Raw genomic sequence first — 56,271 nt, 5'->3', positions numbered from 1 at the left:
TGCGGGTATCGCATCCCGTCTGATCGTCGATTGCAGCCATGCGAACAGCGGCAAGGACCCGCTACGTCAACCGCAGGTCGCTGATCAGGTGATCGCCCAGCGCCGTGTTGATACGAGCACGATCGCCGGCGTAATGCTCGAAAGCCATCTGGAGACCGGCAAGCAGTCGCTCGGACCGAACATGCGCTACGGCGTTTCGGTGACCGACGCCTGTCTGGGTTGGGCGCCGACCGAGCAGTTGTTGCGTCAGCTGGCAGCCGGCTGACGAAAGCGTATCGACTGCCGAATCCATCGTATTACAGCGGCTGGCGCAGCGGTTTTCGCTGCGCTGCCGTGGCATACGCGATCAGGAATAATCGAGATCGAGCAATCGCACAGACCAGTTGCGCGGCTTCGTTTCGCCTGCCACAGAGCGCTCTGAAGACGGCGTGCGGCTCTTTAGCGGGGCGTGAGCAGCGGGCGAGGGGGCGGGTTTTTTGCGTGTAGGCATGATGGTATTCCTGCCTCTATCGAGGCGTGCAAATACAGCACCGCGTCATGCGGGCCTTGCCGAAATTAACGGCCGCTCCGACACGTAGCTTGAGCCGTTCTCATCTCGATGATGCGTGGGATCTATACTGTGGCCCTGCACGAAAGGCTTTGATGCTATGGATTTCGGCCCGTATCGATTTTCGCCGCCGTGGTGGGGCGTGCTGCTGTTTTGCCTTGGCGCGGTCATATTCTCTGCCTTGGGCGCCTGGCAGATCGAACGGGCGCATTACAAGCAACGCCTGGTGACGGCCCAGCAGTCAGCGCGTGCGGCCGCGCCCGCCGCGATTGAAACCCGCGATGATGACGACGCGCTGGTTTACGGCCAAAAATATTACGCAAGCGGGCGTTTTGACCCCGATCAGCAGATTCTGCTGGCCGATCAGACCTATGCGTCACAGGTGGGTTATCGCGTGTGGACTGCGCTGCGTCTCGATGACGGCACACGCGTCATGGTGGATCGAGGTTGGATCGAGCGGTCGAACGCACACACAGACGTACCCGATCCGCCGGTGCCCGGCGGGCACGTCACGGTGCAGGGCACTTGGCATCGCCTGCCTTCGCCGGCGCTCAACTGGGGCGCCGCCTCGGCTTGTGGCAAAACAGGCTGGCCGCGTGTGCTGAGTTATCCCGAAATCGATGATGTGCGTTGTCAGTATGACGGGCCGGTACTCAATGGCCTGCTCCTGCTCGACCCTGAGGCGCCCGATGGCTTCGTACGCGACTGGGCCGACGAAAAGGACACGGTCGGTCTGCGCCCGTTCGGACACTATGCCTATGCGTCGCAGTGGTTTCTGATGGCCGTAGTCGCGGGAATCATTTTCGTGGTCGTGAATCTGCGCCGGCGCTGATAGGCTCACCGGCTGCTTTTATTCCTTTCGAGCGTCTTGTATGTCCTTGAGCTGTGAACAACGGCAAACGCTGCGCGATCTCGCCAGCGAGACCGACGGTATTGATCGTCCGGTGTATGCACGTTTCGACAAGGACCCACTGGAACCGATCATCGGCCTTGGCGATACCAACACTCGTATCGGCTTTTTCGGCCGCGACCCGGGCACCGACGAAGTCAAATACGGCGAGCCGTTCATCGGTGCTGGCGGCCAGCTTGTGCGCAAGACGATCTATCGCCATTTGCACGGCGACGACCTGCCGGATTTCGAAACGTCGCGGGCACTCGGGCAGGATTTTTTCTGGATTAACACCGTGCCTTACAAACCCATCGGCAATAAGGCGTGGTCGATGAAGACCAAACGGCGTTTTCAACCGACCATGATTTCGCTGCTCGTCGAGCAGTGGCAGGGGCGTTCGTTGATCACGCTCGGGCGCGAAGCGTTTCTATGGTTCGGTATCGGTCAGTCGAAAGACGAACGTGCGCGCATCGAGTCGTTCTGGAAGCGCGATGACCGTTTCGAGTCCGCGATCGAGATCGAGCTGAGTGCGCCGAACGGTCAGACGGCCACGTTTGATATCCGGCCATTGCCGCATCCGTCGCCGCTGAATGCGACCTGGTACAAGCGTTTTCCCGATTTACTTCGCCAGCGGCTCGAGCAACTCGATGTCCGCATCGACACTTTGCGGTTTTAGACCCTAGCGCCGCCATGGCACCGGGCCGGGGTCAATAGCCCGGTGGTCGCCGGCCCAGACTGCGTTGCCAGGCCCGACTGGCCACGCCGCGACCGACCACCCGTGCGAAAGCGACGCAAAAACCGCTGACCGCAGCCCAGGCAAGAATTCGCGGCCAGCCCGGGTCCTGATCCTCGATATTGATCGGCGGTTCTTCGGCAAGGGTATATCGCCAAGCCGACGCCGCGCTGCGACGGGCCAGAATGCCGGCGCCAATCGCCGTGCCGGCGCCCAGGGCCAGCCAGAGAGTGCGTTCTCGATTCATGATAGTTGGTGTCGGCGCTGGGGCCGAACGTTCAAAGCCATGCCCGATCGTATCGCAGATGCCGAATTGATGAGCGACCGATATGCCGCAGTCACTTCAAGGTGGCGATCAGGCGGCCGATATTAAGGCTGTAATTCGAATTTCCGATCGGCAACGATATGACTGAAACACAGTGGGCGCGTATAGCGAGCGATCTTGAATACGTACAAGCATTGCTCTATGGGGCGTGTGCTTCCCCGTTCGTCTGGCTGCCGTTGGCGATCTGTGTCGTCGCTGCGGCGGTTTTCGCTTGCCGAGGATTTAACGAGCGGCACAGCTACACTCGGGTGGGGCGCAATGCGTCGTTGGGTTGTCTGGCCCTCGCCAGCGCGATTCTGGTTCTGGGCACCTGGTCCTATTCAAACGATCAATCGACTGCCGAACTGCCGAGCACGACTGTCACCGCAGCGGACAGCGCTGTGACGGAGCGCGGATAGCTGTTTGCCGGTTATTCGACTAGCGGTTGCGAGGGTATTGCCTTCCAGTCTGTCGGCGAAGTGGCCTGGCGATAGTGTGGTCGGAGGATAGATTGTTCTAGTAAACAATTGTGCGCTTTTGTTCTAGGGGCGTATATTATTGGGGTGCTTTTATTTCGTTACGCTGTCTGGCGTGCCGCCGAGGAGCCATACGCGATAGCGAATCTGTCATTTGGGCTGCATATAGCACGGCATGCTACAGTATCGGACTGAAGGGTGCCTCAAGTCATGCAGGTTCGTAATTTAGCCGAGTGTTGTCCCACAGCGACGCTTGACCCGCTCGGGTTCGTACGTCGGAGTACACAGCGTTTGCACGCGGCGATCGAGCGCGATACGCCATTGGCGCGACTGGCCGATCGAGATTGTACAGTCGAGGACTATCGGGCAGCGCTCGGCCCGCTGATGCGTATCTATGGAACGCTAGACCGCCAACTCGTCGGCGCTGAACACTGGCGACAGTGGGATGTCGGCCCGTATCGTCAGCGCTCACCGTTTTTAATCGAGGAGTTGTACCGTTGGGGGCAGGGGTGTGGTTCTAATGCCGGCGATGGTCCAAGGCTCGATAGTGCGGCCGCCTATCTCGGTGTACGGTACGTTGTCGACGGCGCCCAGTTTGGCCATCGTGTGATTGCGGCCTCGCTTGCGCGCTCACCCGCCGCGACAGTTGTGGCACACCGGCCGAGTTTCTGGTGGACCGCGTTTGTATCGACCGCCGAATGGCGATGTCTGTGCAAAGCGTTGGCAGGCCTCGATACGCGTATCGAAACGGCTCAGGCTGCACGCGCGGCGCGCTCTACATTCGAATTGTTCTCGCGCGAGCTGCATATGCCTGCGGAGAGGGCGGTATGAACCCAGCGGTCGTTGCCGATTGCAAGCAGGGTGCACTGCATTTGATTGGCGCGCTCCAACCGCTCGGGGCGCTTGTCGGCGTGTGTATCGATTCGGGGCGGGTTGAGTATTGTTCGGCCAATATTGCCGAGTGGCTCGGCCATACCCCGGACGCGGTTCTGGGGCGTGCCGCGGTCGATGTGTTCGGCCACTCCTGGGCTGCGCTCGAACGCTTGGCTCAAAGCTCGGCTGGAAATCGTATCGGTCAGGTCGAACTGGCTGCGCCGGTGACCGCCGTAGCGCACCAGCGGGGCCGGCATTACGTGCTCGAGTTCGAACCAGCTGCATGCGCGGCGCCGACATGGTGGGATGAGGCCGCACGTATCGATTTCATTGCGAAGTTGTCGCGCGCGCATACGCCGAAGGACGTGGCCGGCGTACTGACATCGACGATCGCTGAGTGCACTGGCTATGACCGGGTGATGGTCTATCGTTTTCTCGAGGATTGGGACGGCGAGGTCATTGACCAGTGCTGCAAACCCGGTATCGAGGGTTTTCTTGGCCTGCGTTTTCCCGCACACGATATTCCCGAGAATGCGCGCCGGCTTTATACGCTCAACTGGCAACGCATCATTGCGGATACCGAAAGCGAAAACGTCGAACTCTATGCGACGCCAGACGTTCACGAGCCATTGGACCTGACTTTCTCCATGCTGCGCGCCGTGCATCCGGTGCATATCCAGTATTTGCGCAACATGGGAATCCGCGGTTCGTTCAGCGTGTCGCTACTCGTCGACGGTGTGCTCTGGGGGCTCGTGACTTGCCATGACTACGCGGGTAAGGCATTGAACTCGATAGAGCGACTGGCGTTCGAGGAAATGGCGCGGGTCGCCTGTTTGCATCTCACCAACATATGTCGACTCGAGTTGGAATCGTTACGTTCGATACTGCGCGAACGACTCGCTGTCATGAGCCGCGCCCTCGACCCCGCGGCCGAACAACCCAAGCAGCTTCTCGTAGGTCAGCTTGCGGCATTACAAGACTTACTGGAAGCGGACGGAATACGTTTACGGTGGGGCAACGAAGAACATTGCCAGGGTGATCTGCCGAACCCGGCGGGGCTCGCCGTATTGGACGCCTGGCTGATCGAGAACGATCGTCCGCATTTCGATGTACTGCCGATAGAGCTACGGCAAAACGACAGTGTTTGCCGCTACGCGGCCGGCGTTTTGAACATGTATATCAGTCCGAATTGCGAACTGCTGGCAGTGCGCAAGGAGGAGATACAAAAGATTACCTGGGCAGGGAAGCAGGCCGACCCCGATGCCGCGCCGTCGCCGGCACTCACGCCACGCAGTTCCTTTGCTGCCTGGTCACAGAACGTGCGATACCGCGCCAAGCGTTGGGCTGATGCAACCCTGGAAATTGCCGAGGAATTACGTGCGGCGCTTGCCGAATATCGCCAGGCCGCGCGCCATAAGGAATTGGCCTATCTGGATCCGCTGACCGGACTGGCCAACCGCTACGCGTTCGAACAGGGCATGGCTGATCGTATGAGTCATTGCCAGCGCACTGGCGAGCGCTTCGCGTTGCATATGCTCGATCTTGACCGCTTCAAACCGATTAACGATACCTATGGTCATGTGGCCGGCGATGAATTGCTGAAAAGCATTGCAGAACGAATGAAAGCGTTGGCACGGCGCGAGGATCTGGTCGCCCGGCTTGGGGGCGACGAGTTCGCGATCATCGAATGGCATGTCGCAGACGATGGAGACGCCTCGGCGCAGGCGGCGCGTATGGTCGAAGCGATCGGCGAGCCGGTCATGTTTGGTGAGCATGGACTCCAGGTTTCGGCAAGTATGGGTACCGCCATTTTTCCGACTGACGCACAGCATGCGACCGCGCTCAGCGAATATGCCGACCGGGCACTGTATCTGGCCAAGGCCGGCCAGCGTCGACGCGCATAGAGCGAGGTTTGTAGTTTGGTTGCTTTCGCACCGGCCCAATCGTGTGCCGTTTTGCTTTTGAGTGACTGATTAGCAGCGCGGTATGAAATGCCGCCCGAGGACGGCATTGATCGCTTGTACCTTGCTTTGCATGCCGGTTCAGTAGCGATAGCCGTTGAAGCGACCGTATTCGTGGGCGCGCCGTCGATAATCGCGATCGTGGTAACGGTAGTCGTCATCGCGATTATTGCGGTTGGTGATCATCGTACCGCCGGCAGCGCCTAAGGCGCCGCCAACAAGGGCGCCCGTATTGCCGCCGATCTCGTTGCCGATAGCGGCACCCAGTGCGCCGCCGACACCACCGCCAAGCGCGGCGGATAGCGTGTTGTTGTCCCAGGCCATAGCCGGTGCGCTCGACAGGGCCACCAGCATCGTGGCCGCGATCAGGGATTTGTGTAGCGACATGTTCATAATGATCTCCAGCTTTGTTCTAATCATTCAGTACGTATTTAACGATTGGTTGCTGAACTGCTTCTGAACTGTTTGCGTGCGAGTGCAAACCAAGGCGTTCGAGCTTGTAGATGCCCTTGTTGGGTGGGCGGTTTCTTACGGCGGCCAGGCTCTCGGTCGTGTGCGAATGGCCGATATAGTCAGTGATCACGAATATGGCAGTCGCCGCAGAGCATGCCGGGTCGGCTCGTCTCAATTCTCATCGCGAGCGGATGTTCTGCGAGCGTCCGAACCCTTCGTCAGGCAACGCAGTATCTGCTGCACACGCAAGTCGGGCTGCGCGGCAATCGGTAAAACGGCGCGTGTGTTTACACCGTCACAGTTATACAAAGGATGGGCTTGTATAGGGCGCGCCCATTGGGTGCATACGGTTCGCGGCAGGTCATCGCATGAAAGCTAAGAAGACAAAAAGCCGACCGGGTTACTGGCTACAAGACCGGCCTGTATCGAAGCTCTCTGTGTATGATGAATCGATGCCGGAAGCGCCGTATCGCCGGCCGATTATGCAATTTCTGCTGACTTTTACGGCTGTTTTCGGCGTGCTGTTCGCCGTGTTGAACTATCGCCAAGCCGACTATGGACTAATGGCGATCGAGATCGTCATGTCGGTATTCGCCCTGGGGCTTCTGCCGATCGTGTCACGTACCCAACGACTGCAGCTTTGGATCGTCGTCTTTTTGTTGGCGTTCTTCGCGGTGATGATGTATGCGTTGACTACGGCCAAGGTCGTGCCGACCGTGTTCGCTTGGGTGTTATTGATCCCGATTCTGTCGTACCTGCTGTTGGGGCGGTGGCTGGGGGCGTGGTTCGCTGGCGTCTTTCTGAGCGCCTCGGGGGTGATCTTTTTTTCTCAGTACGGGTTCGAACAGGGCTATACGGAGCTTCGGTCGGTGGCCAATGTGGTGCTGGTCTCGATCTGTATCTTCGGCTTTTCGCATGTGTATGAAGCCAGCCGCGAACACGCCGAATCCCGTCTGCGGATGATGGCGTTGACCGATCCGTTGACCGGTTTGCCGAATCGCGCGCGTTTGCGGGAAGTGTTCGAAGCCGGCTTGTCGCGCTACGAACGCCACAGCACGCCGATGGCGCTCCTGATGTTGGACCTGGATCACTTCAAGGATGTCAATGATCGCTACGGCCATGACGCGGGCGATGCGGTACTACGGTTCGTGGCGCAGGTCATGCGTGCGCGATTGCGCCCGAGCGATATGGCTTGCCGTATCGGGGGCGAAGAATTCTGTGTCGTTCTGGTCGATACCGACCGCGCTCAGGCGATCAAGGCGGCAGAGGATCTGTGTCGCCAGGTGCGCATGCAGCGATGCGTGCACAGAGGACATGAGATCAGTTTGAGCACGAGTATTGGTATTGCCGAGATCGGCGTCGACGGCATCGACCTGGATCGACTGTTGCGCGTAGCGGATACGCGCTTATACGAGGCCAAAACACGCGGGCGCGATTGCGTGGTTGCCTGATCGAGGCGGATGGAAGGCTATGAACAGCAGTTTGCCGGGTCTGAGCTGGCACGTCGTTGCGCCTCGAGCAAGCTCGGTTGTCGTGGTCAAATCATTCACGAGTCTTTGCGGGCGGAATCGTCGGCAAGCAGGCCGCGAGCGCTGTCATAGGACAACCCACTGATACCTGAGCGCTTCATTGATCGGGAAAGAGAGTAGGCCAGTGCGAATGCCGACGCGCGGCGATAGAAATCGAAACCCCGCTCGTAGACAGGCAGAAGATCGTCGATCTGCTCTGCCGACTGCAATCGATGATCGAAAGCGCGTTTTTTCTGATCGAGTTCGTCGAGAAAATCGGCGTCGTTCGCAGCGCTCTCGCTGAGGTTCAGTGTCCAGGTCATGTCGCTACGTAGCACACAGATACCGATGAACTGTCCGGCGACGCTTTCGCCCATCATGCGCGGCGGCGTTAAAGCCAGCCAGTAGCCCGACGCCGGGCGCCGGTAGAGAAAATAGGACTGGCCGGGCACCGGCTTGAACCGGAACTTGCTCTCCAGCACGAATAACGACGTGAACAGCTCTGCACTGATCTGGTCGATCTGTTTCGGCGGCAGTGTCACGGGCAGGGCGCGATGGGCATCGAGGGTATTCAACACCAGCGAGCCACCCTTGCCCTGCGGGTTGGGATTCTTAGCCATGATTCGAACCGGTAAAAAAACGATCGGCATCCATTTTAGGTATATCGACCCACGGTGTTAGCCGGCTTAGGGCAAAATTTGCAATAGGTCTGTGCCGACCGCACATCGGCTATACGATATGTCGAAACCGCTATGCAGTGAGGATTTTCTTATGACGGCACCCAGTGCGGGTTTGCACCATATAACTGCAATCTGTGGCGATCCGGCCGAAAATCGACGCTTTTTCGTGGATGTACTGGGTTTGCGCCTGGTCAAGAAGACCGTCAATTTCGACGATCCGGGAACCTATCATCTGTACTACGGCGATGAGGTCGGCACGCCCGGGAGCGCGCTGACGTTCTTCGCGTTCTCGGGGGCGCCCCGTGGTCAGCATGGCTTGGGTGCAGCAACCGAAATCGCGTTTGCGGTGCCAACCGATACGCTCGATTTCTGGCAAGCGCATCTCGCTACCCACGGGGTCGATACGCAACGCATCACTCGCTTCAACGAAGAGGCGCTTTGTTTCACCGGTCCTCACGGCAATTCGCTGGCGCTTGTCGCGAGCGATTGGGCGGCCGCCATTCCCGGCCGGCGGGGTGCATCGGTGGATAGCGCGTACGCGATTCGCGGGTTTCACGGCGTGACCCTCTGGATCGCGGAGCTGGCGCCGAGTGCAGCCGTTCTTGAGCAGGTGCTGGGTTTTCAGCAGGGCGGTCACGATAGTGATCGAGTACGCTTCATCGCGGACGTCGGCAACACGCTCGGTTCGATCGTCGACCTGCGCGTCGATCCGGATCTGGCTTCGGCGCGCCAGGGTGTGGGCAGCGTTCATCATGTCGCATTTCGGGCCAATGACGATGCGCATGAAAACGCGTTGCGTGAACGTCTTATGGAGCACGGACTGCAAGTCACACCAACCATCGATCGACAATATTTCCGGTCGGTCTATTTTCGCGAGCCGGCTGGCGTGTTATTCGAAATCGCAACCGATGGGCCCGGTTTCACTATCGATGAGCCGGTTGAGGCGCTGGGTACGTCGCTCAAGTTGCCGCCGAAGTACGAAAAGCGACGCGCATTGATCGAACAAGCGCTGTTCGAACTCTAGCTCGGCCGGTCAAGAATGTTCCGCTGAACCTGTACCGCAACGGTTCAGGCGCGCGTAAGTGCCGGCCGGTCAATCTGAGGTCATCAGGGCAGACGCAGTGCAGCATATGCACGGGTAGTCTTGCCGGCTGACCTTATCTAGAGTGGCCGGTGTTTGTTCGATTTCTCACATGGATAGCCGCATGAACGATGTCACGCTCGAAGACGACGCCACGCTGGCCGACCTGCTTCTGGCGCCGCCCTATTTTGATGCGCTGGTTACGGACTGCGATGCGCTGGTGGAATCCGAAGTCCACCGCAAGGGCATGACCGTTCGTACCGCGGTGAGTATGGTAAAAAAGATCAAGCCGTCGATCGTCGACCGCACCGTACGTGAACTCATGCCCGATTTCCTGGCCGAACTCGAGCCCTGCCACGCCGAATTCAAGGCGACCGAAGGCGCCAGCTTTGCCGACTATCTGGCAGCCCGCGACGAGCGCGTGGCCGAGGCGGTGCTGCAGGTGGCCGACCGGCGTGCCGAGAGTATCGGTAGCCGGCCGATACGGTCGGCTTATGCACGGGTTCGCGGTCGAGCGCTTACCGAAATCCGGGCGGTGGTGCCCCAATTGGCACGTATCATCGACCGTCACCGTAGTCGTGCCATCGCGGGTTAAGGACCTGACCGCGTGCAACTCCGGCGTCGGCGTTTAGACGTCGGGTCGATCGGCGACGTGTCGTGCCAGAGCTTGCGAGGCGCCGCCGTTTTTGATCCAGGTCGTCAAATGTTCCGGCGTAAGCGGCCGGCTGAATAGGTAGCCTTGTGCCTGTTCGCAGCCCCAATTCGACATCAGTGCCAGCGTATTTTCGTTTTCGATGCCTTCAGCGACGAGTTCGTAGCCCAGATCGTGGGCGAGATTCACGATAGCGCGTGTAAGTGTTTGACTCCGCGGATCGCGTTCCAGATTCTGAACAAAGCGGCGATCGATCTTGATCTTGCTGGCGCTGAGTTTTTGTAAATAGGAGAGGTTGCAGTAGCCGGTACCGAAATCGTCGATCGCGGTGGATACGCCGAGCATATGCAGTTGACGCAGTTTGGGCAGCGTCGCGTCTAGATCGCGGATCAGCGTGCTTTCGGTGAACTCGAGCTCAAGATTTTCGCCCGGCAGGTCGTGGGTACGCAGCCGCTGTGATACGCGCCCCACAATATTGTCATCGGCCAGATCGTAAGCGGACAGGTTGACGGCTACGCGCAGATTCAGGCCGGCTTTGCGCCAGGTCGCACACTGCGCAATCGCCGCATCCAGCACCCAGTTGGTCAACGGCTGTATGAGCGCAGTCCTCTCTGCTGCGTCGATCAGTTCGATAGGCGATACGAAACCGAGCGTCGGATGCTGCCAGCGAAGCAGTGCTTCGACACTGCCACAGGTGTGCGTCGCCAGATCGACCTGTGGCTGAAAAAGAAGATAGAGCTGGTCGTTCGAGGTCAGTGCCGCCGGCAGCTCGGTCAGCAGCTGCAGTTTGCGCTGGCGCGAGGCATCGCTTTGCTGTTTGTAGAACGTCCAGCGACGGCTATGTTCCCAGGCATCGTCGGCGGCCACGGAGGCTTGGCGCAGAATCTCTTCTGCACTGTCGTTGTCGTGTTCGCGCAGGATGGTTACGCCCAGTTTGGCGCTAGGCTGGAGCAGCAGGCCGACACGGGAATCGAATGGCTCGTGCAATGAGTGCACCAGGGCATCCAGTTTGCGTTGTATGCCAATGCCGACCTGTTCGGTCATGAAAAAACCGAAGCGATACAGGCCGAGGCGATACAGCTCGCGTCCGGCGCCGATCTTGTCCGATAGGCGGTCGATGCATTCGACGATAAACCGTTCTGTCTGATCGTGGCCCATCACCTGGGTCAGTTCGTGCATCTGTTTGGGCACGGTGATATCAACAATGCCGATCAACCGAACCTGCATGGTGTTGGGTGCTGGCGGCTGGGTCAGTTCGTGCTTGAGCACCGTGAGCATGCGCTGGCGCGTGCAAATGCCCGTGCTCGGATCGCGATAGGCGGGGTTGTTTAATGCTTCCAGCCAGTTTCCAAGGAAATCGGCCAGTTCCTTGAGTACCGCCTTTTCCGTCTCGCCGAAATCCGATCGCGGTTTCGTATCCAGCACGCATAGGGAACCGAGATTTTTGCCATCGAAAACAAGCGGGGCGCCCGCATAGAAGCGTACGAATGGTTCGCCCGTAACGAACGGATTGTCAGTAAAGCGCGCATCACAATGCATGTCGGGAACGACCAATACATCGTCAGACGCGATGGTATGCGTACAGAAGGACTGCTCGCGTTCGATACGAAAACCGCTACCGCGAGTGGATGCTTTGAACCACTGATACTGCGCGTCGACTACCGTTACACAGCCGATGGGCGAATCCAGAAGCCGCGTCGCCAGTTCGCTTACCTGGTCGAAAATCGGATCATCGGCTTCGTGGAGCAATGTCGAGCGGCGTAGTGCCGCGAGGCGTTCGGTTTCGTGGTCGATTTGATGGCGCGGATTCGTCATGTGATCTTCACGTTTGCGGGACGTGGGCATTCCCGCGGGTAAAGCAGCAGCGCAATACCGCTTTGAAATGGCGTTTTATACGCAGCTCTAATGGGTAGTGATCGGCTTATGCGCTGGCGACTTAAGGACGCTGACGCATATTGGGCAAGATTCCTGTGTGGCAGCGTCGACGAATAGCAGCGCAAGAATCTGCAGGCGCGCTCGCGCTTGCTTGTTTACGCTATTCGACAGCGTGTTGAGCGACTTCCATTCAAGCCAGGAGCGCGCGATGGAGCATGACCACTGTGGTGTAGGCGAAGACCGTCGTTGGCAAGCGGTCGTAACGAACGATGTGTCAGCAGATGGCGACTTTTTCTATGGCGTGCGTACAACCGGTATCTATTGCCGGCCGAGCTGTCGCTCACGTACGCCGCGCCAGAAGAATGTGGTCTTCTTCACCGAACGCGCTGCGGCCGAAGCGGCCGGGTTTCGTGCGTGCAAGCGTTGTCGTCCCGACCGACCGCTCGATATGCGACGCACGGATGCGCGTGTCGTACGTGCCTGTCGATGGATCGCAGCCCGCCAAGAGATGCCGCAGCTGCGTGAAATCGCGGCCGAAGTCGGTTTGAATTCGTTCTATTTTCAACGGCTGTTCAAGCGCGAAACCGGCCTGACGCCTATGCAGTACGCGAACGTGCAGCGTCAGGCGCGTTTGCGTGTCCACCTGTCGGCCGGCGAAGGGGTGACCGAGTCGGCGCTCGCCGCCGGCTACGGTTCAGGCGAACACCTGCATGCGCAGGCCGATGCGGCGCTGGGCATGACGCCGTCAGCCTATCGCGACGGGGCGCCGGGCTCGGTCATACGCTTCGCGCTTGGCGAGTGTACGCTCGGTTGTGTGCTGGTCGCCGGTAGTGAGCGCGGCATTTGTGCAATCAGCCTCGGCGATACGCCGGAAGAGCTACTGGCAGAACTCGAGCGGCGCTTCGATCGGGCGCAGCTCGTCGGCGACGATACGCAGTTTGCAGCGCATGTCGCTCGCGTGGTGGGTTTCGTGACCGACCCGCGGCAGGGACTCGGTGATTTGCCGCTGGATATTCGCGGCACTGTTTTCCAGCAGCGGGTCTGGCAGGCGTTGCGCCGGATTCCGGTGGGCACCACGGCAAGCTACGCACAAATCGCAGCAGACATCGGTTTGCCGCGCGCTGTGCGGGCGGTGGCCGGTGCCTGCGCGGCCAATAAGCTGGCACTCGCGATTCCCTGTCACCGGGTGGTGCGCAGCGATGCCAGCCTATCGGGTTATCGCTGGGGGATTGAGCGCAAACGCGTACTGATCGATGCCGAGTCCGCTGTAACCCCCGATATCGATTAACGCACGCCCGCAAGGCATCACCGATGTCGTCAAGTATTCATCGCATGAATGACGAGTATTGAGCGTATTTACTGTTCGGATTCGGCGATCGACCTTAGAATGCGCCACGTCAGCGGTTGATCGCTTCGATCTTTGGGTCGTGAGGGTCGGCTGCGTTCGTGTCTACTTGCTAATAGTTTGAGGAATGAACATGTCACAGTATTCGAAGGACGTTGAGGCAATCGCCGCGCTGCGCGACGCCCAGGGCAGTGCCTGGTCGGCTATCAACCCCGAGCACGCCGCGCGCATGCGCGCCCAGAACCGTTTCCACACGGGTTTGGACATCGCCAAGTACACCGCCAAGATCATGCGTGAAGACATGGCGGCCTACGACAAGGACAGCTCCAAGTACACCCAGTCGCTGGGTTGCTGGCACGGCTTCATCGGGCAGCAGAAAGCGATCTCGATCAAGAAGCATTTCGGTAGCCTCAAGCGTAACTATCTGTACCTGTCGGGCTGGATGGTCGCGGCTCTGCGTAGCGAATTCGGCCCGCTGCCGGATCAGTCCATGCACGAAAAAACCACCGTGCCGATGCTGATCGAAGAGCTCTACACCTTCCTCAAGCAGGCGGACGCCTGGGAGCTCAACCATTACTTCCGTGAGATGGAAGAAGCCAAACAGGCGGGTGACGACGCCGCGGTGAAGAAGGCGCAGGAAAAGATCGACAACTTCGAAACCCACGTCATTCCGATCATCGCCGATATCGATGCCGGTTTCGGTAACGAAGAAGCCACCTATCTACTGGCCAAGAAGATGATCGAGGCCGGCGCCTGCGCCATCCAGATCGAAAACCAGGTCTCCGATGTCAAGCAGTGTGGTCATCAGGACGGCAAGGTCACCGTGCCGCATTCGCAGTTCCTGGCCAAGATTAACGCCGTGCGCTATGCGTTCCTGGAAATGGGTGTGGAAGACGGCATCATCGTCGCCCGTACCGATAGCCTGGGCGCGGGCCTGACCCAGCAGATCGCCGTCTCCAACGAGCCGGGTGATCTGGGTGACCAGTACAACAGCTATATCGATGGCGAAGAGATCAAGGATCCGTCCGAGATCAACGCCTCCGATGTCGTGATCAAGCAAGACGGCAAGCTCGTGCGCCTGAAGCGCCTGGCCTCGGGCCTGTTCGAGTTCAAGAAGGGCACCGGCGAAGACCGTGTGGTGCTGGATTGCATCACCAGCCTGAAGAACGGTGCCGACCTGCTGTGGATCGAGACCGAGAAGCCGCACGTCAAGCAGATCGGCGGCATGGTCGATCGCATCCGCAAGGAAGTGCCGGACGCCAAGCTGGTCTACAACAACAGCCCGTCGTTCAACTGGACGCTGAACTTCCGTCAGCAGGTGTACGACGCCTGGGCCGAGGAAGGCAAGGACCTGTCGGCTTACGACCGCGACAACCTCATGGACGTCCAGTACGACGACACCGAGCTGGGCAAGGTTGCCGACGAGTGGACGCGCGATTTCCAGAAAGAAGGCTCGGCCAAGGCTGGCATCTTCCATCACCTGATCACGCTGCCGACCTACCACACGGCCGCACTGTCGACCGATCAGCTCGCCAAGGGCTACTTCGGCGATCTGGGCATGCTGGCCTACGTGGAAGGCGTGCAGCGCAAGGAAATCCGCGAAGGTATCGCCACCGTGAAGCATCAGGACATGGCCGGTTCCAACATCGGCGATGACCACAAGGAATTCTTCTCGCGTGAAAGCGCGCTGAAGGCCGGTGGCAAGGACAACACGATGAACCAGTTCGGCTAAATCGCCGACTCCATCGTGGCGTTGCGGGTTCGCCCGCGACTGTCCAAATAAAAAGCGGGGCCTCGGCCCCGCTTTTTTGTGCGCGTTGACTATTGCGTTCGCGACTATAAGCGAACGGCAATTCAGTATCAGTCGCTCGCGGTCGTCGTGAGTCCGTTCTGCTTGAGCCGCTGGCGCATGAGCGCACGAAAGAACACCGCCCCGAGTACGATGCCCAGCAACCCGCCGATGGCATGTGCGGCTACGAGTGCGATCAGGCACACAAGCATTACGATTGCTGCCGCGCCCAGAATCAGGCCGCGGTTGTTCGCATCCGGGCGCAGATAGAAATGGCGGAAAACGGCCCCGCTTACGCCTGCCAGAAAGGCCAGGCCGAACACCCCGGGCGCGCCCAGGGGTTCCGCGGCCGACCAGCGCATCATCACCAGGACCGCGAAGGCGACGAGTCCGAAACCCAGGCAGACAACGAAGAAATCGAGCTCGCGACGGAAATGGCTGGCACTTGCCTGCTCACCATAATCCCGACGTGTCTGCGAGGCATGAATGGCCTCGCGCATGAGCCGGCGTTCGCTATCGTCGAAGCGCGCGCGCGTGCTGTCATCGTTTTCGAGATCGACTTTTTCGATCAGCGCCTGTAGGTCGTCGTCTAACCGCATTGGTTCCTCCGGTTCAATGAGTGGTCGTCGTTAATATCTACTGTACTTTCGCATGCTTGCCGCGGTGGCGCTGTGAACGCGCGATTTCGCGCATCGGTTTTTTGTTGCTTCGCTGCGGTGTGGGAAGTCGGTGCGCTCGGCGCGAATGCAGCTGCAACTGGGTAGTGTAAATGCGTACAGTTAAGCGATCGTACTGACTGCTCAAAGGAAATGCACATGAGCGACTCGAACAAGACCGCAACCGAGCAAGAACAGCCCCAGCACAGCAATATCGACAAGGATCCCGAGAACTGGACCACTGGCGACGAAGCGATGACTGGCGCACAGAAATCCTACCTGCAGACCCTGTGCGAAGAGGCGAATGAAACCTTCGACCCGAATCTGAGCAAGGCACAGGCCTCCCAGCGTATCGACGAGCTACAGTCGATCGCGAATCGCGGCGCTTAGCCTCGCGCGGCGTTTTATCGATCGATCAGCGCTGGCCCTGGAGCCAGCGCTTGATCACGCCCACCACATAGGCCTGCTGTGTCGCATCCAGCGCGACCTGTTGCGGGATGCGGTGCCATTTTTCGAGGCAGCTGCGACAACAGGTCGCGGTTGCGTGCTGAGCGATGAAGACTGGGTGATTGCGCATGGGCGTCTGGCGCCCGTCGTTTTTCGGTTGCGCCGGCGCCAGCCGATCGGCTACGAACGCATCGGCATGTTCGAGTACGGTATCGAGCCCGCGTTTTTGCAGGTAGTCCGCCTCGCGCGCGCCGAGCCTGAAACGGCTGCGAAAGCGCGAACGGGCCAGGTGGGCGAATAAGTCGTCGGTATCTCGCATGTGTCTAGGCTAAAACCGAATGCACCGGAAACGCGATACCTCATTCGCTGTGGGTCTCGCCGTCAGCGTGATTCGAGCGGTGACTTCATACCGATAGCGCCGGGCGCGGTCGCCACGAAGCTGAACTTGCGATGCAGATAGTGTGAACCGCCATCGGTAATGAGGTTGATAGACGCGTTATCCGGCGCATGGGTACGTAGATAGGTGGTGATCCGGGTCATGATCGCTCGGCCGACGCCGCGTTGGCTATGTGCCGGTACCTCGACGATATCGCTGACTTGGAAAAACACCCGCTCCCCGTCACGGATAACCCGACCCATACCTATGGGGTGGTCATCGCTCGGAACTTCGACCGCAAACAGGCTCGCCGTCAGCCCGGCCGCCGCCGTGCCGGCACGGCGTTGCGTCATTCCCACGGCTTCGCTCGGGTAACGGTAGGTGGCCACCGACGGAACCCGCTCGTGGCCGGTGTAGTAGCAGAGGTCCATCGCGTTCGAGGTTGCGCTAGGATGGATGGGTCGGCGCGGGCTCGGGCGAGCTCCTGGACAGGGATTGAATCCGAAGCATGTATATGCCCTTTGGGAGAACACACTTTATGCATGCCGCTTCCTCCTCTGCGGATGAGCGCGGCGACCGTATTGGTCGGGCAGTGGAGATGCAGCCTTCAGCTGCTCGCCGTGGAACGCTCATCCCGCGTTGTAGCTGGGCGCGTCATACTGGTCGGCGCGGCCGACGGTCCCAGCCACGCCCACTCATGGCGAATACCCGACAGGAAATGAGGCTTCGGTTTCGGTCGACCGGGAAAAAAGAAGTTCGCACGAGCGGGTGTCGGGTTGTCGGGGGTCGCCATGCGTGAGCCGGGCGATCTATCCGGCGGCATTACGCGCGATGTGCTCGAGCGCGACGGCATACGCGATGCTTTCGCGCATCGCCATCCAAACGTCGCGCTCAACTCGGATGCCGATATGCGTCGATCGATAACCGACACGCTGGCCCAGCGTGCCGCCGCCGGCGACGACCGCATATGGCTGTTCGGCTACGGCTCGCTGCTATGGAATCCCTGTGTAGCGCTGGCCGAAACGCGCAGCGCGCTACTTTACGGCTTTCATCGCGATTTTCGACTCAAACTCGATTACGGTCGCGGCTCGCCCGATGCACCCGGGTTGATGCTTGGCCTGGTGCCCGGTGGGTGCTGTCGCGGTATGGCACTGCAGGTGACCGCGCACGATCTCGAGCACGAGCTGCTGATGGTCTGGCGCCGCGAGATGCTCACCGGTGTTTATCGTCCGCGTTGGGTCGATGTGCATACCGCGGCGGGACCGGTCGCCGCCATTACGTTCGTCGTCAATTCCAGCCACCGTTGTCATTGTCGGCTCGAGGATGGCGAAGTCGTACGGCTGCTGGCTACGGGCCGCGGCCTGTTAGGTACGAGTGCGGCTTATCTCGAGAGCACGGTCGACCGCCTGGATGCCGAAGGAATAGACGACAAGCGCCTGCGCGCGCTGCACGATCGCGTCGTTGCGTATAAAAGATAACAGTACTCGATGTTCAAGTTTCGCCGGCAGGGGCCGATACCGTTTCGACAATAAGATCGGACGCTAGCGTCCGAGGCGCGCAGTAGCGATTGGTAGCCCGCTGCGGCGGTGGAAAGAGGCAGCGATGAGGGTCAAAGATAGCCAGCAGCCGGCTGATCTCGGAAGCCTTATGGCGCTTGTCTCGGATTTTTACTGGCGCTGCGATCAATCCGGTCGTTTTGTACATGTGGAAGGTGGCGCCGTCGAGCGCGGCGATATCGACACCCGTAAGTGGCTTGGTCGCGTGCCGGCTGAAGTTGGTTTAGGCGCCATTGAGCGCGCCGGTTGGCCGCTTCCCGAACAGTCGGTTTCCGACTATGTGGTGCGTTGGGTTCGGGACGATGGTTCGATTCGCTACCTCAGTGTCGCGGCGGAGTCGATCCGCGACGCAAACGGCGAACCCGATGGTTGGCGCGGGCTGGCGCGTGACGTGACCCGCCATCGTATGCGTTATCGCGAACTCAAGCAGTTGCGAACCGCGATCGATGCCTCCCACGACATGATCTTTGTCGTCGATCGCGAATCCATGCGTTTTCTTTACGTAAACGACATCGCCTGCGAGCTGACCGGAAACCCTCGCGAAGCCTTTATGTCTTCCACCCCCGATCAGGTGCTGGGTATCGACCGCGGCGTGCTGGAGGCACAGTACGACCGCGTCATTGCAGTCGGGCGGTTGACGGTCGAGGATCGCAGCCGGCTCGGCCGCGGTGGTTCCATGATGGTGGAACGACGCCGCTGCGCGTTGTTTGTGGAAGGGCGGTGGGTGATCGTCAGCATCGTGCACGATATTACCGATCGTAAACTCGCTGAGCAGTCGCGCGATCGATTAAGCCGCATGTATGCAACGCTGAGCGCCACCAACGAGGCGCTGCTGCGCGCTAGCACGCCGGAAGCGCTGTATCAGCAGCTTTGTGAAGCGGCGGTCGCCAACGACGATGTGCTCGTGGCCGCCACGCTGCGACTCGACGAACAATGCGAAACGTTGCATGTCGTGGGTGTCGCCGGGCCGATCGCGGCCGATGTGGGTGAACTGGTCGTGCCGTTGAACAAGCCCAGTCCGTTGAGCGACGGACTTGTTGGCCGCTGCTTTCGGCAGGGCCGTACCCAGGTTGCCGACGATTATCTCAGCGATCCCCGACTTATGCCCTGGCGGCGTATCGGCAAACGGATCGGGCTGAAATCCGCGGCTGCGGTCCCGATCATCAAGGACGGTACGACGATCGGTGTCATGCTGCTGATTGCAGATCAGACGAACGCGTTCGGCCGTGACGGTGTACGCCTGATCGAGCGCATGGTCGCGAACGTGGTTTTTGCGCTGGAGAATCTCGAGCGCGAAGCCTGGCGGCGCGAGAGCGAAAAACATATCGAGTTTCTGGCCACACACGATGCCCTGACCGGGCTGCCCAACCGCACGCTGTTCAATCAATCGCTAACGATGGCAATCGAGGCCGGTCATCCGTTCGCGGTCATGTTCATTGATCTCGACCGTTTCAAGTTCATCAACGATTCGCTGGGCCACGAGGCGGGCGATCAATTGCTGAAAACGATAGCTAAACGCCTGCGCGCCTGCGTATCGAAAAGCAATACGGTCGCTCGCCTGGGCGGCGACGAATTCGTTGTGCTTATCAAACAGGGTGAAGACCCGGGCGATATCGAGGCGGTCGCCGGTACGATTCTGGATACGGTCCTGCAAGCGGTATCGCTGAACGGACAAGAATATCGGGTGACTGCGAGTATAGGTATTGCGGTTTATCCGGAGGATGCGCGCGACGCTTCGAGCCTTCTCAAACAGGCCGATATGGCCATGTATTGCGCCAAGGACGAGGGCAAGAACAACTTCCAGTTCTATGCCACCGAACTCGAGGATCGTTCGCTGGTGCGCATGCGTCTGGAACACAATCTGCGTTGCGCGCTTGAAAAACAACAATTCGAACTTGCTTACCAGGCCAAGATCAGTCTGGCCGAAGGTCAGATCGTCGGGGTCGAAGCACTGCTGCGCTGGCACTGCGAAGAACTGGGCACCGTGTTGCCCGGTCAGTTTCTGCCGCTGGCCGAGGAGCTTGGTTTGATCGTGCCGATCGGCCGCTGGGTGCTCGAAACCGCCTGCGAACAGAATATGGCATGGCAGCGTGCCGGCCTGCCCGCGGTTCGAATTGCGGTTAATATCTCGGCCGTACAGTTAAGCGATCATACGCTGGTGTCGCACGTACGCTCGGTGCTCGAACGCACGGGCATGCCGCCGCATCTGCTTGAACTCGAGATCACCGAAACGGCGGTAATGCAAAACATTGCCAACGCGGTTGCTCAGCTGGCCGAGATCAAGAAGCTCGGCGTCATGATCGCCATCGACGATTTCGGCACAGGTTATTCGTCCCTGACCCAGCTGCGCGATCTCCCGGTCGATACCCTCAAGATCGATCGTTCCTTTGTGAACGAGTTGGCCACGAACACGACCGATCAGTCGATCGCCCGAGCGATCATTACCATGGGCAAGAACCTGTGTCTGAACGTAATCGCCGAAGGCGTGGAGACGCCGGAGCAAGAAGCATTTTTGCGTGCCGAGGCGTGTGATGCTATGCAGGGTTTCTATTTCAGTCGGCCCGGCGCAGCAGAGGTCTTTGCTGAGCTGCTCGAGGGGCATGCACAGCGCTACGTTGGCTAATTCAAGGCCGGCGGGCCGATGGGTCGCTTCGTAAAGGCGATCTGAACCGTTGTATTGAGTTACCAAACAGCTCAGATCGAAGCGCTTGGCGTATCGGCGGATAACGTAGGAGGCGAAACCTGGTTTCTTCCGCCGCGCTTGGCTTGGTAGAGCGCAGCATCGGCCCGTGCGATGAGTTCATTCATCGGGTTTTCGGCAATAGTCCCGGCGGCCGCGCCAATGCTGATGGTTACATGGCCGTGCGCTGCAACATGCGGGATATGAAAGGCGTTGACCCTATGGCGTAGCCGTTCGGCGATGCCGGTCGTATCAGCCAGCGTGGCATTAAAAAGCAGAATCAGAAATTCTTCACCGCCGTAACGTATCGCCAGATCTTCGTCGTTGCGCAGTTGTGATGCGATTGCGTCGGCAATCCGCTTGAGGCAGGCATCGCCGGCGATATGGCCGTAGTGGTCGTTATAGGCTTTGAAATCATCGACGTCCAGCATGAGAATGCCAAGGCTCGTTCGCGCCAGGCGTCGATCGGCATAAAGTTGAGCGCTGCGTTTTTCGAACTCGTAACGGTTGGCTAAACCGGTCAACGCGTCATGCGTGGCTGCATGCTCGGAGACTTCGTATTCGAACCGGTCATGTGTACGCCGCAAGAACGCGTAGCGCGCGTCGCGTTCCATCCGATAGTTGGCGACCAGGGTTACATAACCCACGCCGGTAATCAGAGACATGCCGATAAGAAACGGGGGAAAGGCGGTCTGCGCGGCCAGAAGTACGGCGCAGTAGCTCGCTATCAGGATCAGCGTGCTGATCAGCGCAAACCGAAAAGGGGGGCGCTGGTTGACGTTGGCATAGGCCAATATGCCCGAAATGGCGTACTGATAGTGGTCGGCTGTAGCCAGATCTCTGTTTATATAAAAGATGAACAACAACTGGGCGGCCATGGCCAGCGGTAAGCTCGCGGAAAGGCATTCGCGCAGCCACAGGCGCGGACGCTGTCGGACAATCAGGCCCGCGATGAGTAGCAGCGGCGTTACCACGATCAAATGGCAAAAAAGCGCGATGCCAAACGTGGCTGGAAGCAGTAGGTAGTCGACAATCAGGTAGAGGTTGTAGATGAGAAGCGACGGTACGATCGTGCTGCTCATCACACGCGCGCGGTATTCGCGCCGGTATGCCTCGTAGGCTTGTTCTACCTCGGGCGGAAAGCGTAAACGGCGCGCGCCGTCGTTCATGCAGCGCTCGATCGTCCGGCGATCGAGCGTGGCTCCCGAATTTATCGCAGCAGATTCGGCCAAGGCAGATGCTGTTCGTTCACGTCATCCTGCCTTATACCATGTCAGCACGCGATGATCAGTTGGGCCTTAGCCTTAGCCGTCGACGATGCCCTGAGCGCGTGCCATGGCATAAGCAGCCTTTGGCCCGGTCCAAAGCGAGGGCAGCAGCACAAGCGATACCGGAATGGCCGTAATCACGATCAACTGCTGCAAAGCACCGATCTGGCCGCTGCCCATGGTCAACAGCACGCCGGCCATGACGGCCATGATGATCCCGCATAGGGCTCGCATGAGTGGCGCGGGCTCGTCGTGCCCGGCGGCGACCACGGCAATCGCATAGCTCATGGAGTCGCCCGTGGTGGCGACGAAGATCGATGTCAGCACCATGATGGCGAGCGCCATGGCTGCACCGCCTGGCAGCGCCTGCGCCACCGTCAGGGTGGCGACGTCGAACTTGAAGTTTGCCAATGCATCGGTGAGATCGAAGACTCCGGCCATCTGGTAGTAGATGCCCGACCCGCCGAGCAAGGTAAACCAGAGCGTGGTGGCGATCGGTGCCAGTACGGCGACCGATACGACCATCTGGCGGATCGTGCGTCCGCGCGAGATACGGGCGACGAAGATCGCCATTAACGGTCCGTAGCCGATGAACCAGGCAAAGAAGAACACGGTCCACCATTTCATCCACCAGGCCGGCGCGGTCTGGGCGGTCATCGTGGCCATGGTGAAAAACGAACTGATGTAATCCCCGAAAGCCTGGCTATAGGAATTGACCAGGAATAACGTGGGCCCGAAAACGAAGATGACGGCCGCGATGCCCAGTGCAAGAAACACGTTGAAACGGCTCATCAGCTGAATGCCGCGATTGATGCCGGTCACGGCCGATGTAACGTAGACAATGCCGAGCACGACGAGAATGGCCAACTGGGTGGTAAGTCCTTCCGCCACGCCGAAAATCTCGTGCAGCCCGTAGCTGACCTGGGTGGCCAGAAAGCCGATCGGGCCGACCGTGCCGGCCACCACCGCGATAATGCAGACGGCATCGATCACGCTGCCGATGGGACCATGAATCATGCGCCGGCCCAGTATCGGCAGCAGCAGGCTGCGCGGGCGTAGCGGCTCGCCGTTGTCGTAATGGGCATGGGCGAGAACGATCGCGGTCAGCGAACCCAGAATGGCCCAGGCGAGAAAGCCCCAGTGCATGAACGACTGTGCGAGCGCGTCGGAAACGGCGGCGGCACTGCCTGCCTCGCTATCAAAAGCCGGCGGCGTGGTCAGAAAATGATAGACCGGCTCGCCTGCGGCAAAGAACACGCCGCCACCGGCCAGCAACGTACACATGATGATGGACAGCCACTTGAAAGTGCTCAGTTCGGGCGTATCAAGACCGCCGATACGCGCCCGTGCGGCGGGCGTGCAAGCCACGCCGATGCCGATAAAAAACGTCGCCAGAAGTAACCATTCGAAATAAGGGCCTAGCGTTGTCGCGGTCCAGGCGAATCCGGTTGCGATCGCGCTTGCGACACCGTCGAGGTCGTAAAACGACAGGCCAAGGAACAGAGCAACGAACCCCACGCTTAAAACGAGGGTGATGGGATCGCCCCAGCGCGATACGGATACGTTGGCAGGGGCAGTGGAAGATTGGTTCATGGGCAGATCGTTTCGTCTGCAACGAAGACGTCAAAAGCGCGCAGCACATCCGCCCGGAGCCAGGCAGAGAATGGCGTTTCGTGGTGTCGGTCCCCGTCGCCGCATTGTTGCGGTGCAAAATAAAGCGCACCATCGTACAGCAGCGATGCAAGTGCGTCTGGGAGCGCTGCGCTCAGTCGTGGCGTGACGGGCTGGTGCGTAGGGTCTTGGTGCGTCCCCGCCGTGTCTTCGCATCCAGGCGTTTACGCTTGGCGCGTTGCGACGGTTTGGTGGGCTTACGTCGACGTGCAACGGCGGTCGCGTTGCGTACGATGGCTTCGAGCCGGGTAAGCGCGTCCTCGCGATTCTTGTCCTGACTACGAAACCGTTGCGCCTTGATCACGATAACGCCGTCGCGTGTGATACGGCGATCGCGCCGTTCGAGCAGCCGTTCCTTGTATTGATCGGGCAACGATGACGCTCGAATATCGAAGCGCAGATGCACGGCGGTGGCCACCTTGTTGACGTTCTGGCCGCCGGCGCCAGACGAACGTATCGCATGCCACTCGATTTCCCAGTCTTCGATACTTACACGATTGGAGATTGGTAGCGCCATGTCGTGAGGTTAGTCGATTTCCTGGCGAACCTGACCGTAGGCCAGTAGCGAAAACAAGACCGTGCCGCCCAGTACGTTGCCGATGAACGCCGGCAAAAGGCAGCCCCAGAGCGCATCGATAATCGCCACTTCGCCGGCCAGTACGAGCAGAAACGCTTCCATGGAGCCCACCACAACATGGGCAAAACCGCCAAGTGCGATCATGTAGGTCGCAATCACGATCACCCAGATTTCCGAGCCGCGGGCATTGGGCAGCATCCAGACCATGGCCGCCACGAAGAACCCGGCTGGAATACCGTGCAGGAGCGTCTCAAGCCAGCCTTTTTCCATTAACGGCCGTGACACCTCATGGAAAGCGGCCAATTGTTCGGGCGTGGCAAAGCCGATTACGTCGGTGAACGTTGCAGCGACCAGCGTGCCGAGCATGTTGGCCGCAAAGACCACGCTCCAAAGGCGGGCGATACATATCAGCGAACCGCGAGTGGTGCGTGCCATGAGCGGTAGTACGGCGGTGATCGTGTTTTCGGTGAACAGCTGCATGCGGCCGAGCACTACCAACACGAAACCCACGCAATAGCCGAACGCCTCCAGTGGCACGCGCCAAGGGCTGTCGGGCAGACTGCTATGCAGTAGTCCTTCGGCGATAACCGACGTCGAAATTGCGATGCCGGCGGCGACGCCGGACCACCAGAGCGAACCCAATGGGCGCGACATTTCCTCTTCACCGTCGCGGCGAATCGTCTGATAGATCGCGCGGGCGGACACGCGTGTATTGGGAACCGGACGGGATTGAGTTTCGGGCATGAATTGTGCGCGATTTAACCAGTGCAGCGCGCAAGCCTAAACCGAATCACACAATTGCGCGATGCGGCGTGACCCGCTATGGCATAGCAAACTCAATGCACGGCTTGTCTTGGACCCGCATCGACCCATGTTCTGGGTTAAGCATTCAATAAGGTGAAAGCGCTATGGCATTTATTGAAGTCGACCGCGAAAATGACGCGCCGGTAGAGCTGTATTACGAGGACGTCGGCAGCGGCAAACCGGTCGTGCTCATTCACGGCTGGCCCCTGTCCGGACGTTCCTGGGAAAACCAGGTGCCAGCGCTCGTCGACGCCGGCTATCGTGTGATCACCTACGACCGGCGCGGTTTCGGCAAGTCCTCGCAGCCGTTCACAGGCTACGACTACGACACGCTCGCCCGCGATCTGAACACCCTGGTCGAACATCTGGATTTGTCCGACATGACGCTGGTCGGCTTCTCCATGGGCGGCGGCGAAGTCGCACGCTATATCGGCACCTACGGTACCCAGCGCGTGGCCAAGGCCGTACTCGCAGCCGCCGTGCCGCCGTATCTCTACAAGGCGGACGACAATCCCGACGGCGGTCTGGATGACGCAACGATCGCCGAGTTTGAAAACGGTGTGAAAAGCGATCGCCCGGCCTTCTTCGAAGATTTCTCGGGCAACTTCTTTTCCACCGAACAGGGTGGGCTGCTCGTCAGCGACGCCAACCGCCAGTATCACCGCGATATCGCCTGGTTCGCCTCGCCCAAGGGCACGTTGGATTGCATCGCGGCCTTCGGGCGCACCGACTTCCGCGACGATCTGGCGAAGTTCGATGTCCCGACGCTGGTCATTCACGGCGATTCCGATGGCATCGTTCCGTTCGAAGTCAGCGGTAAGCGTTCGGTGGATGCCATCAGCGACAGTTCGTTGACGCTTATCGAAGGCGGGCCGCATGGCATCAATGCCACGCACGCCGACGAGTTCAACAAGGCATTGCTCGATTTCCTAGGGTAGACAGCGAACGCGACGAACGGGGCCGTGAACGGCCCCGTTGTTGCATGTCATGGCCCCACGTATGGCTGACCCGGGTTCAACGCTGACCGCGCTGATCGAGCGGCGCCACAGCGTACGTGAATATAGCGACGCGGCGATCGACCGCGTCGCGCTCGAGCGTATCGTTCACTGCGCCCAGGGCGGATCCGCGCTCGGCAAACGCAACGCGCCATCGGCGCATGCGCTATATCCGCTACGGCTGTTCGCTGTCATTCAGCGACTGAACGAGCCGGAATACGCGCCTGGATTGTATGCGCTCGATACACCCGAAGGCCGGCTCGGTGAATGGGTGAAAACGGTTCCACCCGAAGCGTTGCGGGCAACTGCGCTAGCCGATGATGTCTGGCTGGAGCTGGCGGCCGTCGTGCTGGTTGTGGCGGCCGATTATGCGGCGGCCCGCGCGCATTTCGCCGATCACCAGCCCGATGGCCGGCGCGGCGAGCGCTATGTCCATATCGAGACGGGTGCGGTCTTGCAGAACATGCACCTGGCCACGTTGGCGCAAGACCTGGGTGGTGTGATCGTCGCCGGTTTCGACGATGCACGTCTTTCCAGCCTTCTGAATCTGCATGCTCCGCTGCAACCTGTGGCGCTTTTCTGTATCGGGGCGCCGGCCGAGCCTTCAGCCGGGCTTTGAAGACTCGTTTTCGACTGGTATCGGCGCTCTGAAGTGTAGCGTCCGGTACGGGTAGGGGATTTCTATGCCCGCCGCGTCCAGCGCGGCCTTGATGGCGACGACAATCTCGTTACGCGATTTGCGTGTGCCCAGCGGCGTCGAATCGCACCACCAGCTCACGTCGATATCCATGCTGCTGCTGCCAAAGCCGGTGGCGAAAACCTGCACCGGATAGTCTTTCACGCGGCTTTCGCAGGCGCGTACCGTGGTTTCGATCACCTCCAATGCTTCGGCGAGATTTTCGTCGTAGGCTACGCCTGTTACGACATGAATTCGCCGGACCGGCTGATTAGTGAGTACGAGCACCGGGTTCTTGAACAGGCTGGCATTGGGCACGACAAGCAGCTCGCCGGTGACCTGACGGATATTGGTCACGCGAATATTGATCTGTTCGACGCGCCCCATGATGTCGCCGCTCTCGATGAAATCCCCGTTCTCGAACGGGTATTTCCACAGCATGAGCATGCCGGCAAAGAAATTCTCGAACGTGTCCTTGAACGCAAAGCCGACTGCGACCGATAACAGGCCCAGCCCACCCAGTGCTTTCGCAGGCGAAAGGCCGGGAAAGACCACGACAGCCGCCAGAGTGAGGCCCAGCGCCCATATGGCCAACGAGAGCAGCCGATCGATCAGACGGCGCAGTGATGGACGCGCTTTTTTGCTGACCACGCGCGCGGCGAGCACCGTACTCATCCAGGCCATGACCCAGGTGAGCGCCACAATGGTCAGGCCGATACCAATAAAAGGCATGTGATCCACGAACGCCGCCCAGGTCACGAGTACCGTGTCGTGAACCGAGCCCATCACCTCGTCGACCGAGTCGGGCGCTGCCGCTGCTTCTGCACTGGATGCCATGGACAAATATTACCTCTTGTGTGCTACCGGCTTGGCCCGCGGGGTTTAGGGGCCTTCGCGCGTAACCGCGAGTGCCGCTGTTGTTTGTCCTGTGATCTGACTCATTGTTTTAACAGCGCTTTCGCCGTTCCCCTCAAAACGCGCTTACACCGGCTCGCCGATAAAGTTTTATAGCGACAAGCCGATGAGTAAACGAGCGGTCTTGCTGCTCATATGAGCTACGTTTGCTTCGGGTCTGCGTTGCAAGACCTGTTTGTTTTCCCCCAATTCGTGCAGGCGATCGTCCATGACCGATTCTTCTACTGTAGCCCACGCAGAGTTTGAGGCGCTTCGTAGCGCAATCGATCGCGCGCACGCGGTGATCGAGTTCGACGCGCAAGGCCTGATACTGGGCGCCAACGCCAACTTCTGCCGAACGCTGGGCTACGGGCTCGACGAAATCGTCGGCCAGCACCATCGGATGTTCTGCAGCCAAGAAGACGTCGAACACCCGGAGTATGCCGAATCCTGGGACAAGCTCGGTAGCGGGCATTTCGATAGCGGGGAATATCGACGTATCGCCAAGGGCGGCAGCGAGGTCTGGCTGAACGCAACCTACAATCCGATCCGGGACGAGGCGGGCAACATCGTCAAGATCATCAAGCTGGCCACGGACATCACGAGCGAAAAGCGTATCAGCGCTGAACACGCCAGCAAGCTCAGCGCGCTGGATCGCTCCCAGGCCGTGGTCGAGTTCGATCTGAGCGGTACGATTCTCAACGCGAATCGAAATTTCCTCTCACTTACCGGCTATACCCTCGAAGAAATTCGGGGTCGTCATCACCGGCTGTTCTGCGAAACGGCGCACGTCGAAAGCGAGGCCTATCAAGAATTCTGGCGCGCGCTGGCGCGCGGCGAATTCAAAAGCGGCGAGTATTGTCGAATCGACAAGAGCGGGCGCGAAATATGGCTGCAGGCCAGCTACAACCCGGTGCTGGACGCCTACGGTAAACCGTACAAGGTGGTGAAGTTTGCCGCCGACGTCACAGCTCACAAGACACAGGAAGCAGAGTCGGAAAGCCAGCTTCGCGCGATCGATCGTTCGCGTGCGGTCGTCGAGTTCGATCTTGACGGCCATGTGCTCAAGGCAAACAAGAATTTTCTTAGCCTGATGGGGTACAGCGAAGCGGAATTGATTGGCGAGCATCACCGTCGTCTGTGCGATCTGGCGTACGCCCAAAGCGAGGACTATCGCAGCTTCTGGGCACGTCTGGCCCGCGGCGAATTCGTGGCCGGCGAGTTTCAGCGTCAAACCCGGGATGGCCGCGAGGTCTGGTTGCAGGCGATCTACAACCCGATTCTCGACGCACGCGGACGCCCCACCAAGGTCGTCAAGTTTGCCAGCGATATGACCGAGGCGCGTCAGCGTCAGGCCGAGGCAGACGGTAAATTCGACGCGATCGATCGAGCCCAGAGCGTGATCGAATTCAATCTCGACGGCACGATCATCACGGCCAACAAGAATTTCCGAGAAACCGTGGGGTACCGGCTCGACGAACTTGTCGGCAAGCATCACAGCATGTTCTGCGAAGCGGACTACGCGGCCAGCGAAGACTACAAACTTCTGTGGAAGAAACTCGCGGCCGGCGAGTACGTTGCAGACCAGTTCAGACGGGTGGCGCGTAACGGGCGCGAAATCTGGCTACAGGCGAGCTACAACCCGATCTTCGATCTGCATGGGCGTCCCTGCAAAGTGGTGAAGTTCGCCACGGATATCACCGCGGACAAGCACCGCAACACCGAATTCGAGGGCAAGGTCAACGCAATTGCTCGTTCGCAGGCGGTGATCGAGTTCGATCTCAAGGGCTATATCCTGACCGTCAATGACAACTTCCTGAACACGCTGGGCTACCAGCGCGACGAGCTCATCGGCCAGCATCATCGTTTGCTGTGCGATCCGTCCTATGTCGCCAGCGGCCCGTATCGCGACTTCTGGCAAGCGCTGGGGCGCGGCGAATATGTCAGCGACCGGTTCATGCGGATCGGGCGGTTCGGGCAGCGCATCTGGATCCAGGCGACCTATAACCCGATCTTCGACGCCGACGGTGAACCGTACAAGGTCGTGAAATTTGCGACCGACATCACCGAACAGGTCGAGCGCGAAGAACATATCCAGCAACAGTCCGACGCCATGCGCGAGGCTGTACAGGAATTGCACGCGTCGATCGCCTCGATCGTCGAGAACACGCGGCTCACGCGGGAAATGGCGCGTACGACACAGCGCGAAGCAGCGCAAGGCGTCAAAGCGCTGGAAAACTCGACCGAAGCGATGGCAGCGATCCACAAGTCGTCCGAAGATATCGAAGAGATCGTGAAAGTGATCGGCGAAATCGCCTCGCAAACCAATCTGCTGGCGTTCAACGCCGCGATTGAAGCCGCGCGTGCCGGTGAGCATGGGCTCGGGTTCTCGGTCGTTGCCGATGAGGTGCGAAAGCTGGCCGAGAAATCGGCCGATGCCACGCGTCAGATCAATCGCCTCATCAGTCAATCGCTCAAACGTATCGACAGTGGCAACGATGTCATCCGCGTGGCGCACGACGCGTTCGGGCGCATTGCCGAAGGGGTTGAACAGACCACGGCGTCGGTGGAGGAGATTACCACCACCACGGAAGATCAGCTTGGCACCGCCGACCGTGTAGATAGTCTGATCCGTGAGCTCACCGATTCGACCCGTGAAGCCGATCGTCACGATCTGAATGCCCGGCGTAAAGCGCCGGCACGACTGAAAGCGGCCAACGAAGGCTGATGAGCCAGCACACTCTAGGCATTCTGGGTCTGGCGCAAGGCGAAGTTGCTTTCGACGTGGCGTCGTTGCGCGAGGTCGTTTCACTGGAACAGCCACCGGCGCCCATGCCGAGAGCGCCAAGTTGGCTGATCGGCAGCTTTAGTCTGCGCGGGGTGCAGATACCTACCGTGGATCTGGCGGCGTTGCTCAACCTGCCGTGCGGGCCGCGTCCGGATGGCGCCATGCTCACCGTGGCCGTGCTCGCCAATCGCGGCTGCCGGTTCGCTGTGCTCGTGGACCGAGTGGGCGATGTCATAAGCGTCGATGCACAGGCTCTGAATGCGCTTGACGGCACGGATAGCGATGCCCGGTTGTTCGCGGCCCATGTTTTTTGCAGACCGGGCGCCGACAAACCGGTCTATGTACTCGATATCGAAGCGCTGCTCGATCTCGACGACATGGTATATGTCAGCGATGAAGCAGGACGCGATGCGCGCGCGGCGCGTACCGGGAACTATGCCCGTGCTGCCACACGTCGGCGTGCCGTGATTGCGAGTTCGGGCAGCCTGACGTTAGCGGTCGATGCCGATGTGGTGCGCGAGATCGCGGATTGTCACACGTTGGACGAGCCTGCGGTGGCGATTGCAGGTTATCTCGGCAACCACCGCCTGCGCGGCGATACGGTGCCGGTATTCGATGCGCATGTACTCATGGGGCAATCGCCGGCAACGAGCGCGGCGTCGCAAATGGTGGTGCTGGATACCGGGCAGGGGAATATTGCCTTGGCCGTGGAGCATATCCTGAGCATGGTCGACTATCAGCCACAGGACTGCCTGCCGCTGGCCGGCCCCTCCGGCCACTCGAGCGACCAAGTGCTCGCTGGTCTGTTATCGCGGCCGGACATGCCGGACGCGCTGATGCTTTCCCACGCCGCGCTCTTCGCGCGCGAGGAACTCGCCAACATCGCACGTGTGCATGCTGAACTGAACCATGCAGTACACGAACGCAAGCGCAACGGCGTTGCCTGGCGTCGTTTTGCCTTCCTGCATTTCGAGGCGGCGGGTGAGTTCGTGGTGCTGCTGGACCAGCTCGAAGCCGTGCTGAGCATGCCCGCGCAGTACTCGCCGTTAGGCCATGCCGGCGTGTTCGAGGGTGTCTTTCGCCATCTGGACCAGCTTGTCACGCTTGTCGACCTGCGCCGCCTGCTCGGGCGGCCGACTTCGGAGCGCGCCGATTGCCAGGTGCTCGTGGTCGCTGTGCCGGCCGGTCGTATCGGCTTCATGGTGGATTCAGCGCACGATATCGAATATATCGAAGCCCCCAGCGACAGCCTGCACGTACATCGCCGCGGCAGCGACGATGCGAATCCGACATTGGCACAGCGCCATCATTGCCTGACGTCGGTCGGCGAGGGATCACGCAAGCAATATCTGGCACTGCTATGCCTGCAGGCGCTAGCCGCGCAGTTGCTGGGCGATCAGCACGCGCCGCAAGACAGTGTTTGTACGCCGGCCCGATTCGACGAAAAAATCGCTGCCGTCTAGATACGCGGCTGTAAGCACGGTAGTCCATGCGTTGCGTTTGGCGCCACCGGAACGGGAATATTCTTACGGGTGAATCCAAATCGAGTGTAGCTGTATATAGTTACACTTATGGAGCTGCTCAAGAAACTCGAAATCCTGGCGGACGCCGCGAAATACGATGCCTCCTGTGCCTCAAGTGGTACGCGGTCGCGCAATTCGCTCGGCGGCAAAGGCATCGGCTCGAGCGAAGGGTCGGGCATCTGTCATGCGTATGCGCCGGATGGGCGGTGCATCTCGCTGCTCAAGATTCTGCTCACCAATTTCTGTGTTTACGAATGCAGCTACTGCATCAATCGCAATTCGTCGAACGTCGCACGAGCGCGCTTCACGGTCGATGAAGTCGTACGGCTGACGCTGGATTTCTACAAACGCAATTATATCGAAGGCCTCTTCCTAAGCTCCGGCGTGATTCAGAGCCCTGACTACACAATGGGCCAGCTGGTAGAGGTCGCGCGGCGTCTGCGGCTCGACCACGATTTTCGTGGCTATATCCATCTCAAAACGATTCCGGACGCCGACGGCCAGTTGCTCGCCGATGCCGGCACCTACGCCGATCGGTTGTCGATCAACGTCGAGTTGCCCACCCGTATCGCGCTTGCCGATCTCGCGCCGGAAAAGGATCACCGAACCATCAAGCTATCGATGGCGCGTATCCGTGCGCGCCAGGATGAATACGCCGACGACCGCCGTGCTGCCCGGCGTGTGACCAACCAGTCGCCGCGCCGTATCACGCCGCAACGGTTCGCGCCGGCCGGTCAGTCCACCCAGATGATCGTGGGTGCGGAACCCTCGACCGATGCACAGATCCTGTCGACCACCGCCAATCTGTATTCGGCCTACAAGCTCAAGCGTGTGTATTTTTCGGCGTTCTCGCCCATCGCCGATGCATCGGCAAAGTTGCCCGCACGCCGTACGCCGCTCATGCGCGAGCATCGGTTGTATCAATCGGACTGGCTGATTCGCTTCTACGGCTATGGTCACGACGAAATCACCGCCGGCGCAGACGATAGCGCGGCCGCGGGTATGCTCGATCTCGATGTGGACCCCAAGCTCGCCTGGGCGCTACGCAACCGTGGTTATTTCCCGGTCGATCTCAATCGCGACGGGCGCGAGCGACTGTTACGCGTGCCGGGTCTGGGCGTGAAGTCGGTCCAGAAGCTGCTCAAGATCCGACGCTGGCAAAAGATCCGTCTCGAAGATCTGGTTGCGTTGAAGGCCGGGGTGAAGAAAGCCATGCCGTTTATCATATGCGCCAATCATGCGCCCGCACTGGCCGAAGTGCCGAGTGCCACCTTGCGCACGCGCTTTGCCCCGGCGCGCGCTGCTCAGCAGGCGTTCGATTTCTAGGTTTGCCTCGATGAGTTTCCAATCCTCGCTATTCGACGCCGAGACGACAGCCGGCGATCAGGCTGTGGCGCGCTTTGCGCCGGATTTCGCAAGTTGGCAAGTCGAGGCACGCCGGTTGCTGGCCGAGGATATCGCACCGGCTCGTGTCTGGTGGCAACCCGAGCCGGCGCGTGAACACAAAACGGTATCGCAGCCGTCAGCGAAGCCTGCCCAGCGCCCCGTCGCCCGTGTGCCCAAGGCGTTCGTCGACCAGGCGCGGGCTGTCAGCTGTCATTGCAACGAGGATCGCTGGGCGCTGCTCTACCGAGTGCTTTGGCGCCTCGCTCGCGGCGAGCGCCACTTGCTGCAGCTTGGTGGCGATCCGGACGTCGTGACTTTCACACGCTATGCCAAGGCGGTGCGCCGCGACATGCACAAGATGAAAGCGTTCGTGCGTTTTCGCGAAGTGGCAGAATCGGGCGCCGCCGATCACGAACCGCGTTATGTGGCGTGGTTCGAGCCCGAGCATTTCATCGTCGAATACGTCAGCGGCTTCTTCAAGCGGCGTTTCGCCAACATGCGCTGGTCGATTCTCACGCCGGTTGGCTGTGCCCATTGGGAAGGCCAGGGCGAAGTCTGGTTTTCGCCGGCGACCGACAAGTCCGCCGCGCCCGAAGGCGATAGGCTCGAAGCTGCCTGGCAGACTTATTACCGCAGCATCTTCAATCCCGCGCGTGTAAAGATTCGGGCGATGCAGTCCGAAATGCCCCAGAAGTACTGGAAGAACATGCCCGAGGCGCATCTCATTCCTTTGATGCTGCGCGATGCCGACCGCCGCGTTCAGGCCATGGAGGCCAACCGCAAGGACAACGACCTACTACGCTGCGGGCCGCGACCGGCAAGCCCGGACGACGACAATGCCGCCGCGGTCGAAGCCAGTGCGCCGGCGTCGCTCGAGCGCCTGGCCTTGCAGGCGACAACCTGCCGTAACTGTCCGCTCTGGCAACCGGCTACGCAAACCGTATTCGGTGAAGGCCCAGCGAATGCGCGGGTTATGATCGTGGGCGAACAACCGGGCGATCGCGAGGACCTGGCCGGTCGTCCGTTCGTCGGACCGGCAGGGCAATTGCTCGATCGCGCACTGGCCGCAGCCGGCCTGGTGCGTGAGCGGTTATATCTGACCAACACGGTCAAGCATTTCAAGTTCAGCCCCCGTGGCAAGACACGTTTGCACGCGACCCCGAGTGAAACCGAGGTGATGGCTTGTCGGCCGTGGCTGGATGCCGAGATCGGACTCGTCGCCCCCGAACTGGTGATTTGCCTCGGTGCGACCGCGGGTCGTGCGCTATTGGGTGCTGATGTACGCGTGACCCGCGATCGCGGGCGTTTGATCGATCACAACGACCGGCGTTATCTGCTCACAGCGCATCCGGCGTATCTGCTGCGGCGCGGGTCGGCGGCCGCCAATGCGGGCGAATATGAGCGGTTCGTGGAGGATCTGGCTCGGGCGGCGGATTGGGTTTGAGTGTGGCGTCGGTGTGAATACTCGTCGTTGCTAGGTCGCGCTGCAGTGCGAAGCAAAAGGAACGACAAACTCGTGAGTGCAGAATGCCTCGTACGCTGAGGCGCCGCTTTCAGCCGCGTATCCACAAAATACCGATGACTCGCTAACAACACGCCACCCGTGCATGATCAGCCCTGAAGTTCAGCCTCAGACGGGCGAATCAAATGGCAGCAAAAGGCGATGGCGTACGCAGCAATCTGTTGGGTCAGTTCACGAGTCTGAGCGGCAGCCTGTCGAAAAAGGCGCTGGGTGTGCTTACCCGCCGGGTCGGCGGGCTGACGCTGGATATCGGACGTACGATCATTCTCGATCGCGCCCAGCGTCGTCTGCTGTCCGACGAGCAACGCGCCTGGATGAAGCGTGCCGGTGAGGCCATCCAGGATGCCCGCCAGACCGCGGGCCTGTCGCTGGACGAACTCGCCAATACCCTCGATCTCGAGGACAAGACGGTGCTCCAGGCAATCGAACAGGGCTCGGCAACGGTGTCGTTCGATCTGATTCTGCGCCTGACCTCACTGCTCGCGCGCAATGATCCGATCCCGTTTCTGATCAAGCTCGTGCGCGGTTTTAATCCACGGCTGTGGGCATTGGCCGAAGACTGGGGTATCGGCCGCTTGCCGGGTATGGTCGAGCGTGACAGACAGTGGATGAACATCTATCGCGGCAACGAAGCCGCCCGCCAGCTGCCGCAGGCGGATTTCGAGCGGGTGATGGCGTTTTGTGAAAATGCGCTCACCATGGCCGTTCAGTTTCAGCAAAGTGCGGCATCGACAGATAAGGCCGATACCGACGATAAGCAAACCGACGAGCGCGCGCGATAAGAAAGACTGCCCGAGCAGGTGCCATTTGGCGTGTGGCCTTGAAAGCCCGGCTGCAAACGGCACTATCGGGTCATCAATTACACGAGCTGCGATATGCAAACGCTCAAGATCGATCTGGTTTCCGACGTGGTCTGCCCATGGTGCGCAATCGGTGATGCGCGTCTACAACAGGCGATCGCGCTCGTGGGCGGCGAGCTCGATGTCGAAGTCGAATGGCATCCGTTTCTGCTCAACCCGGATGTGCCCAAGGAAGGTCGCGATATTCTCGAGCATCTGAGCGCGAAATACGGCCGCAGCGAAGACGAGATGAAAGCGTCGCAGCACGAGATCACGGCCGCGGCGAACGGACTCGGGCTGAATTTCGAAAAGGCACTGGAACGACGTTCCTGGAATACGTTCGATACGCATCGCGTACTCGCTTATGCCAAAGAGCAGGGATGCGATGGCGCATTCAACCGCGCCTTGTTCGACGCGTATTTCGGCCGTGCCGAAAGTCCGACGGATGCCGAGTTGCTGGTCACGATCGGTGAGTCGCTGGGTCTCGATGGCCCACGTATACGCGAGATTCTGGCCAGCGATGCCTATACCGAACACGTCGAACGCGAAATCGCGCACTGGCAATCCCTGGGCGTGTCGTCGGTGCCCTCGTTCATCGTCGACAATAAATATCTTCTGGCCGGTGCACAGCCGCCGCAGACACTGGCCGATGCGCTGCGCCAGATTGCCGCGGAGCACAGCGAACGCGCCTGACTATGGGTCTCCCGGCGCGGCGGGCGGTCGGGACGGCTCGGGTACCTCGTTTTCGTTGATGCGCGCGCGCACGTTCGGCAGGTAGTCCGGGTATTCGCGTTGGACGAAATCCAGCAACGCTTCGCGCATGCGACAGCGCAGGTGCCAGAGCGCGATCGAGTCGGTCGAACTCATCAGGAAACGAATCTGCATGGCGTGTTCGCCGGATTCCACGACCTGGGTTGTACCAATGAGTTCGTCCCAGGCGCCGTCGGCCTTGAGCAGGCGTTCGAATTCGGCGCGCAGCGGCGGTAGCGGCATCCGATAATCCAGCCACATGAAAACGGCGCCCATGAGGCTGGTGGGCCGGCGGGTCCAGTTCTCGAACGGGTTTTCGATGAACCACTGCAGCGGCACGACCAGGCGGCGCAGATCCCAGGTGCGCAGCACGACATAGGTGGTGGTGACCTCCTCGACCCAGCACCACTCGTCCTTGAACTTGAGCACATCCTCGATACGAAACGGTTGCGATAGCGCGATCTGCAAACCCGCGAGCAGGTTAGACAGCACCGGGCGCGCGGCAAAGCCGATGATCAAGCCACCGATACCGGCCGAGGCCAGCAGGCTGGTGCCGAGCTGCCGTATCGACGGAAAAGTCATCAGCGCGGTGGAAATACCGATGATCGCCACCAGTACCGTCAACCCGCGGGTAAGAAAACGTGCCTGGGTTTCGACCTTGCGCGCCGCGTGATGGCGGCCTTCAATCGCCGGGTTGAGGCTGACGATCACATCGCCGATGGCGGTAATGGCTTTGAGCGCGGCCCAGGTCAGGGCCAGGATCAGACACAGGCTGTTGATATGCCGGATCGCGTCGATCCACGGCACGTCGTTATCGCTGGCGGTCCAGACCACCTGCAGCGTGAGCAAGAACACCACCACGCCGCCCGAAGCGTCGCATTGCTGCAAAAACTCGCGGGCGATTGCGCGCCGCTGGATCAGCCGATAACCGAGCTTGATCAGCAGGACATAGGCCAGGGTGACCGCAGTCGCGGTGATCGCGCCAGTCACCAGCGTCAGTGCCCAGCGGCCGACCGGGGTATCGAGACTTTCAAGCATCAGCTATTCATTCCAGGCTGCAATCGATCGTGATGAAAAGGCTCGCCACGGGCCGGCATGCAGTTTTCCTGCCATAGCGGTCGCTGGCTGCACCGGCCGGCTGCCAAAGCGCCTGTTCAAGTCGAGACATTGCCGAGTAATTTCGGTTATTTTTGCGCCCAAAGATAGATGTAGGGTCGCTTCGGCCGTGCCACGCCGCGTGGTGCATCGCCCCGCGCGCGTAGGAATAAAAAGGAGTGAAGCTTGGCGAACAAGGGTTTGGGGGCGCGGCGTATCGGCGCGTTGGTATTGGGCCTGTGCATGCCGTTCGTGCTGGGCGGCTGTGTTTGGCAGGCGGCACAGTTCTGGGTGGCCGGCGAACAGGTGGAATTGCGCGAAACCGATACGGACGAGCGCCCGGCCGCCCGCGATGCGCCGCAGCTGCTCGTGGTGGCGATCGACGGTATTGACCGCCATCTCCTCTACGACATGCTGCGTGCCGGCGAGCTGCCGGAAATGGCGCGACTGCTCGCGGACGATGGCAGCAATCGCTTTGCCAACGCCTGGTTCGAGGACTCGATCGTCAGCGTGCTGCCGTCATCCACGGCGGTCTCGTGGGCGACTACTGTAACCGGCACCAACCCGGCCGAACACGGTGTGGCGGGCAACGAATATTTCATTCGGCGCACCGGTGAATATGCCGCACCGGTACCGGTGACGATTGCCGACGCCACGCAGGTATTCAATATCTATACCGAAGGCTATGCCAACGATCTGCTGGAAGCGCCGACGATCTACGAACAGCTGCGCGAAACCGATCCCGGCGTGCGTATCTGGGTGGGTATGCACCAGTTCTATAGCGGGGCCGACCGTCTCATCCTCACCGACCGCACGGCGATGCTGGATGCCTTCCAGAGCCTGTTTGCCGAACACGTGGCCAGTCAGCTGACCGGGCAACAGTCGTTGTCGCTATTCGAGGAGCTCGATGCAGAAGTCATCGAAAACATGGATGACCTGATCGAGGATGAACCCGCAGCCGATGTGATCACGATCTACCTGCCGGGTCTGGATCACTATGCGCATATCAACGACGCTGGCCCGGATGTTTCTCGCCGCGACTATCTCAAGAAAGGCCTCGAGCCGATGATGGCCGATCTACGCGAGGCGCTCGAGGATGCCGGTGAACTCGACGATCGTTATATCGTGATCACCTCCGATCACGGCCATACCGGCGTGTTGCACGACGACAAGCATTCCCTGTCGACCGACGGCGCGGGCGAGCCGCCCAACGTGCTCGAGGCTGCCGGCTTCACGCTGCGGCCGTACGCGCTCGAAGTCGACGACGACGTCTTCTTCGATGCCGTGATCGCCTATCAGGGCGCGCTGGCTTACGTGTATGTGGCCGATCGTACGACCTGTGCAACGCGCACGACCCCCTGCGACTGGACGCAACCTGCGCGCGCCGAGGATATCGAGACCGCCGCCGAGGCCTTCTTTCAAAACAACGAAGACGGCCTGCTCGTGCCCGAAATGCGGGATACGCTCGACATGATCCTGGTGCGTACCGCGGCCTCTGACGGTGATGCGGACCAGGTATTCGAAGTCTATACCGGTCACGGGCAGACACAGCCGATCGAGGATTACCTCGCCGCGCACCCGCATCCGAGCTATGTCGATATGCCGCAACGCCTACGGCATCTTACGATCGGACCCCACGGCGATCGTGCCGGTGACCTGATACTGGTGGCACATAATGGCGACCGAGATGATCCGGCGCAGCGTTACTATTTCGCACCGCTCTATCATTCCTGGCACGGCAGCCCGTCGGCGCGCGATTCGGATCTGCCATTGATCGTTGCCCGGCGCGGCCACGCCCGCGACAAAACTCAGGGTATCGTGAGCGCAACGCTTCAGGGGCGTAATGACCAGCGCCTGATTGCCGACGTATTGCTGCGTTTGCGTCGGGGAACGCCTTCGAGCGCAAACGCCGCAACGAGCCAGTGACCATGACCGACGACCGTTCTGACACGATCGAAACGGCAATACTCGAGCGCGTGCACGCACGTGAGCCCGGTGCCACGATCTGCCCGTCCGAGGTGGCGCGTGGGCTGTGGGCCGCGAACGAGTGGCGCAGCCGTATGGACGATGTGCGGGCGGCCGCCGCGCGTCTGGCCGAGGCCGGCGACGTTGTAGCGACGCAGCACGGCGCCACCGTCGATATCCGCACCGCCCGCGGGCCGATCCGGATAGGACGTCCGGCAGACAACGCGTCATAAGATTGGAGCGAGGGCGCGTGTTCAGTCGTTGCGCCTGCTATTCGGGTTATCGTCGTCGTCCGGGGTGCGTGGGTGCGACGGCGGCGGCACGCTGCGATGCCAGACGTCCAGCTGTGGAAAGGCGATGGTGACATCGTGATCGCGAAAGGCCTCGTCGATCGCGAAATTCAGATCCGAAACAACGAAGAAGCGGCGGGTTACGTCGCGGATGAAGCAGCGCAGCTCGAAGTCGAGTGTGGAATCGCCGAAGCCACGAAACAGCGCTACCGGCTTGGGCACGCCCACGCGACCGTCACTGATGACATCGGTGTTGTCGCTGGCGACTTGCAGCAACAGTTTTTCCACCAGCCGTACGTCGCTGCCATACGCCACGCCCACCGGGCAGCCGATGCGCCCATAACGATCGCGCAGATTCCAGTTCTTGAGATGCAGGGTAAGCAGCTCGGAGTTGGGTACCACCACGGTCGTGCGCTGAAGCGTTTCGATCTCGGTAGCCCGAATACGGATACGGCGCACGAAGCCTTCGGTTTCGCCCACCGTGATGTAGTTGCCGCGGCGTACCGGCTGTTCGAACAACAGAATCAGGCCCGATACGAAATTGTTCACGATCGTTTGCAGACCGAAACCGATGCCCACCGACAACGCGCCGGCGATGAATGCGAGCTTGGTGAGATCCAGACCCACATAACTGAGCACGACGAGCGTGGCAATCACGAACAGCACATAGCCGGTGATCGTGGCCACGGCCTCACGCGTATGGGTTTCCATGGGTGTGCGGGCAAGCCACTGGTTTTCCATGCGCCCGGTCAGCCAACGAATGATCGTGGCCAGGAGCACCAGCAACAGCGCGCCCATGATCAGCTGTGCCGGTACGATCTGGACCTGGCCGAGGTTGAACCCGGTCCAGGCCAGATGACGGAGCATGTCGAAACTTGTCCGCGACAACCCCCAGATACGCAGCAGCAGTAGCGGTACGGCCAGCCAGATCGCCAGATGCAGCAAGGCGGCTAACAGATCTGCTTCGCGAAAGCGCTCGCTGTCTTCGACATTGAGCCAGCGTCGCAGACGTCGTTGCCAGACGCGATGACCTTCGTTGAGCCCGGTGGCCAGACAGTCCGTCCAGCGGCTGGCCAGCCAGGCCAGTAGCACCGTGGCCAGGGTCAGCGCGATTTCCGGGACGGGCAGCCCGTTCCAGTGATCGGCGCGCCACCAGCCGTAAAGCGCGGCCACGGCTGCCACACTGGTCGTAATACACAGCAGGGCCGTGATGCCCGTGCCCAGATGTTTATACATGCACGTACGGTTATTGCGAAAACAAGACGATAAGGCCGCTGATCATTTGGGCCGTCGGGAATGGATCACGACGCGTCGCAGCCGGCTCGGATGTCTTCGCAGTTTACGTCAGCCCCGGCGCGGGTCGGAAAGGAACGCGCCGAGTGATAGCGAAAGCTCATTTTTACACGCCCGTGCGGGCCGTCATCGTCGAGTAGTCGCGTATCGGCCGTGGCATAGCCGGGTTCGCCCGGCTGTTTGAGCCAGCGGTCAAACCAAGCCAGCGTGTAGTGCTGCGCCATGATATTGCCCCAGCCGTTGGTATCGTCGCAGGCGCCGTCCTTGATGGCGGGGCACCACGACGTGGCCGGGAAGGCCGGCAACAGTGACCACTCATAGTGGCTGCTGCCGCCGATGGTGATTGTATACACCGGCAGGTCGGCGGCGCGCCAGGCGTCGTAGGCAATCTTGTGTGCTTCGGCATCGGGCGGTTCGGTAAACGGCGTAGGCGTGAGCCCGTATTCGCTGACCATATCCAGTGCCGGTACCCGAGCGCCAAAATCAGGCACGTTGGCATCCGGATTGGTGCCGCCGTTGGTGTTTTCGGTTTCGCCGCCGGGCTGGGTCAGATCGTCCCAGGCGACGACAACGTCCACCGGGTTCGAAGCGTCGAGCTGGCCCGGCCACGGCCCGCTGGCTGGCGTGTCGTAGCCTTGCACGACCGATACGCCCGCCGCACCGGCCGAATGCCCGGCGATGCCCAGCCGATTGGCGTCAATGCTGGCGAAAAAGGGGTTCGAATCGGCCACATGGGTGGGGTAACTGCCCGCACAGCTTTGATTATGCGGGTAGGGCGTTGTCGGTGTGGAACGGAAAAAATCGATGGCATCGACCAGGCCGGTCCAGAACACCGAGATATTGGCATTGCTGCCTTGCTCGCCGCCCGGCGTCTGCATGTCGGAACGCCCCTGACCACGCGGGTCGAATGTCATGACGACATAGCCGTTGCGTACCAGCAACTGGGCCGCCCACCAGTAAAGGGTTTCCGAGGCCTGTAGCGAACCGTTGTCAATCACGATACCCGGCAGTCTGGCGTTGTCGCCGGCGCCGGCCGGGCGCCATACCCGCCCGGAAAGCCGGGCACAGCCCCGATCGTAGAACACCACGGGCTCGACTTGCGCTTGCTGGGTATAAAACGCGTCGCCATCGGCACCGGCCACGTCCGGATAGCGAAAAGGGTCGCCGACGCAGGGCAGTGCCCAGGCCGCGCACAACGGCGTAAGCGGGCTGTTGGCCGATACCGAGAGTACTTGCGACGGGTCGTCTTGTGCCGCGGCGAACAAGTCGTCGAGGGCATTTGCGTCGAGGTCCTGTACCTCGAGGGTATCCAGAAGATTGACGAGTGCCGGACTGGCGGCCAGAAGCCAGCTCGGATCGGCCGTGCCGCGGGCGACATAGTCGAGAAAATTCGCCTGGCTCTGTGTGGTCAGCCGCGCGAGAAACGCCGGGCTGGCCAGTTCTTCGGCGGGCGCTTCGAGAACGCGCGCGTAGTTTTCGGCCTCGCAGGCCGTCCATTCTGCCGACGGATAGACCGCCTCGTCGCAGCGCGTGTCCAGTTCCGACGTATCGACGGTATCGCCGCCGCTGCTACTGCCGTTTTCGCCGCTGGCGCCAGTGCTGTTCGACCCGGCGCGCGTATCGAGTTCGACATTGTCGTTATCTGAGCAGCCTGCGCTCAGACACGTGGCGATCAGCAATGCGCCGATCAACCGTAGTGATCGGTAGCTGGAACCGGTTTGCATAGCCATCTCCCTCGCACGCTCGTTTTTCGAGTCGTCGTTGTGCTCCGGCGCAAGTGAAGTGCGCAGGAAATTTATATTTTTACATTTAGCACGACGCTGGAATAAACACCATCTCTATCGATCATGGGGTGGTTTGCCTGCGGTTAGCGGGAGCCGTCGAGTGCACTGCTGGCAAGCATCTTGCAGCGTTGGCTGCCAATGTCGCGCCATTGTGCTTTACGTGCAAAGGGTCGGCGGCCGGGCGGCCTGGCCCGTCATCAATACGCAAAACCGGGTCGTTACCTCAAATATTTTATAATCAACGCCTTAAGGGGAAAGTTTTGGAAAAGAAAGACATGACTCGCGCAATTCTGGATGCGAAAAAAGCCAAGGGGCTGCGTTGGGATCAAATTGCCGGCGAAATCGGTATGGCACCGGTTTGGACCGCGACGGCCTGTTTGGGCGAAGCCTCGGCGACTGAAGAAATCGCCCAGAAAATCACCGCCGTGCTCGATCTGGGCGACGATGTTGCCGACGCCCTGCAGGAATGCCCGTTAAAGGGGCAGTGGATGGACAAGACCATCCCGAGCGATCCGTTGTTGTATCGCTTTTACGAGATTCTGTCGGTATTCGGGCCCGGCGTGAAACAGTGCATTCACGAAGAATTCGGCGACGGCATCATGTCCGCCATCGACTTCACGATCGACGTCGAACGCGAGCAACATCCCAAGGGTGATCGCGTGAAGATCGTCATGAACGGCAAGTTTCTGCCTTATGTGCGCTGGTAACACCGCGACCGCGCGGTCAGGGCCAGTTCGTTCACCACATTTCAGGGATAACTCATGTCGTATCTAGAACCGGCGGAATTTGTCAAGAAGATGGTCGATTCCGGCGAATCCAAAATCTATATGGGCCGGCGCGACACCATCGTGCGGGCTTATATGGCCGGCGCGATTCTGGCGCTGGCGGTGGTGTTTGCCGTAACCATCACCGTGAATACGGGCAACGCGCTGCTGGGGGCGGTGCTGTTCCCGGTCGGCTTCTGCATGCTCTATCTCATGAAGTTCGACCTGCTCACCGGTGTATTCATGCTCACGCCGCTGGCCTGGCTGGACAAGCGCCCGGGCGTGACCATTCCGCGCGTGCTCGAAAACTGGGGGCTGGTGTTCATCGGCAACCTCGCCGGCGCGCTCACCGTGGCCGTGATCATGTCGATCAACTTCACCTATGGCTTTTCGGTGCCGGTCAATGAAGTGGGGCAAACCATCGCCCATGTCGGCGAAGGCCGAACGCTGGGCTACAAGGAACATGGGTTCGGTGGGTGGATGACACTTTTCATCCGCGGCTGTCTGTGCAACTGGATGGTGTCGATGGGCGTGGTCGGCGCGATGGTCTCGACCTCGGCGACCGGCAAGATCGCGGCCATGTGGATGCCGATCATGGTGTTCTTCTATCTCGGCTTCGAGCACTCCGTAGTCAACATGTTCCTGTTCCCGCTGGGCCTGATTCTGGGCGGCGGTTTCACCCTCGGCGACTACATCTTCTGGAACGAAATTCCGACCGTACTCGGCAATATTGTCGGCGGTATATCGCTGACCGGTCTGACCCTGTACTCAACGCACGTGCGCACCCAGGCGCGGCGCGAGATCGTTTGATCACCACGTCTCGTTGGCAGCGAAGCACGGGGCGGACCAGCGGTTCGTCCCGTGACATCCGGATGACGGCGCGCCGTCCGTGCGGTACGCGTCCATGAGTACGTCGCTCGCCGTCACCGTGGGCCAGGCCAGCAGTGCCGGTCGTAAACCGCGCAACCAGGATTTTCATGGCCTGCGGCGGGCGCAGGGCACAGCGCTGCAATCCAAGGGCATCGCGCTCGCGATTGCCGATGGCATCAGCAGCAGCGATGTCAGTCATATCGCCAGCGAAACGGCAGTATCGGGTTTTCTGGAGGATTACTACTGCACCTCGGATGCCTGGTCGGTTTGCAATGCCGCCCAGCGCGTGATTGCGGCCATCAATTCCTGGCTGTATGCCCAGACCCGACAGAGCCAGTACCGAGAGGATGCCGATCGCGGCTATGTCTGCACCTTTAGCGCGATCGTATTCAAGGCAGCGAGCGCCTATCTGTTTCATGTGGGCGATGCGCGTATCTACCGGCTCCGCGATCAGGCGCTTGAGCGACTGACCGAAGATCATCGTGTTCAGATGTCGCGCTACGAAAGCTATCTCGCGCGCGCTCTCGGTATCAATAATCAGGTCGAGATCGACTACCAGCGCTTGGCGCTCGATGTCGGTGATGTGTTCATCCTGGCGACAGACGGCGTCTATGAGTACATGGACGATGCGACGTTGATCGACACCATCGCGGTGCATGAACACGATCTCGATACGGCCGCGGCGCGCATTGTCGACATGGCCTATGAGCACGGCAGCCACGATAATCTCACCGTACAGATCGTGCGTGTCGACAGCCTTGACGCGCAGGATCCGGACGATATCGCCGGGCGGCTCACCGAACTGGCGTTCCCGCCCGCGCTGGAAGCCCGCATGACCTTCGAGGGCTACGACATCGTGCGTGCGCTCAATATCAGCGGGCGCAGCCATGTGTTTCTTGCCCGCGACGGCGACAGCGGCGAGCCTGTGGCGCTCAAGATACCGGCCAGCGATCTCAAGGCCGATCCGGTACTGCTCGAACGTTTTCTACTCGAGGAATGGATCGCCCGTCGTATCGATAGCCCCTATGTACTCAAGGCATCGCCGCCGCGGCGCAAGCCGGCGCACGTCTATGTCGCGATGGAGTATGTCGAGGGCCAGACGCTTACCCAGTGGATGGTCGACCATCCCAAGCCGGATATGGCCAGCGTGCGCCCGATCGTGGAACAGATCGGCAAGGGCGTACTCGCCTTTCATCGTCAGGAGATGATTCATCAGGACCTTAGGCCCGACAATATCCTTATCGACACGCTCGGCACCGTGAAGATCATTGATTTCGGCGCGGTCGAGGTGGCCGGCATCCGTGAGAGCGCCGGCCGCCACGGCAGCGACGATGTGCTCGGCACCAGCCAGTACGCCGCCCCCGAATATTTCATCGGCGGCCAGGGCACGACACGTTCCGATGTCTATTCGCTGGGCGTGATCACCTATCAGATGCTCACCGGTCAGCTGCCGTACGGCCCGAACGTATCGCGTGCGCGCAGCAGTGCCGATCTCAACCGGCTGAGTTACCCGAGTGCGATCACCTGCAACGCCGACGTGCCCGCCTGGGTCGACGGTGCCCTGCGCAAGGCGCTGCACCCGAACCCGATCCAGCGGTATGCCGAAGTGGCTGAATTCGTCTACGACCTGCGCCATCCCCGTGGCGAGCTCGTGGCCGATCATCGACTGCCGTTGATCGACCGCGACCCGAACCGCTTCTGGAAAGGCCTGTCGGCGCTGCTCGGGTTGGCGGTGGCAGGCCTGCTGGTCTATATCGCCAATATCTAGGCTGTATTTCTGCCGACCTGGTAGTCCACGAACGGCTCGCCGTAACCGCCGGCGGCCATGGCTGGCAGATGCTTGATCGCATCGTGGATGATCTCCAGATGGCGATGGCAGTCCTCGCGGCTGGCTGTGCCGCCCAGGCAAATACGCACCGCCTCCGGCGCCGGCGCACGCATTGCGAAGGCATCGGAAACGACCGCCGCGATGCCATGCTGCTGCAACCGTGTGGCCAGTTCGATGCGATTCCAGGGCGCCGGTACCGGCAGCCACAGATGAAACGCTTCGGGCTGGCTGCGATAGTCGATGCCGGCCAGCACGCGCGCGGCCAACTGCTGACGCGCCATCGATTCCTCGCGAATGGCAAGCGTCGCCGCGCGTACCGTGCCGTCCTCGATCCAGCGTGTCGCCAACTGGATCATGGCCGGGTTGGCCATGACCGAGAGGGTGGCCATCGTCGATGAAACCCGGGCGGTATAGCGCACGTTCGGTGTGACCAGATAACCGATCCGTAATCCGGCGCCCAGCACCTTGGACAGGCCCGCGACATGGAACGTGAGTTCGGGCGCATAGGTAGCGATCGGTGCCAACCGTTGCTTCGGCAGGCAACCGTAAGGGTCGTCTTCGATGATGGGCACGCCGTAACGCAGGGCGATTTCGGCGATGGCAGCGCGGCGTTCGGCCGGCAGTGTGGCGGTCGTCGGATTGTTGAGGGTGGGATTGATATACAACGCCTTGGGCGGGTCGGCCGCGCACAACGCTGCAAACGCGTCCGGGTCGAGTCCGTCGCGATCAGCCGGCAGGCCCACCGGGCGGATCCCGAGATGGGCGGCGATGCCCTTCATACCCGGATAGCTGATTGCTTCACAGGCGAGCGTGTCGCCGGCGCGCAGCAGGGACGCGCTCAGACCCAGCAGGGCGCTATGCGCGCCGGGGCAGACAAGAATATTGGCCGGGTCGGCGTTCGGCAGCCGGCGTGCCATCCAGGCCGCGCCGGCTTCGCGGTCGCGTCGTGCACCGCCGAATTCCTGATAGCGCAACAGATCGTAGATATCGTAGCCGGCGCCCAGGCTTGCGAAACCCTCGCGCAGCCGGGCGCGCAGTGCGGCCGAGCCGGGCTCTGGCGGCATGTTCATGCTCATGTCGATAGGCCCGACCGTACTGGCACGGCGCACCGGATCGCTCTTGATCTCGCCGCGCACATAACTGCCGCTGCCGGTGCGACCGTCGATCAGGCCGCGCTGGGCCGCTTCGGCATAGCCGCGCGCCGCCGTGCTGAAATTCACCCCGAGGCTACGGGCGAGCGCACGCAACGGCGGCAACTTTTGCTGGGCGCGCAAACGACCGGCCTGGATATCGTCAGCGATTGCATCGGCGATCGCATGATAAGTCGGTCGATCGCTTGCAGCGATCGTGGCGCACCAGCGGCTCAGGTCATTACTCATTGTTGCCCTTGAATCGTGCGTAGATCTCTATTTTTCCCCGTTTTAGTGCGGGGTTTTCATTCGCCTTTCGAGCGCACGTCGTTGTCAATTGAAAATAATGCCAGCGTGGAAGGCAGACGCTACCACACTTTCGAGCGAATGATTGCTAAATGATCGCTTTTAATACCCGATCATTTGGCATGCGCGTTGCAACCGTTGTCCCTGACCGGCGCCGGTGCGTCGGTGTCCGACACGCATACCCACGATTGGAGACAACGCGATGCCAGAAGTCACGACAGCCAAGGTTCAGAAGGGCGACTATTTCGTCGACTACGAGGACAAGGTCTTCGAGGACGTTCAGGCCGAAGCCGGTGAAAAAGCCTTGGTGACCTTCCATACGGTTGCCTTCGAGGGGTCTATCGGTCTGGTCAATATGCTTCAGGCCAAGCGTCTGCTGCGCAAGGGTTTCGAAACGACCATCCTGCTCTATGGACCGGGCGTGACGCTGGGCGTGCAACGCGGTTTTCCGACCATTGGCGATGAAGCCTTTCCCGGCCATCAGAACTACGAAAATCAGCTCAAGGCGTTCATGGACGAAGGCGGCAAGGTGTATGCCTGTCGTTTTGCCCTGCAGGCGCTCTACGGGCACGGCGAACCGGCACTGGTGGAAGGCATTCAGCCGATCAGTCCGCTGGATGTGCTCGATATCCAGTTGATCGCGCGCCGCGACAACGCTTATGTCGTGTCCACCTGGACGATGTAGCCGGAACGTCACGATGACTCAGTCACAGATAGTGAAGGTCGCAGCCGTTCAATTGCAGCCGGTGCTCGACAGCGCCGACGGCACCGTCGAGCGCGTGCTCGACGAAATTGCAGCGGCCGCGGCCGACGGGGCACAGCTGGTGGTCTTTCCCGAGACGGCGGTGCCTTACTACCCGTACTGGTCGTTCGTGATGGCGCCGATGGACATGGGCGCGCGTCATAGAGCGCTCTATGACCATTCGCCGACTGTGCCCGGCCCGGTCACCGACGCGGTGGCCGCGGCTGCCCGCACCCACGAGATCGTTGTGGTGCTGGGCGTTAACGAACGCGACCACGGCACGCTCTACAACTGCCAGTTGGTGTTCGACGGCAACGGCGAGATCGCCCTCAAGCGCCGCAAGATCACACCCACCTATCACGAGCGCATGGTCTGGGGGCAGGGCGACGGGTCCGGGCTGCATGCCGTGGATACCGCCGTCGGGCGTGTCGGCGCGCTGGCGTGCTGGGAACACTACAACCCGTTGGCTCGGTATGCGCTCATGGCCGATCACGAGCAGATCCATTGCAGCCAGTTTCCGGGCTCGCTGGTGGGGCCGATCTTTGCCGAACAGCAGGAAGTCACGTTGCGCCACCACGCGCTCGAATCCGGCTGTTTCGTGGTCAATGCCACGGCCTGGCTGGACGCGGATCAGGTCGCCAGCGTGACCGAGGACCCCGCGCTACAGAAAGGCCTGTTCGGCGGTTGCTATACCGCGATCATCGCCCCGGATGGCTCGCATGTCGTAGCGCCGCTGCTTGACGGCCCGGGCCGGCTGGTGGCCGACATCGATCTGTCGCTGATCACCAAGCGCAAGCGAATGATGGATTCCGTGGGCCACTACGCCCGCCCGGAACTGTTGTCGCTGCGTATCGACCGCCGCAGTCATGCGGCGCAGCACGCCGACGCCGCACCTGGCGTCGGTGCCGTATCCGAATTCGAGGAACCCGATCATGGCGAACCCGAGCCGTATGCTGCTTACCGAGATGCAATCGCTCGGTCTTCGACTGGCTGACCCGTCCCAGGCCCGGCACCAGGGCGCGCCCAGCCGTCGCGGCGGCGCCGGGCCCTCGGATCACAAGGCAGTCACCGTCGACGGCCAGACCGTGATGGTGCCCGTGCATACCGGCCATTCGAAACGCTCGCCGTTTGCGACCGATGGCCAGGGCCGGCTTACCCGTCACGGCAAGCCGGTTACGACCATCGGGTTTGCCAAGCAGCCGCGTTTCTACGGCCGGCAAACGGCTGACGGCATTCCGTATTGGAAGATCGCCCAGCTGCATTCGAGCGATGTGCTGGCGACCACCGTCTTTCAGACCTGCGTGCGTTATGGCCGACGTGCCACCTCGTGCCAGTTCTGTGCCATCGGTCAATCGCTGGCCGAGGGGCGCACGATCAATCGCAAGACGCCGGCCCAGCTGGCCGAAGTGGCGCAGGCCGCGGTCGAGCTGGACGGCGTGACGCATATGGTCATGACCACCGGCACGCCCAATTTCACCGATCGCGGGGCTGCGGTGTTGTGCGAATCGGCCGCGGCGGTACGCCAGGCGGTGGACCTGCCCATTCAGGCCCAATGCGAGCCGCCGGACGACCCGGTCTGGTTCGAGCGGCTCAAGGCAGCCGGGGTGGATTCGCTGGGCATGCATCTGGAAGCGGTCACCCCCGAGGTGCGCGCCCGCATCATGCCCGGCAAGGCCGAAGTCACGCCCGATGCCTATCTGAAAGCTTTCGAGCAAGCCGTGGCGGTCTTTGGGCGAGGCCAGGTGTCCACCTATATCCTCGCCGGGCTGGGCGATACGCGCGAAGCGATTATCGACATGAGCCGTAAACTCATTGCGCGCGGCGTGTATCCGTTTGTCGTGCCGTTTGTGCCGATCACCGGCACACCGCTGGAAAATCACGACGCCCCGAGTGCTGCGTTCATGCAATCGCTGCTCGAACCGATCGGGGAAATGCTCGTGGACGCCGGCATGCGCTCGGCCGATATCAAGGCCGGCTGCGGGCGCTGCGGTGCCTGTTCCTCGTTGTCCGCCTACGAGCGCAGCGCCGAGACTGCCTGATGCTGCTCGACGGCGACAATTACAAGGTCACGGCGTTCGTGCCCGCTGCGTATAGCGTGAAGCTCGCCGATCGGGCCTGGGAAGTCCGCGCAGCCCAGCGGCTACGCAAACAGGTGTTTTGTGACGAGCAGAACCTGTTCGTCGAGACCGATCGAGATGCCATCGACGCCATCGCGATTCCGATCGTGGCCATGTCATGGAATGCCGGCATGGCCGAGCAGGTCGTGGGCACGGTACGTATTCATGCCGAGTGCGACGGCCTCTGGCGCGGTTCGCGCCTGGCGGTCGCGCGCGGCTATCGGCGCATGGCCGGTCTCGGTCGCGAACTCATTCGGGTGGCGGTCGGCAGCGCCCACGCACGCGGCTGTACCCGGTTCATTGCCACCGTCCAGATGGCCAACGTGGCGTTTTTCGAATTGCTGCACTGGCAAACGCTTGAGCCGATAAGCGTCTGCGGCATGCCGCATGCCTTGATGGAGGCCGATCTGGCCTATTACCCGCCCTGTGCGCCGGGCGAGTGTGCGGTCATAGCCCCGCGGCGGGCCGCCGCATGAGCCGGCTCGACGCCGTGGCCGACCGGGCACTGACGGCTGAAGGTATTACCGGCAAGACGGATATTGCTGCCGTCATGCACCGGCTGCGCGGTGCGGAACCGGCCAACGGCGCGATCCGCGTCGGCGACGATTGCGCGGCCATCCCGGATGGCGACGGCTGGCTGCTGTTCGCGATTGAAGGGTTCGTGAACCGCTTCGTTACCCGCATGCCCTGGTTTGCCGGCTATTGCGGCGTGATGGTCAATATCAGCGATATCGCGGCGATGGGCGGGCGCGCCACGGCCGTGGTCGATGCGGTCTGGAGCCGCGACGTGGATCATATGGGCCCGATCATCGACGGCATGACCGCCGCCGCGCAGGCCTACGGCTTGCCGATCGTCGGGGGCCACAGCAACGCGCATAGCGACGGCGAACAACTCTCGGTTGCCATTCTCGGGCGCGCCAGGCGGCTGCTCACCAGCTTCGATGCACGGCTCGACGACGTGCTCATCGCCGCGATCGATCTGCGCGGGCGCTATCGCGAACCGCTGTCGAACTGGGATGCCAGCACCGATGCGCCCGCCGCGCGGTTGCGTGCGGATATCGACATTCTGCCGGCGATTGCCGAAGACGGCCTGTGTCGCGCGGCCAAGGACATCAGCATGGCCGGTGTCGTCGGCACGGCCATGATGCTGGCCGAATCGTCGCAGGTGGGGGCGGTGATCGATATCGATGCGGTGCCATGCCCTGCGGACGCCGACCCGGCGCGTTGGCTGTGCGAAACCTTTCCCAGCTTCGGCTTCCTGCTGGCGGTTGCGCCGGCTGATGTCGAGGCCGTCAGCAAACGGTTCGCGGCCCGCGATATCGCCTGTGCCGCCATTGGTCGCTGTGACGACAGCCAGCGACTGCGCCTGCGAGTCGGCGCCGCCGAGCGCGAGATCCGCAATTTTCAAACCGATCCCTATATCGCTTGCGCTGCGCAGGCGAGTCATATGCCGGAGTCATTTCATGCCTGAAACCTGGTTCAACGTGCGCTGGCCGGACGATCGCCGTATGCGCTGTTATTCGCCGTCGAGCACGATTACCCAATTCTTCGAGCCCGGCACGCGTTACGCGGTGCCGGAGTTCGTGCGTATCGCGCGCACGGCACTCACGCACGCCGGCGAACGGGTACGCGCGAAATACGGCTATGCCTGCAGCGCCTCGGCCGAACAGCTGGTGGCCATCGAGCGCACCGCGCAGGCGTTTGCAAGCGATGCCACGGTCACCGTCGAGGGGTTCGAACGATGAGCCGTTTCATGCGTCGTGCCATGATCGATGGCCCGGATATCGGCCGTCACTGGCCGGTGGTGGTGATCGGCGGCGGCCAGGCGGGGCTGTCGGCAAGCTACTGGCTTCAGCAGGCCGATATCGACCACATCGTGCTGGAGAAGCATCGGGTCGGTCACGCCTGGCGCGACAAGCGCTGGGACAGCTTCTGCCTGGTCACACCCAACTGGCAATGCCGGCTGCCCGGTTTCGGCTACGACGGCGATGACCCGGACGGGTTCATGCCCAAAGACGAGATCGTGGCCTATCTCGAACGTTATGCGGAATTCGTCGATGCGCCGCTACGCGAAGGTGTCACCGTCACCCGTTTGAGTGGCAACGAACACGGCGGTTTCGTGGTCGAAACCACAGCCGGCACCGCCAGCGCCGATCAGGTCGTGCTTGCCGTCAACGGCTATCACGTACCCAGGGTGCCGCGTATCGCCGAGCGCCTGCCGGCGCATATCGACCAACTGCATTCGGTCGACTATCGCAACCCAGAGCAACTTGCCCCCGGCGAGGTGATGGTCGTGGGCACGGGTCAATCCGGCTGTCAGATCGCCGAAGATCTGCATCTGGCCGGGCGAAGTGTGCATTTGAGTGTCGGTAGCGCGCCGCGTGCGCCGCGGGTGTATCGCGGCCGGGATTCGGTGGACTGGCTCGAACGCATGGGCACCTACGATGTCACCGTGGCACAACACCCCGATTCCGAATACAAATTACGCCACAAGGCCAATCACTACATGACCGGGCGCGACGGCGGCCACGAGATCGATCTACGCGCCTTTGCGCTGGAAGGCATGCAGCTGTACGGCCGTGTTGCCACGATCGAGCCCGACGGGCAGCTGCGTTTCGAAGCGAACCTGGCCGAAAACCTCGACAGTGCCGATGCCACCTACTGCAAGATCCGCGACAGCATCGATGCCTATATCGCCGAGCACGGCATCGATGCGCCCGCAGCCGAGCCATACCAGCCGGTCTGGCAGCCGCCGTTCGAGCCGGACATGCTGAATCTGCAGGACAGCGCGATCACAACCGTCGTCTGGGCGACCGGCTTTGCCGGCGACTTCTCCTGGGTCGAAGCGCCCGTGTTCGACGGCCGCGGCGAGCCTGTGCATCGGCACGGCGTGAGCCCGGTCGACGGCCTGTATTTTCTCGGCCTGCCCTGGCTCAACACCTGGGGGTCGGGTCGTTTCGCAGCGGTGGGCGCGGATGCCGCCTATGTGGTCGATCAGATCGCCGCGATGCATGCCGAGCCGGCGATCGCGCGTACCGGCTCTTGACGCGCCAAAAAAATACGGCGAGCCTGGATACGCCGGGCCGCCGTTCGCGCCCACCGCGGCCCGACCGGTCGAATATCAGCAGCGCAAAACGGCACGCTCGCTGCATTATGGTCGGCATACCCACGCGGCGAAAAAACCTATGGCCTGTGCCCACTCCATTCGTGTATTACTGACTGCCACGCACCGCTACGAAAAAACCGTTTCCACGCGTAATCGCGGCCACGGCGTGTATATCGACGCGCCGATTCTGGCGTATCTGATCGAAACGCCGAACGGGCGCATTCTCTTCGATGTGGCTGCGATTATCACAAGATCGCCACGCCCGAACTGCGAGAGCAATATCTCGAGCCCATGCACCCGACGTTTGAGGTGCCCCAGATGTCGCAGACCCAGCGCATCCCGCACTATCTCCAAGCGCTGGGCCTGACCGTGGCCGATATCGATCTGGTGTTTTTAAGCCATCTGCATTTCGACCACGCCGGCGGGCTGTGCGATGTGCCCGGCTGCGATGTGCATATTCATCACGCCGAAGTCGCGGCCGCCGATACCGGCGAAGTCAGTGGTATCTTCGAAGACGAGATCACCGATCGCGATCGCTGGAAAATCCAGCACGGCGATTACGATGTGGCCCCCGGTGTGCATGCCTTCGAAACGCCAGGGCACACCGCCGGCCATATGTCGCTGTTCATCGAACTGCCCAAGGGCCCGCCGGTGATTCTATGCGGCGACGCCGCCGACCTCACCGAAAACCTCGCCGACGAAATCGCCCCCGGCTACTGCTGGCAGGATCGCGAAGCCGAAGCCCTGGCCAGCATCCGTCGTATCAAGCAGATGGGCACAACCGAGAACGCCGAGCTCTGGCCCAACCACGACTTCGACTTCTTTCGGAGCTTGCCAGCTTTTCCGGCATATCGGGATTGAACGATTGGCAACGTCTAACCGCCTTGGCGGTCAGGAATTAAATGTACTGTACCCGGATATCCCGATATGTGCGCAGGCTGGAGAATAGACTTACTTTTAGCTACGTGGGTTAATTTCGGCGGCGTCAACGCTCAACGGCGCATCAGAATCGTCATCATCCCGGGCCAGAGTTAAGCTCTTGACCATTACTACTGTGCCAGGTGTGGGGTCTTCGCCTTCAATTGCGAAATTCCCGCCTTTGACGTCAAAATCTAGTTTTAACATCCACTTGCCTTCGTGAATGTCAGCTTCTTTGACCATCAGCGTTAAAATTTCAAAAGGGTTGAAAGAATAGCTTTCAGGAGCTTTTGCCATTGTAAAACTCCGGTAAATTATACAAAGTTTGTCAGACTATTATCAAAATAGTACTGATCTGTAATGTGCGAAGAAGTGTTCTTTCTTGATTTTAATTGTCGTGCTCGACCGCTAGAGTTAGTTGAAATTGGAATCTCAGCAGACTGAAAAAATAAAACAAATTTATCATCTTCGTATTCTAAAATTTTTGCACGCTGGCTACGAGAATTGATGCTTTCAAAAACTAGCCGCGGAAGCCGACCAAAAGCTGCCGCTAGTTCTACAATAGTATCCGATTCCAAGTTACACGGCGCTGACAGCCAGCGTGTTATTTGCTCTGGTCGCTTGCCAAGTCTTCTAGCAACATCTGCTTTAGTTAGGTCACTTCTTTCTAACAACTCCAATAATTGGTCGTTCAGATCGCCTCTAAAGCTCTCCTTAAGGTAGGCGAGGCTAAAGCTATCCAACGTGTCGACACAATTAGCGTTTATCAATTGCCCTAGAGAGGTAGTCATTTAAGCGCCCTCCTGTTATTGGCTCGTAAGATGGAAAAAGTTGGCGCCATGTTGATGTGCATCGCCTAATTTCCGCAATCCATTCTCGTTTAACTTGCCTGCCGTCGGCTCTGTGCCATATGTTGTCGAATAACTCTGACGAAAGTCTCATGTTAGTCGCAATAAAAACGTTACGATCGGCAAACCGACCGAATACACGTGTACTTGGGGTTTCTCTCTTTCTGAATTCCCAAACTTCATTATCCCAAGGATCCAGTATCTTTACATCTACTGATGTATCCTTTCCGCTACCTACGGTAACTCGTTGGCCTAGCGTAAAGTTTGAGATGAACGCTCGGAGCTGACCGGCATTGCTACGCTCGAGGTCTCGGCATGTGTCCGGATGCAGTTCACGAAATACCTCGGGTGTGGCATAGAACCGTCTCTGGGGTCCAGATAGAGGCTTCGGTAGGATTGGGTCGACCGAATAAAGCTGATCGTGATCTAAGCATGTCTGTATTGTCTGTCTTATTGACATTAAAATCAATACGGCGTTGTGGGCGTCGAGGTTAAGCCTTGCGCTTTGCGCCAAGACGTTTCGCGACTTTAGGGTTCGTAACTAAGACGCGTGTTGAAACGTCGCGCTGATGGTAGATGGCTTCCAGTAAGCGAGTTGGTATGCTCTCGAAAGCTGCTCTAGATGTGATCTTTCAGTAGGT

The 56,271-nt window shown here is 60.4% G+C and carries 51 protein-coding genes and 1 pseudogene (1 of these 52 only partly in view); 34 read left to right on the top strand and 18 right to left on the bottom strand.

The window, feature by feature from the left end; all coding sequences use genetic code 11:
- From SSPSH_RS13850 to SSPSH_RS13840, 3 genes are all read left to right on the top strand, one after another.
- Nucleotides 1-265, top strand: the 3' end of a protein-coding gene (locus tag SSPSH_RS13850; protein ID WP_006912433.1) for a 3-deoxy-7-phosphoheptulonate synthase. It extends 791 nt beyond the left edge of the window; only the last 265 of its 1,056 coding nucleotides appear in the window; its start codon lies off the left edge, out of view; the stop codon is at nucleotides 263-265.
- Between the two features lie 382 nt (nucleotides 266-647).
- On the top strand, nucleotides 648-1,379 hold the full coding sequence (locus SSPSH_RS13845) for an SURF1 family protein (protein WP_006912432.1): 732 nt from the start codon (nucleotides 648-650) through the stop codon (nucleotides 1,377-1,379).
- Between the two features lie 40 nt (nucleotides 1,380-1,419).
- Nucleotides 1,420-2,112 (top strand): uracil-DNA glycosylase family protein, encoded by a 693-nt coding sequence (locus SSPSH_RS13840; RefSeq protein WP_006912430.1) that lies wholly within the window; start codon nucleotides 1,420-1,422, stop codon nucleotides 2,110-2,112.
- A gap of 31 nt (nucleotides 2,113-2,143) precedes the next feature.
- Here the strand turns inward: SSPSH_RS13840 and SSPSH_RS13835 are convergent, their stop codons facing one another.
- A complete protein-coding gene (locus tag SSPSH_RS13835) occupies nucleotides 2,144-2,416 on the bottom strand; it encodes a DUF4235 domain-containing protein (protein ID WP_006912429.1) in 273 nt (90 codons plus the stop codon).
- Between the two features lie 743 nt (nucleotides 2,417-3,159).
- Here SSPSH_RS13835 and SSPSH_RS19005 point away from each other — a divergent pair.
- On the top strand, nucleotides 3,160-3,780 hold the full coding sequence (locus SSPSH_RS19005; protein WP_021031806.1) for a heme oxygenase-like domain-containing protein: 621 nt from the start codon (nucleotides 3,160-3,162) through the stop codon (nucleotides 3,778-3,780).
- Nucleotides 3,777-5,726 (top strand): sensor domain-containing diguanylate cyclase, encoded by a 1,950-nt coding sequence (locus SSPSH_RS13820; RefSeq protein ID WP_006912426.1) that lies wholly within the window; start codon nucleotides 3,777-3,779, stop codon nucleotides 5,724-5,726. The genes SSPSH_RS19005 and SSPSH_RS13820 overlap by 4 nt, the downstream gene beginning before the upstream one ends.
- A 138-nt stretch (nucleotides 5,727-5,864) precedes the next feature.
- Here the strand turns inward: SSPSH_RS13820 and SSPSH_RS18060 are convergent, their stop codons facing one another.
- Nucleotides 5,865-6,203 (bottom strand): glycine zipper domain-containing protein, encoded by a 339-nt coding sequence (locus tag SSPSH_RS18060; protein ID WP_051339875.1) that lies wholly within the window; start codon nucleotides 6,201-6,203, stop codon nucleotides 5,865-5,867.
- Nucleotides 6,204-6,604: 401 nt separating this feature from the next.
- Between SSPSH_RS18060 and SSPSH_RS13810 the strand changes: the two genes are divergently transcribed.
- Nucleotides 6,605-7,687 (top strand): GGDEF domain-containing protein, encoded by a 1,083-nt coding sequence (locus SSPSH_RS13810; RefSeq protein ID WP_021031805.1) that lies wholly within the window; start codon nucleotides 6,605-6,607, stop codon nucleotides 7,685-7,687.
- Nucleotides 7,688-7,782: 95 nt separating this feature from the next.
- Here SSPSH_RS13810 and SSPSH_RS13805 read toward each other — a convergent pair whose 3' ends face one another.
- Nucleotides 7,783-8,364: a DUF2452 domain-containing protein gene (locus tag SSPSH_RS13805; RefSeq protein ID WP_021031804.1), complete on the bottom strand. Its 582-nt coding sequence runs from the start codon at nucleotides 8,362-8,364 to the stop codon at nucleotides 7,783-7,785.
- Nucleotides 8,365-8,515: 151 nt separating this feature from the next.
- On the opposite strand from SSPSH_RS13805, the gene SSPSH_RS13800 reads away from it, so the two are divergent.
- Nucleotides 8,516-9,448, top strand: a complete 933-nt coding sequence (locus tag SSPSH_RS13800) for a ring-cleaving dioxygenase (RefSeq protein ID WP_006912422.1) — start codon at nucleotides 8,516-8,518, stop codon at nucleotides 9,446-9,448.
- A 181-nt stretch (nucleotides 9,449-9,629) separates the two neighbouring features.
- Entirely contained in the window at nucleotides 9,630-10,100 is a 471-nt protein-coding gene (locus tag SSPSH_RS13795; RefSeq protein WP_006912421.1) for a DUF6918 family protein, read from the top strand.
- Nucleotides 10,101-10,133: 33 nt separating this feature from the next.
- Here the strand turns inward: SSPSH_RS13795 and SSPSH_RS13790 are convergent, their stop codons facing one another.
- Complete coding sequence (locus SSPSH_RS13790; protein ID WP_161627839.1) at nucleotides 10,134-11,972, bottom strand: sensor domain-containing phosphodiesterase; 1,839 nt, start codon at nucleotides 11,970-11,972, stop codon at nucleotides 10,134-10,136.
- Between the two features lie 268 nt (nucleotides 11,973-12,240).
- Here SSPSH_RS13790 and ada point away from each other — a divergent pair, with 268 nt between their 5' ends.
- Both ada and SSPSH_RS13780 read left to right on the top strand, forming a co-directional pair.
- Nucleotides 12,241-13,320, top strand: coding sequence for a bifunctional DNA-binding transcriptional regulator/O6-methylguanine-DNA methyltransferase Ada (gene ada / locus SSPSH_RS13785; RefSeq protein WP_006912418.1), 1,080 nt, complete (start codon nucleotides 12,241-12,243; stop codon nucleotides 13,318-13,320).
- A 190-nt stretch (nucleotides 13,321-13,510) separates the two neighbouring features.
- Nucleotides 13,511-15,109: an isocitrate lyase gene (locus tag SSPSH_RS13780; RefSeq protein WP_006912417.1), complete on the top strand. Its 1,599-nt coding sequence runs from the start codon at nucleotides 13,511-13,513 to the stop codon at nucleotides 15,107-15,109.
- Nucleotides 15,110-15,237: 128 nt separating this feature from the next.
- On the opposite strand, the gene SSPSH_RS13775 is transcribed toward SSPSH_RS13780, so the two are convergent.
- Nucleotides 15,238-15,765, bottom strand: coding sequence for a hypothetical protein (locus SSPSH_RS13775; protein WP_006912416.1), 528 nt, complete (start codon nucleotides 15,763-15,765; stop codon nucleotides 15,238-15,240).
- A 216-nt stretch (nucleotides 15,766-15,981) separates the two neighbouring features.
- On the opposite strand from SSPSH_RS13775, the gene SSPSH_RS13770 reads away from it, so the two are divergent.
- Complete coding sequence (locus tag SSPSH_RS13770; protein WP_006912415.1) at nucleotides 15,982-16,212, top strand: DUF3072 domain-containing protein; 231 nt, start codon at nucleotides 15,982-15,984, stop codon at nucleotides 16,210-16,212.
- Nucleotides 16,213-16,237: 25 nt separating this feature from the next.
- Here the strand turns inward: SSPSH_RS13770 and SSPSH_RS13765 are convergent, their stop codons facing one another.
- Complete coding sequence (locus tag SSPSH_RS13765; RefSeq protein ID WP_006912414.1) at nucleotides 16,238-16,588, bottom strand: DUF4186 domain-containing protein; 351 nt, start codon at nucleotides 16,586-16,588, stop codon at nucleotides 16,238-16,240.
- Nucleotides 16,589-16,650: 62 nt separating this feature from the next.
- The gene (locus SSPSH_RS13760; protein ID WP_006912413.1) at nucleotides 16,651-17,076 is read right to left on the bottom strand and encodes a hypothetical protein; all 426 of its coding nucleotides are present in this window, start codon (nucleotides 17,074-17,076) and stop codon (nucleotides 16,651-16,653) included.
- A gap of 360 nt (nucleotides 17,077-17,436) precedes the next feature.
- Between SSPSH_RS13760 and SSPSH_RS13755 the strand changes: the two genes are divergently transcribed.
- Nucleotides 17,437-18,123, top strand: coding sequence for a gamma-glutamylcyclotransferase (locus SSPSH_RS13755; protein ID WP_021031803.1), 687 nt, complete (start codon nucleotides 17,437-17,439; stop codon nucleotides 18,121-18,123).
- Nucleotides 18,124-18,247: 124 nt separating this feature from the next.
- On the top strand, nucleotides 18,248-20,824 hold the full coding sequence (locus SSPSH_RS13750; RefSeq protein WP_006912411.1) for a sensor domain-containing protein: 2,577 nt from the start codon (nucleotides 18,248-18,250) through the stop codon (nucleotides 20,822-20,824).
- A 71-nt stretch (nucleotides 20,825-20,895) separates the two neighbouring features.
- Here the strand turns inward: SSPSH_RS13750 and SSPSH_RS13745 are convergent, their stop codons facing one another.
- The 4 genes from SSPSH_RS13745 to SSPSH_RS13730 all read right to left on the bottom strand — a co-directional run bounded on the left by SSPSH_RS13745 (nucleotide 20,896) and on the right by SSPSH_RS13730 (nucleotide 25,141).
- Nucleotides 20,896-22,050 (bottom strand): GGDEF domain-containing protein, encoded by a 1,155-nt coding sequence (locus tag SSPSH_RS13745; protein WP_021031802.1) that lies wholly within the window; start codon nucleotides 22,048-22,050, stop codon nucleotides 20,896-20,898.
- Nucleotides 22,051-22,185: 135 nt separating this feature from the next.
- On the bottom strand, nucleotides 22,186-23,742 hold the full coding sequence (locus SSPSH_RS13740; protein WP_006912407.1) for a BCCT family transporter: 1,557 nt from the start codon (nucleotides 23,740-23,742) through the stop codon (nucleotides 22,186-22,188).
- Between the two features lie 172 nt (nucleotides 23,743-23,914).
- On the bottom strand, nucleotides 23,915-24,337 hold the full coding sequence (gene arfB, locus SSPSH_RS13735) for an alternative ribosome rescue aminoacyl-tRNA hydrolase ArfB (protein ID WP_006912406.1): 423 nt from the start codon (nucleotides 24,335-24,337) through the stop codon (nucleotides 23,915-23,917).
- Nucleotides 24,338-24,346: 9 nt separating this feature from the next.
- Nucleotides 24,347-25,141 carry a formate/nitrite transporter family protein gene (locus SSPSH_RS13730; protein WP_006912405.1) on the bottom strand — a complete coding sequence of 265 codons (795 nt, stop codon included), beginning with the start codon at nucleotides 25,139-25,141 and terminating at the stop codon, nucleotides 24,347-24,349.
- Between the two features lie 164 nt (nucleotides 25,142-25,305).
- On the opposite strand from SSPSH_RS13730, the gene SSPSH_RS13725 reads away from it, so the two are divergent.
- On the top strand, nucleotides 25,306-26,139 hold the full coding sequence (locus tag SSPSH_RS13725) for an alpha/beta fold hydrolase (RefSeq protein WP_006912404.1): 834 nt from the start codon (nucleotides 25,306-25,308) through the stop codon (nucleotides 26,137-26,139).
- A gap of 61 nt (nucleotides 26,140-26,200) precedes the next feature.
- The gene (locus SSPSH_RS13720) at nucleotides 26,201-26,815 is read left to right on the top strand and encodes a nitroreductase family protein (protein ID WP_006912403.1); all 615 of its coding nucleotides are present in this window, start codon (nucleotides 26,201-26,203) and stop codon (nucleotides 26,813-26,815) included.
- Here the strand turns inward: SSPSH_RS13720 and SSPSH_RS13715 are convergent.
- Complete coding sequence (locus SSPSH_RS13715; protein ID WP_006912402.1) at nucleotides 26,801-27,709, bottom strand: mechanosensitive ion channel family protein; 909 nt, start codon at nucleotides 27,707-27,709, stop codon at nucleotides 26,801-26,803. The genes SSPSH_RS13720 and SSPSH_RS13715 overlap by 15 nt on opposite strands.
- Before the next feature lie 286 nt (nucleotides 27,710-27,995).
- Here SSPSH_RS13715 and SSPSH_RS13710 point away from each other — a divergent pair, with 286 nt between their 5' ends.
- From SSPSH_RS13710 to SSPSH_RS13685, 6 genes are all read left to right on the top strand, one after another.
- Nucleotides 27,996-30,494 (top strand): methyl-accepting chemotaxis protein, encoded by a 2,499-nt coding sequence (locus SSPSH_RS13710; RefSeq protein WP_006912401.1) that lies wholly within the window; start codon nucleotides 27,996-27,998, stop codon nucleotides 30,492-30,494.
- On the top strand, nucleotides 30,494-32,017 hold the full coding sequence (locus SSPSH_RS13705) for a chemotaxis protein CheW (protein WP_006912400.1): 1,524 nt from the start codon (nucleotides 30,494-30,496) through the stop codon (nucleotides 32,015-32,017). Before SSPSH_RS13710 ends, SSPSH_RS13705 begins: the two co-directional genes overlap by 1 nt.
- Before the next feature lie 108 nt (nucleotides 32,018-32,125).
- Nucleotides 32,126-33,403, top strand: a complete 1,278-nt coding sequence (locus tag SSPSH_RS13700) for a putative DNA modification/repair radical SAM protein (RefSeq protein WP_006912399.1) — start codon at nucleotides 32,126-32,128, stop codon at nucleotides 33,401-33,403.
- Between the two features lie 10 nt (nucleotides 33,404-33,413).
- Nucleotides 33,414-34,907 (top strand): UdgX family uracil-DNA binding protein, encoded by a 1,494-nt coding sequence (locus SSPSH_RS13695; RefSeq protein ID WP_006912398.1) that lies wholly within the window; start codon nucleotides 33,414-33,416, stop codon nucleotides 34,905-34,907.
- Between the two features lie 203 nt (nucleotides 34,908-35,110).
- Complete coding sequence (locus tag SSPSH_RS13690; protein WP_006912397.1) at nucleotides 35,111-35,767, top strand: helix-turn-helix domain-containing protein; 657 nt, start codon at nucleotides 35,111-35,113, stop codon at nucleotides 35,765-35,767.
- Between the two features lie 93 nt (nucleotides 35,768-35,860).
- Nucleotides 35,861-36,517: a DsbA family oxidoreductase gene (locus SSPSH_RS13685; RefSeq protein WP_006912396.1), complete on the top strand. Its 657-nt coding sequence runs from the start codon at nucleotides 35,861-35,863 to the stop codon at nucleotides 36,515-36,517.
- Here SSPSH_RS13685 and SSPSH_RS13680 read toward each other — a convergent pair whose 3' ends face one another.
- A complete protein-coding gene (locus SSPSH_RS13680) occupies nucleotides 36,518-37,612 on the bottom strand; it encodes a mechanosensitive ion channel family protein (protein ID WP_006912395.1) in 1,095 nt (364 codons plus the stop codon).
- A 243-nt stretch (nucleotides 37,613-37,855) separates the two neighbouring features.
- Between SSPSH_RS13680 and SSPSH_RS13675 the strand changes: the two genes are divergently transcribed.
- Both SSPSH_RS13675 and SSPSH_RS13670 read left to right on the top strand, forming a co-directional pair.
- Entirely contained in the window at nucleotides 37,856-39,595 is a 1,740-nt protein-coding gene (locus tag SSPSH_RS13675) for an alkaline phosphatase family protein (protein ID WP_006912394.1), read from the top strand.
- Nucleotides 39,596-39,597: 2 nt separating this feature from the next.
- Nucleotides 39,598-39,867 carry a DUF3253 domain-containing protein gene (locus SSPSH_RS13670; RefSeq protein WP_006912393.1) on the top strand — a complete coding sequence of 90 codons (270 nt, stop codon included), beginning with the start codon at nucleotides 39,598-39,600 and terminating at the stop codon, nucleotides 39,865-39,867.
- Between the two features lie 21 nt (nucleotides 39,868-39,888).
- Here SSPSH_RS13670 and SSPSH_RS13665 read toward each other — a convergent pair whose 3' ends face one another.
- Both SSPSH_RS13665 and SSPSH_RS13660 read right to left on the bottom strand, forming a co-directional pair.
- Nucleotides 39,889-41,160 (bottom strand): mechanosensitive ion channel family protein, encoded by a 1,272-nt coding sequence (locus tag SSPSH_RS13665; protein ID WP_006912392.1) that lies wholly within the window; start codon nucleotides 41,158-41,160, stop codon nucleotides 39,889-39,891.
- Between the two features lie 65 nt (nucleotides 41,161-41,225).
- A complete protein-coding gene (locus tag SSPSH_RS13660; protein ID WP_021031800.1) occupies nucleotides 41,226-42,941 on the bottom strand; it encodes an alpha/beta fold hydrolase in 1,716 nt (571 codons plus the stop codon).
- A gap of 320 nt (nucleotides 42,942-43,261) precedes the next feature.
- Here SSPSH_RS13660 and cynS point away from each other — a divergent pair, with 320 nt between their 5' ends.
- The 3 genes from cynS to SSPSH_RS13645 all read left to right on the top strand — a co-directional run bounded on the left by cynS (nucleotide 43,262) and on the right by SSPSH_RS13645 (nucleotide 46,403).
- A complete protein-coding gene (gene cynS / locus SSPSH_RS13655) occupies nucleotides 43,262-43,708 on the top strand; it encodes a cyanase (RefSeq protein WP_193788461.1) in 447 nt (148 codons plus the stop codon).
- Between the two features lie 54 nt (nucleotides 43,709-43,762).
- Complete coding sequence (locus tag SSPSH_RS13650) at nucleotides 43,763-44,575, top strand: formate/nitrite transporter family protein (protein WP_006912388.1); 813 nt, start codon at nucleotides 43,763-43,765, stop codon at nucleotides 44,573-44,575.
- A 94-nt stretch (nucleotides 44,576-44,669) separates the two neighbouring features.
- Nucleotides 44,670-46,403, top strand: coding sequence for a bifunctional protein-serine/threonine kinase/phosphatase (locus SSPSH_RS13645; RefSeq protein ID WP_006912387.1), 1,734 nt, complete (start codon nucleotides 44,670-44,672; stop codon nucleotides 46,401-46,403).
- Here SSPSH_RS13645 and SSPSH_RS13640 read toward each other — a convergent pair.
- Nucleotides 46,400-47,842, bottom strand: a complete 1,443-nt coding sequence (locus tag SSPSH_RS13640; protein WP_006912386.1) for an aminotransferase-like domain-containing protein — start codon at nucleotides 47,840-47,842, stop codon at nucleotides 46,400-46,402. The two genes, SSPSH_RS13645 and SSPSH_RS13640, sit on opposite strands and share 4 nt — an antisense overlap.
- Nucleotides 47,843-48,101: 259 nt before the next feature.
- Between SSPSH_RS13640 and SSPSH_RS13635 the strand changes: the two genes are divergently transcribed.
- From SSPSH_RS13635 to SSPSH_RS13600, 8 genes and pseudogenes are all read left to right on the top strand, one after another.
- Nucleotides 48,102-48,584, top strand: a complete 483-nt coding sequence (locus SSPSH_RS13635) for an MSMEG_0572/Sll0783 family nitrogen starvation response protein (RefSeq protein ID WP_006912385.1) — start codon at nucleotides 48,102-48,104, stop codon at nucleotides 48,582-48,584.
- Nucleotides 48,585-48,597: 13 nt separating this feature from the next.
- Complete coding sequence (locus SSPSH_RS13630; RefSeq protein WP_021031799.1) at nucleotides 48,598-49,635, top strand: Nit6803 family nitrilase; 1,038 nt, start codon at nucleotides 48,598-48,600, stop codon at nucleotides 49,633-49,635.
- The gene (locus tag SSPSH_RS13625; protein WP_021031798.1) at nucleotides 49,574-50,680 is read left to right on the top strand and encodes an MSMEG_0568 family radical SAM protein; all 1,107 of its coding nucleotides are present in this window, start codon (nucleotides 49,574-49,576) and stop codon (nucleotides 50,678-50,680) included. Before SSPSH_RS13630 ends, SSPSH_RS13625 begins: the two co-directional genes overlap by 62 nt.
- A complete protein-coding gene (locus SSPSH_RS13620; protein ID WP_006912382.1) occupies nucleotides 50,680-51,234 on the top strand; it encodes an MSMEG_0567/Sll0786 family nitrogen starvation N-acetyltransferase in 555 nt (184 codons plus the stop codon). Before SSPSH_RS13625 ends, SSPSH_RS13620 begins: the two co-directional genes overlap by 1 nt.
- Complete coding sequence (locus SSPSH_RS13615) at nucleotides 51,231-52,229, top strand: sll0787 family AIR synthase-like protein (RefSeq protein WP_006912381.1); 999 nt, start codon at nucleotides 51,231-51,233, stop codon at nucleotides 52,227-52,229. Before SSPSH_RS13620 ends, SSPSH_RS13615 begins: the two co-directional genes overlap by 4 nt.
- Entirely contained in the window at nucleotides 52,222-52,503 is a 282-nt protein-coding gene (locus tag SSPSH_RS13610) for an MSMEG_0570 family nitrogen starvation response protein (protein WP_006912380.1), read from the top strand. Before SSPSH_RS13615 ends, SSPSH_RS13610 begins: the two co-directional genes overlap by 8 nt.
- Nucleotides 52,500-53,804 carry an MSMEG_0569 family flavin-dependent oxidoreductase gene (locus SSPSH_RS13605; RefSeq protein ID WP_021031797.1) on the top strand — a complete coding sequence of 435 codons (1,305 nt, stop codon included), beginning with the start codon at nucleotides 52,500-52,502 and terminating at the stop codon, nucleotides 53,802-53,804. Before SSPSH_RS13610 ends, SSPSH_RS13605 begins: the two co-directional genes overlap by 4 nt.
- Before the next feature lie 139 nt (nucleotides 53,805-53,943).
- Nucleotides 53,944-54,725: pseudogene (locus tag SSPSH_RS13600) on the top strand (N-acyl homoserine lactonase family protein).
- Between the two features lie 96 nt (nucleotides 54,726-54,821).
- Here the strand turns inward: SSPSH_RS13600 and SSPSH_RS13595 are convergent.
- Both SSPSH_RS13595 and SSPSH_RS18795 read right to left on the bottom strand, forming a co-directional pair.
- Nucleotides 54,822-55,079, bottom strand: coding sequence for a hypothetical protein (locus SSPSH_RS13595; protein WP_021031795.1), 258 nt, complete (start codon nucleotides 55,077-55,079; stop codon nucleotides 54,822-54,824).
- A gap of 17 nt (nucleotides 55,080-55,096) precedes the next feature.
- Nucleotides 55,097-55,573 (bottom strand): helix-turn-helix domain-containing protein, encoded by a 477-nt coding sequence (locus SSPSH_RS18795; protein WP_152522827.1) that lies wholly within the window; start codon nucleotides 55,571-55,573, stop codon nucleotides 55,097-55,099.
- Nucleotides 55,574-56,271 lie beyond the last annotated feature (698 nt).

This window comes from Salinisphaera shabanensis E1L3A (assembly GCF_000215955.2).
In the GTDB taxonomy this organism is placed as follows: Bacteria; Pseudomonadota; Gammaproteobacteria; order Nevskiales; family Salinisphaeraceae; genus Salinisphaera; species Salinisphaera shabanensis.
Note: the sequence above shows the minus strand (reverse complement) of the source record. Positions and strands in the feature narration are given on the sequence as shown.

What these genes read in the sequence shown, in the direction of transcription:
- SSPSH_RS13845 (WP_006912432.1), top strand. Translation starts at nt 648, where the DNA reads ATGGATTTCGGCCCGTATCGATTTTCGCCGCCGTGGTGGGGCGTGCTG.
- SSPSH_RS13840 (WP_006912430.1), top strand. Translation starts at nt 1,420, where the DNA reads ATGTCCTTGAGCTGTGAACAACGGCAAACGCTGCGCGATCTCGCCAGC.
- SSPSH_RS13835 (WP_006912429.1), bottom strand. Translation starts at nt 2,416, where the DNA reads ATGAATCGAGAACGCACTCTCTGGCTGGCCCTGGGCGCCGGCACGGCG.
- SSPSH_RS19005 (WP_021031806.1), top strand. Translation starts at nt 3,160, where the DNA reads ATGCAGGTTCGTAATTTAGCCGAGTGTTGTCCCACAGCGACGCTTGAC.
- SSPSH_RS13820 (WP_006912426.1), top strand. Translation starts at nt 3,777, where the DNA reads ATGAACCCAGCGGTCGTTGCCGATTGCAAGCAGGGTGCACTGCATTTG.
- SSPSH_RS18060 (WP_051339875.1), bottom strand. Translation starts at nt 6,203, where the DNA reads ATGATTAGAACAAAGCTGGAGATCATTATGAACATGTCGCTACACAAA.
- SSPSH_RS13810 (WP_021031805.1), top strand. Translation starts at nt 6,605, where the DNA reads ATGAAAGCTAAGAAGACAAAAAGCCGACCGGGTTACTGGCTACAAGAC.
- SSPSH_RS13805 (WP_021031804.1), bottom strand. Translation starts at nt 8,364, where the DNA reads ATGGCTAAGAATCCCAACCCGCAGGGCAAGGGTGGCTCGCTGGTGTTG.
- SSPSH_RS13800 (WP_006912422.1), top strand. Translation starts at nt 8,516, where the DNA reads ATGACGGCACCCAGTGCGGGTTTGCACCATATAACTGCAATCTGTGGC.
- SSPSH_RS13795 (WP_006912421.1), top strand. Translation starts at nt 9,630, where the DNA reads ATGAACGATGTCACGCTCGAAGACGACGCCACGCTGGCCGACCTGCTT.
- SSPSH_RS13790 (WP_161627839.1), bottom strand. Translation starts at nt 11,972, where the DNA reads ATGACGAATCCGCGCCATCAAATCGACCACGAAACCGAACGCCTCGCG.
- ada (WP_006912418.1), top strand. Translation starts at nt 12,241, where the DNA reads ATGGAGCATGACCACTGTGGTGTAGGCGAAGACCGTCGTTGGCAAGCG.
- SSPSH_RS13780 (WP_006912417.1), top strand. Translation starts at nt 13,511, where the DNA reads ATGTCACAGTATTCGAAGGACGTTGAGGCAATCGCCGCGCTGCGCGAC.
- SSPSH_RS13775 (WP_006912416.1), bottom strand. Translation starts at nt 15,765, where the DNA reads ATGCGGTTAGACGACGACCTACAGGCGCTGATCGAAAAAGTCGATCTC.
- SSPSH_RS13770 (WP_006912415.1), top strand. Translation starts at nt 15,982, where the DNA reads ATGAGCGACTCGAACAAGACCGCAACCGAGCAAGAACAGCCCCAGCAC.
- SSPSH_RS13765 (WP_006912414.1), bottom strand. Translation starts at nt 16,588, where the DNA reads ATGCGAGATACCGACGACTTATTCGCCCACCTGGCCCGTTCGCGCTTT.
- SSPSH_RS13760 (WP_006912413.1), bottom strand. Translation starts at nt 17,076, where the DNA reads ATGGACCTCTGCTACTACACCGGCCACGAGCGGGTTCCGTCGGTGGCC.
- SSPSH_RS13755 (WP_021031803.1), top strand. Translation starts at nt 17,437, where the DNA reads ATGCGTGAGCCGGGCGATCTATCCGGCGGCATTACGCGCGATGTGCTC.
- SSPSH_RS13750 (WP_006912411.1), top strand. Translation starts at nt 18,248, where the DNA reads ATGAGGGTCAAAGATAGCCAGCAGCCGGCTGATCTCGGAAGCCTTATG.
- SSPSH_RS13745 (WP_021031802.1), bottom strand. Translation starts at nt 22,050, where the DNA reads ATGAACGACGGCGCGCGCCGTTTACGCTTTCCGCCCGAGGTAGAACAA.
- SSPSH_RS13740 (WP_006912407.1), bottom strand. Translation starts at nt 23,742, where the DNA reads ATGAACCAATCTTCCACTGCCCCTGCCAACGTATCCGTATCGCGCTGG.
- arfB (WP_006912406.1), bottom strand. Translation starts at nt 24,337, where the DNA reads ATGGCGCTACCAATCTCCAATCGTGTAAGTATCGAAGACTGGGAAATC.
- SSPSH_RS13730 (WP_006912405.1), bottom strand. Translation starts at nt 25,141, where the DNA reads ATGCCCGAAACTCAATCCCGTCCGGTTCCCAATACACGCGTGTCCGCC.
- SSPSH_RS13725 (WP_006912404.1), top strand. Translation starts at nt 25,306, where the DNA reads ATGGCATTTATTGAAGTCGACCGCGAAAATGACGCGCCGGTAGAGCTG.
- SSPSH_RS13720 (WP_006912403.1), top strand. Translation starts at nt 26,201, where the DNA reads ATGGCTGACCCGGGTTCAACGCTGACCGCGCTGATCGAGCGGCGCCAC.
- SSPSH_RS13715 (WP_006912402.1), bottom strand. Translation starts at nt 27,709, where the DNA reads ATGGCATCCAGTGCAGAAGCAGCGGCAGCGCCCGACTCGGTCGACGAG.
- SSPSH_RS13710 (WP_006912401.1), top strand. Translation starts at nt 27,996, where the DNA reads ATGACCGATTCTTCTACTGTAGCCCACGCAGAGTTTGAGGCGCTTCGT.
- SSPSH_RS13705 (WP_006912400.1), top strand. Translation starts at nt 30,494, where the DNA reads ATGAGCCAGCACACTCTAGGCATTCTGGGTCTGGCGCAAGGCGAAGTT.
- SSPSH_RS13700 (WP_006912399.1), top strand. Translation starts at nt 32,126, where the DNA reads ATGGAGCTGCTCAAGAAACTCGAAATCCTGGCGGACGCCGCGAAATAC.
- SSPSH_RS13695 (WP_006912398.1), top strand. Translation starts at nt 33,414, where the DNA reads ATGAGTTTCCAATCCTCGCTATTCGACGCCGAGACGACAGCCGGCGAT.
- SSPSH_RS13690 (WP_006912397.1), top strand. Translation starts at nt 35,111, where the DNA reads ATGGCAGCAAAAGGCGATGGCGTACGCAGCAATCTGTTGGGTCAGTTC.
- SSPSH_RS13685 (WP_006912396.1), top strand. Translation starts at nt 35,861, where the DNA reads ATGCAAACGCTCAAGATCGATCTGGTTTCCGACGTGGTCTGCCCATGG.
- SSPSH_RS13680 (WP_006912395.1), bottom strand. Translation starts at nt 37,612, where the DNA reads ATGCTTGAAAGTCTCGATACCCCGGTCGGCCGCTGGGCACTGACGCTG.
- SSPSH_RS13670 (WP_006912393.1), top strand. Translation starts at nt 39,598, where the DNA reads ATGACCGACGACCGTTCTGACACGATCGAAACGGCAATACTCGAGCGC.
- SSPSH_RS13665 (WP_006912392.1), bottom strand. Translation starts at nt 41,160, where the DNA reads ATGTATAAACATCTGGGCACGGGCATCACGGCCCTGCTGTGTATTACG.
- SSPSH_RS13660 (WP_021031800.1), bottom strand. Translation starts at nt 42,941, where the DNA reads ATGCAAACCGGTTCCAGCTACCGATCACTACGGTTGATCGGCGCATTG.
- SSPSH_RS13650 (WP_006912388.1), top strand. Translation starts at nt 43,763, where the DNA reads ATGTCGTATCTAGAACCGGCGGAATTTGTCAAGAAGATGGTCGATTCC.
- SSPSH_RS13645 (WP_006912387.1), top strand. Translation starts at nt 44,670, where the DNA reads ATGAGTACGTCGCTCGCCGTCACCGTGGGCCAGGCCAGCAGTGCCGGT.
- SSPSH_RS13640 (WP_006912386.1), bottom strand. Translation starts at nt 47,842, where the DNA reads ATGAGTAATGACCTGAGCCGCTGGTGCGCCACGATCGCTGCAAGCGAT.
- SSPSH_RS13635 (WP_006912385.1), top strand. Translation starts at nt 48,102, where the DNA reads ATGCCAGAAGTCACGACAGCCAAGGTTCAGAAGGGCGACTATTTCGTC.
- SSPSH_RS13630 (WP_021031799.1), top strand. Translation starts at nt 48,598, where the DNA reads ATGACTCAGTCACAGATAGTGAAGGTCGCAGCCGTTCAATTGCAGCCG.
- SSPSH_RS13625 (WP_021031798.1), top strand. Translation starts at nt 49,574, where the DNA reads ATGGCGAACCCGAGCCGTATGCTGCTTACCGAGATGCAATCGCTCGGT.
- SSPSH_RS13620 (WP_006912382.1), top strand. Translation starts at nt 50,680, where the DNA reads ATGCTGCTCGACGGCGACAATTACAAGGTCACGGCGTTCGTGCCCGCT.
- SSPSH_RS13615 (WP_006912381.1), top strand. Translation starts at nt 51,231, where the DNA reads ATGAGCCGGCTCGACGCCGTGGCCGACCGGGCACTGACGGCTGAAGGT.
- SSPSH_RS13610 (WP_006912380.1), top strand. Translation starts at nt 52,222, where the DNA reads ATGCCTGAAACCTGGTTCAACGTGCGCTGGCCGGACGATCGCCGTATG.
- SSPSH_RS13605 (WP_021031797.1), top strand. Translation starts at nt 52,500, where the DNA reads ATGAGCCGTTTCATGCGTCGTGCCATGATCGATGGCCCGGATATCGGC.
- SSPSH_RS13595 (WP_021031795.1), bottom strand. Translation starts at nt 55,079, where the DNA reads ATGGCAAAAGCTCCTGAAAGCTATTCTTTCAACCCTTTTGAAATTTTA.
- SSPSH_RS18795 (WP_152522827.1), bottom strand. Translation starts at nt 55,573, where the DNA reads ATGACTACCTCTCTAGGGCAATTGATAAACGCTAATTGTGTCGACACG.